This is a genomic window from Geobacter argillaceus (assembly GCF_007830735.1).
GTDB lineage: Bacteria > Desulfobacterota > Desulfuromonadia > Geobacterales > DSM-12255 > Geomobilibacter > Geomobilibacter argillaceus.
Map to the genome: position 1 here is coordinate 1 of NZ_VLLN01000009.1, position 56,741 is coordinate 56,741.

The following is a 56,741-nucleotide window of genomic DNA, read 5'->3' on the forward strand; positions in this document are numbered from 1 at the left end:
GCGACGAAATCACTTTTCCCTTGAGCGAGAAGGGCACAGTAGCTCCTGATGATGTCGATGCCGGCGATCAGATCGCCCGGGGCATCCATGACTGCCAGGGCTGAAGAGAGGGACGTGAAACGGTTCAGGGCCAGCCCGACAAGGGCGATGCCGGAGTGGGAAGTGTAGAATTCTTCGTCGGACTGTTCGATCACAAAACGCTTCATGAATTCACCTGCCGGGTGAGTTTTTGTTGCATAGCAAAATAGCTTAATTATCAAAAAACTTCAAATGGTTACAGCTGGCAAATTTCAAATTGCTGAATTTGCCGTCACGGAGTCAGGATAAATACAGGACATGAAAACAAATAAAATACCTACAATTAGTACAAAGCCTATCAAAATATTTTTGTGAAACTTGTGTAAGATATTAAAAGCAACAATACCAATTATCATACCTAAAGGTACTAAATATTTTGGGGTTTTTAATAACGTGGTTTTGTATTTATAAATTAAAATCATGATCGGTGATGCAATAACTACTGCATATATTGCGATCCTTATTAATTGTGACATTCCTATTTCTACATATCCGAATCCCAAAAAAGATGTAAATGTTAATATCGATGCAATTACAGTTTTTTGCTTATTTTTCATATAACACTCCTTATTACATACTTGCATTACTGGAACTATGCAATGTCAGCGTATTTAGCCGCCTAAAGTCACAAACACTCATTCGTTTCATTCCTCTTTATAGGTGATCTACCCAAGCGAAACATTTTGCCTGTACACATGAGCAAAACTTACCATAGCATTTCGCTCTTGAACAGGCTTAAGCGATTATCAACCTTCGATAAGCAATAATGCGCGATCCGCATCGACTTTCGCGCTCGGCAAGTTTCTTACCCCTGCCCTCACTGCCCCACTATAGCTCCTGAATTGATATGGTCCCTTGCAGTTCCCCGACAGCTCCCCGTTGACATGGTTTCCGGACAAATGACGTATTATGTCACAGCCCCATGCTACCCTTCGCCAAACTGCCGGAGGGAACAACAGCCATGGCAACCAACCTGATGGACAAACTGAAGATACTGGCCGACGGGGCGAAGTATGACGTCTCCTGCGCCTCCAGCGGCAGCTTCCGCCGCAACAGGGACGGCATCGGCAATGCCGCGTCCTGCGGCATCTGCCACTCCTGGACCAGCGACGGCCGCTGCGTCTCCCTCCTCAAACTGCTGATGACCAACAGCTGCATCTACGACTGCGCCTACTGCGTCAACCGCCGCAGCAACGATACCCGCCGGGTGCTGCTGACCCCGGCGGAGGTGGCGGAGTTGACCATCGGCTTCTACCGCCGCAACTACATCGAGGGGCTCTTTCTCAGTACCGGCGTGGTCCGCTCCCCCGACTACACCATGGAGATGCTGATCGAGGCGGTGCGGACCCTGCGCGAACAGTACCGCTTCAACGGCTACATTCACCTGAAACTGGTGCCGGGCGCCGATCCGCTCCTGGTGCAGAGAGCCGGCCTCCTTGCCGACCGGGTGAGCGTCAATCTGGAACTGCCGACCCGGGAAGGACTTGCCCTCTTGGCGCCGGACAAGAGCCGCGACGCCGTGGTGGGGCCGATGCGCCAGGTGAACAGCCTGATCACTGTCAACCGGGCCGAACGCAAGGAGTCCCGGAAGGTGCCGCGCTTTGCCCCTGCCGGCCAGAGCACCCAGCTGATCGTCGGTGCCACCAGGGAAACCGACCTGCAGATCGTCACCCTGTCGGAGCGGCTCTACCAACGATTGGAACTGAAGCGGGTCTACTATTCGGCCTTCATCCCGGTGATGACCGACACCCGCCTCCCCGCCATGCCGCATTCGCCGCTCAGGCGGGAACACCGGCTCTACCAGGCCGACTGGCTGCTCCGCTATTACGGCTTCAGTGCCATCGAGCTCCTGAGTCAGGAGACGCCGAACCTGGAGAGCGATCTCGATCCGAAGACCGGCTGGGCGCTCCGCCACCTGGAGCTGTTCCCGGTGGAGATCAACCGGGCCGACTACGAAGTCCTCCTGCGGGTGCCGGGGATCGGTGTCCGCTCTGCCCAGCGCATTGTCAGGGCGCGGCGGCAGGGGCATCTGGGTATGGACGACCTGGCAAAGCTTGGTGTGGTGCTGAAGAGGGCGCGCTATTTCATCACGGCCAGAGGCCGCTACGCCGGCGAGTGCGCCATCGAGAGCACTCTGTTGCGCAGCCGGCTGCTGGAAGGTCCGAGGAAAAAAGGGGGCGTACAGATGGCTCTGCCGTTTGCCGAGACACGGGCGTCCGACGAAACCGCCAGCCTGATCAGCGGTGAGCTGTGATGGGGGGCGTCTACCGGTACGACGGCAGCTTTGCCGGCCTGCTGACGCTCCTGGCCCGGCTCCTGCCGAAACGGATCCTCCCGGACGCGATCGGTACCGACCCGCCGCCGCAGCAGAACCTCTTTGCCGGGGTAACAACCGTTGAGACGGATCAGGAACTGGTCGAGGAGTTCTGGCCCGAGCTGACCAGACGCCTGACACCGTCGTCTCTCCACCTCGTCCGGCTGGCCTTTCTCGCCAACCACCCGGAGCGGGAGCTGCTGATCTGCCGCTATTGCCTGCTGGCGTGGGAGGTTGGGAGAAAGGCCGGTGGCATGCTAGCCCACCCGCAGGTGGCACCGCTTTGGAAGCTCGGCCAGCAGGTAGGGCGCGAAGCGCACCGGTACCTGGGGTTTGTCCGTTTTCAGGAGGTGGCAGGCGGGTTCTATTATGCCGCCATCTCTCCGGACCACCGGATCCTCTCGCTCATAGCCCCCCATTTCGCGGCCCGCTTCAGCGACCAGCAGTGGGTGATCCACGACCTGACCCATGGCGAGGGGCTTGTCCATGACCGGCAGAGACGGGAATGGCTGCTGCTCCCCATGGAGAGCAGTGGCGAGCCGGATCTGACCCCGGCGGAGGAGCGGTTTCAGGAGCTGTGGCGGAGTTACTTCACGACCCTGGCCATTGCCGAGCGGGAAAATCTCCGGCTGCAGCAGAGCAAGGTGCCGCTGAAGGTGCGCCCCTGGCTGGTGGAGTTTGCTCGGGGCGGATAAGGGTACTCTCAACAGAACAAGAGATGTTATTGCTTTGGGTTCCTTGAATACGTTCGATTACCAACCTGACAGAGTTCAGTCAGTATCCCCTGACTGCTCTCCGGATGGATAAAGGCGACCCTTGCGCCATGGGCTCCCTGACGGGGCGTTCTGTCGATCATCCTCGTGCCTTCTGCCTCGAGCTTCTTGATGGCCGCCTCAATATCCCCCACTTCGTAGGCGATGTGATGGATTCCCGGCCCGTTTTTCAGCAGGAATTCAGAAAGAAAACCCATTTTGCCCATAGGCTCCAGGAGCTCGATCTTTGACTCGCCGATCTGAAAAAATGCGGCTCTAACCTGATACCCGGCAACCTCCTCTACCCCCTTGAAGGTCATACAAAGATTGAACGCGTAGTAGGGGATCGCCTCATTCAGATTGTGTACGGCAACACCTATATGATTGATCTTTTTCAGCATCTCTCTCCCCCAGCCATGAGGCCCGTGAAATCTCCGACCGAAAAAGCGGGGCGGGTCCGTCGATCCGCCCCGAACCACAAAAAGGAGTACTACTCGGACCGGACAGATAAACCTACACCTTTGCTTCTAACCCGAGTGTTGTGAGAAGCTTTCGCTGAATATCATCGATCGAGCCGCTACCACTGATGGTTCTGAGCAGAGACTCTTGGGCATAGTACGCTGCAAGCGGTGCAGTTTGCCGTTCATAGACGTCAAGGCGGTTACGCATGGTCTCATCCTTGTCGTCGTCACGCTGATAGAGTTCCCCGCCGCAGCCGTCACACCTGTCGCCTGCCTTTGGCGGATCAAAGACCCTGTGGAAGCCATTGCCGCAACCACGGCAGGTGAGACGACCGGTGATCCTTGCCAGCAGCTCTTCTCTGTCGACTTCGACGGAAATGACATGATCGATCTCTTTACCACGAACCGCCAGCAACTTTTTCAGCTCATTAGCCTGAGGTATTGTCCGGGGAAAGCCGTCAAGGATGAAACCTTTCTCGCAATCGGATCGGGCTAACCGTTCCTCGACAATGCCAATCACGATCTCATCAGACACCAGAGCCCCCGTATCCATTAATTCTTTGGCCTTGATTCCCAGCGAGGTCTGATCTTTAACCGCGGTTCGAAGAATTTCCCCCGTTGATATCTGGGGAATGTTGAAGCGAGATGTCAGCATTTTTGCCTGAGTCCCTTTACCGGCACCGGGAGGGCCAAGCAGTACAAGATTTACTGTGCGTACTTTGGTCATTGTCTTTTCCTTTTTCATTCCTGTCAGTCCAAAACAAGTTGAAAATTTACCAGATGTAGACAATCTTGAAGTAGAAGGCGTTGGTTACCGTGGTGTTTTTCCCATCAAGACCGTAGTCGTATCTCATGGTAAGGCTCAACGGATCGCTGAAATGGACCATCAGACCGCCGCCACAGGAAAGTTCGTTACTGGCGGAATTGGGAACAGTCGAGCCGGTCACCTGGTCGGTGCTACTTCCGGTTGTCTGGTAGTCGGCGGCAAAGAACGGCTCCAGATATTGATGGGCACGGTAGCCCACCCTCAGGTTCGCGTGAAATGTGTCGCCCGGATCCAGATCATTGGCACCGCTCAGGTGCCTGGTTGATTTATGGATGTAGCCGGTCTGGCCATCGATATCGACGTCGCCCACCTGCAGATCGCCAATGATGGTTGTCAGGCTGCCCCATGTCTTGTCCGACACGGCATCAGAGCCGACAGGAATCGACAGAAAACTCTGCAGCCCCATCGTGCTGTTTTTACTCGGTTTGATCCAGACAGCCAGGCCTGTCAACGGGTCTCCGAAACCAGACGCCGAGACCCCGGCTTTCTGGACGCTGATCTCCGGTTGCAGGTACTCCCAGGCAAAGCCGACATCGGGCAGCGATTTGAAGGTAAAGAAGCGGACATACTTCGTGAAACCGACCGCAGTAAAGGTGCCAGGGCCAGCAACCCTTTTCCCAGTGGTATCAAAGGCCATATTGTCAGTCTGGATGAATGAATACTGTGCAACCGCGTTGAAGGATTCGTAATTCACCGGCAGGGCGTACTCATGCGGTTCTATGACGCTCAAGGGAATGCCGGCAGCGACAGCAGTCGATGCAGACACGAGTAATGGAGCCACTAGTGCAATGAGCGCTAGTGTTGATTGGTTGATTTTTTTCATTGGTAGCCGCCTTGGTAATCAATTTTGTGGCACTATCAGCGTTGGCACGTCAGGTCAGACTGCCCGAAGGGAAGGCTAGCCAAACGTATAGATCGGATTTCCCCTTACATCGTCTCTTAGAAAGGTAATCTCCATGCCGATAGTGATATCCGTTGTATCCGTATATCCTTCGATTCGAGCCATCCTTTTCTTACTGTTTTCTTCAACCACCGCCAATACGTATGGGGTCATATCCTGAAAAGCCTCAGTGCCGCAACGCACAACGGAATAGGTATGAATAGTGCCTCGCCTTTCCATCTTTCTACCTCCCTCGGAATATACTGACAACGCAGGTGGCTGCAGTGCCTCCGATGTTGTGTGTCAAGCCGATATCAGCCTTTTTTAGCTGCCGGACCCCAGCTTCTCCCCGAAGTTGGGTCACTATTTCGTACAGTTGACCGAGGCCTGTTGCCCCTACCGGATGTCCTTTAGCTTTCAAGCCGCCGCTAACATTGATCGGAATAAGACCACTGGCGGCAGTATTCCCTTCTGCAATGGCACGTGCCCCTTTCCCTTTGGCAAAGAATCCCAAGTCCTCGCTATTGATGATTTGCGTAATGGTGAAGCAGTCGTGCACCTCGGCCAGATCGATCTGCGAGGGGGTGACGCCCGCCATCGCATAGGCCTGTTGCGCTGCAAGCACGGTAGCCGCAAAGGTTGTCATGCTATCTCTGGAGGCCAGGGCCAACGTGTCACCTGCCTGACCGCAGCCGACTACCTCCACCAGGCGCTTCAGACAAAACGTCGTTGCCACGTCGGTTGCCGCCAGCACCACAAACGCGGCACCGTCCGAGACCAGGGAACAATCGTAAATCGTCAAGGGATCGGCGATCGGCAAGCCGTTCTTCACCTGCTCCACGGTAATCCTCTTCTGCATCTGCACATCAGGATTGAGCAGGGCGTTCTCGTGATTCTGCACCGCACACAAGGCCATCTCATCCCGCACATTGCCGTATTCGTGGAAATACCGCTTGGCAATCATGGCAAAGAGGGAAGGGAAAGTGGCACCAATGCCGGCCTCCAGATCAACGTCAGAAGCGCCGGCAAGGCCCGCGGTGACAGCATCTGTTGACTGATGGGTCATCTTTTCCACGCCACCGACCAGGACAACGTCATACATACCTGACGCAACGGCGCTCAAGGCCTGCCTGAAAGCCAGGCTGCCCGAAGCACACGCCCCTTCAATCCGGATCGTCGGGATATTCCCCAGTCCCAGAACCTCTGCAGCCAGTGGCCCCATGTGCCCTTGGCTGCAAAATAGTTGCGCGCCAAAATTGCTCATGAAGAGAGCTTCAACATTCTCTCTCCCTATTCCAGCATCAGCGATGGCCCTTGTTCCCGCCTCCAGGATCAAATCTTTTAACGACGTTTCCGGGAATCTGCCGAACTTGGTTTCACCTATGCCAACGACGGATACACTACGCATTACTCACCTCTCCGGCTTCCTGATACATGGGTTACTGCAGGTCAATCGTTTTCAGCAGAGGATCTATTTTCAATTCCGATTCGGTTACCAGGTGCACATCTTCGACCGAATACCCCGGAGCGATTTCCTTCAACACCAAGCCGGTCGTGGTGACATCAATGACCGCCCTGTCGGTGATAATGCGATTTACAACCCCTTTACCCGTCAGTGGCAGGGAACAGCTGTTCACGATTTTAGGCTGACCGGTCTTGCTGCAATGCTCCATGATTACGACGACCCGCTTTGCCCCGTTGACAAGGTCCATGGCTCCGCCCGGCCCTTTGACCATCTTGCCCGGTACCACCCAGTTGGCCAGGTCTCCTCCCGCCGACACTTCCATCCCTCCAAGTATGGAGAGATCTATGTGGCCGCCACGGATCATGGCGAATGATTCAGCGCTGCTGAACAGGCTGGCACCCGGAATCATCGTGATGGTTTCTTTGCCGGCGTTGATAAGTTCCGGATCCAGTTCCGCTTCAATGGGATAGGGGCCGATCCCAAGCAAGCCGTTTTCGGACTGCAAGACCACGTGCCTGTCTTCAGGGATGTAGTTGGCCACCAGCGTCGGGATGCCGATACCCAGATTCACATAAAAGCCGCCTTCTATTTCCTGCGCGGCGCGGCGCGCAATCTGTTCTCGTGTCAAAGACATTTCCTGTTTCCTCCCTAGGACCGAACTGTTCTCCGCTCGATTCTCTTTTCATGTCCGGCACACTGGATGACCCGTTGCACATATACCCCGGGAGTGTGAATAAAGTTGGGGTCAAGCGCCCCGACCTCAATCAACTCCTCCACCTCGGCAACCGTAACCTTGCCGGCTGCCGCCATCACCGGATTGAAATTGCATGATGTCTTGTTGTAGATGAGATTGCCGGCCGTATCCCCCTTCCAGGCCTTGACGAAAGAAAAGTCTGCTGTCAGGCCGGTCTCAAGGACATAGGCCTTGCCACCGAAAGTTCGCACTTCCTTACGCTCTGCGAGCTGAGTTCCTACACCGGCAGGGGTGAAAAATGCCGGGATACCGGCACCACCGGCCCTGATCCTCTCGGCAAGCGTCCCTTGGGGAACGAACTCCAGTTCAAGCTCGCCAGACAGGAACTGTCGCTCAAACTCCTTGTTTTCACCCACGTAAGAAGCGACCATCTTCCGTATCTGCCTGGTGGTTAGCAGGGTGCCAAGCGCATAGTCGTCAATGCCGCAATTATTGGAAATAATCGTCAGGTTCCTGGTTCCCTTCCGCAGCAGCCCCTCGATCAGCTTCTCAGGGATGCCGACGAGCCCAAAACCACCAACCATGATGGTCGCACCGTCTTGAATGTCATGAATGGCTTCATCAATTGAAGTCCGGACTTTCATACCTGTTCTCCTTGCGCCAAATTCTGTATCTGCCATCAACGTCACTCCCGTAACCTCGAAATCTCATCAATTACGGGGTAATCGCAACCTTCAGAACTTTATCCAGCTTATTCCCGAAAATCCGGTAACCTTCCTTAATGTCTTCCAACGCAAACTTGTGAGTGATCAGTGGTATCAGATCTGCACGTTTGTTCAGTATGATACTCATCAACCGTCTCAGCCGTTCGCTGCCTCCCGGACAGAGGGAACTGACAATCTTGATGTCCGCAAGACCGGCGCCAAAGGCATCAAGCGGGATTTGCAGATTGCTTTCATACACACCCAGGCTGGACAGGGTTCCACCTGGTCTGAGGGAACGCAGAGCATTTTCGAATGTCTTGGGATGCCCCAGGGCTTCAATAGCTATGTCAACCCCACGACCGTCGGTCTGCTTTTTAATTTCTGCAATGACATCAACTTTTGTGTGGTCCAGCACCATATCCGCTCCCATGCGCAGAGCCATTTCCTGCCGTTCCGGAATTGATTCCACGGCGATGACCAGACCAGCACCGGCGACACGAGCGCCTACGGTTGCACAGAGACCAATTGGGCCCTGAGCAAATACAGCCACCGTATCACCAATCTTCACTCCGCCATTTTCCGATGCAGAAAAACCTGTAGTCATGATATCTCCGACAAAGAGGACCTGTTCGTCGGATAATCCGGCTGGAATTTGGGCCAGGTTGTACTGCGCATTCGGTACTCGTATGTATTCCGCCTGAGCGCCATTGATGGTGTTGCCGAATTTCCACCCTCCGAGTGCGCCACCACATTGGGACGACTTGCCGTTCTGGCAGAAAAAGCATTGCCCACACGGGGTAATAGCCCCGACGCAAACCCTGTCCCCCGTCTGAAATCCGGTCACCCCCTGGCCAAGCGCATCGATGACGCCGACAAATTCGTGACCGATTATGAGTCCCGGCTTTACGGGATACCCCCCTGAAAGTATGTGGATATCCGTTCCGCAAATGGTCGACATGGTTACTTTGACCACAACTTCGCCAGCGCCGGGTTCAGGTTTTGGTACGTTTTCGATCTTGATGTCATTGGGGCCGTGAAAAACGAGTGCTTTCATAGTCCTTCTCCTTTTATTTGTTTTAGGAAGTGTCCCACGCACGACATCGAATAAACGGCCGGGCGTTTTCGCCCGGCCGTGCTCTGACTAACCAGCATGCTCCGGAACCGGCAGGTTGACCCACTCCTTGTAGAAGGTCTCAATGTCCGGCTCAAAGTCGTGAATCACTGGGTACCAGGGTGTGGGCGCCTCGACGTCGTGCATCACACCGCAATCCGGACAGTAATACTCACGGTACACCTGCCAGTCGGTATCCGGAGCCATAAGCGACGGATAAACATCACGCATCGTCTCCGCGTTGTCTCGCACATAAATAACGGCGTTAAGTTTCCAATTTTCACGGTAATCGCCAAACTCGTAACCACAGTCGCACTTGGTAAGCCATTGCTTGGTTTTGGCCGACTGGGCAATGTAAAGATGTGGCCCCAATGGCAGTACTATCTTGTCTTTCCAGGGTACCTTGGCCTGCAAAACTTCCAGGTAAAGACCGAAGCGTTCATTGTCCTTGGGCATGGAAAGCATACGCATGGTAGTATCCCAGTCGAGTTTTCCCTCGGTCAGATTATTGACCTGTTGCTTAGTATAGGTAGACATACTGTATCTCCTTGTGTTTGTTCACCGCCGGCCAATTGACAGGGTGATCAATAAGTTGGTTATCTTTGTTATTCTTCCACCAGCACCACAGTATGGACGTCTGGAAGCTTGGATAAATCCTCGCGGTATTTCGAACCATAGGAGTGTATTCCAAGATCCGCCTCTTTCAGATCCCAGCCATCAGGCAAATTCCAGAATTCCTTGAACTCAGCCAGAAATTTTGGCGAAAGTTCGAAACTCGTTGCAAACATATGCTTCACTGCCGTACTTGCACGGCCAATGAGTATGCGGTCACGCTCTTTCTTCATCCATTCGCGGGTCGGTAATGCCCTGTCGAGCCTCGCCTTGCGGAGTTCGACACGATAAGCAGCAGTCTTTTTCGCATCGACGCTCCACACACCCTTGTTGTCCTGCTCAATTACCGCGCCGTGGACCTTGGTGGCGTACTCCGGCAGCAAGAAGTTGTTGTTCAGGTCACGTGCGATTGCCTCGATTTCGCGATCGAGCGGGTCACCGAAACCGGGGCCACCACGAAGATAGTTGAGGTAGAGATCGTAGTCTTCGTAGCAAGCCTCAGTGGTCATGCACTGCTTGTCACGCTTGACATCAGCCCTGACATTGATGTGCTGTTCATACTCCGCTGCGGCCGGGTTGAGATCGCCCCCCAACGGCAGCGTGTCTCCGAAGGCGATACGTTCCTTGATTCCTGTATTGTGACCTTCGAAACGGTACCCGGTGGCGGACGGGTAACCACCCATCATGCCCCAGTCACTGTTCATGTAGCCATTCCCCATGAAAAACATGGTCCAATCATGAGCATTCCAGACCATGCGCAGAGTTTCAAAGCCGCAACCACCGCGATACTTGCCATAACCACCGGAGTTGCACTTTACGTTACGACCAAGGTAAAGGAGCGGTTCCGCCATTTCCCAGATCTCGATGTCGCCCATGTCGCCTTCAGGGTTCCAGATTGCAGCGGCGTGGTTGAGACCATCCTTGATAGCTCCGGCGCCAGTACCGCAGGAACTCGCCTCAAAGCTGTTTACTGCGTGGATTTCGCCATCCTGGTTGATGCCGCCACCCTGCAGCCAGTTGGAGGTATTGGCATTGCCGGCATTGACTTCTTCCAGGTAACCACGACTGAAATAGGCTTGGGAAAGCCCACGCCACATCGCGCTCCAACCCGAGACCAGAAAGTGCCAAGCGTAGGCGTGGGCGGTGCGCCGGTCATCCGGGTTCATCCATGTGCCCTTGGGCAGATTGAACTCAGTGCCGTAGTAGGACCCGTCATTGATGCGCTGCGTCGGCACCAGTGTCTGGGTCATCATCACCCAGATACCGCTGGTGAAGGCAACATGATGCGCGTTGTAGGAATGCCAACCCCAGCGGCTGGCGCCATCGAAATCCAGCCGCCAGGAACCGTCGCCGCGGATAGTCATCTCGACCGGCGAATGCATGATGGTGTCAATCTTTGCAAAGGCAGAAGGGGTCTGCACGTCGGGGTGAGCATAGGGCACATCCACAAAAGCCACCTTGCGGTACGTGCCCGGCATGGTCATCGCCTTGAGACGACTTTGCAAACCGCGGCGCCCTTCCTCGATAACCTCAAAGGCAAACTTCTCGTACGCCTCCAGCCCCTCTTCCGCAACCACCTCCTCCACCAGATCGCGAATCATGTGGCACCCGGCGATGCGGGTCTTCTCATCGAGAATCCAGTATTTTGGTGTACGCACAGATCGCTGGCTTTCGTGCAGCCAGTCACGTAACGGCTGGTCGTTGACCCCGGTCTTGCGGCAGGTGATCATGTAACCATCACCAAAGCGCTGCACCTGGCCGGTCGACATCGAGCCCGGCGTAATCGAACCGGTATCGATCACGTGGGTTACACCCCCGACCCAGCCGATCAGTTTGCCCTTGATAAAGATGGGCACGATGGTGGCTATGTCGCACGGGTGCACGTTTCCGATGGAACAATCATTGTTGGTGAACATGTCGCCGGGGTTGATACCGGGATTGGCCTCCCAGTTGTTCTCGATCATGTACTTGATCGCAGCACCCATGGTGCCCACGTGGATGATGATCCCGGTAGAGGTCAGTACACAGTCACCGGCTGCATTGTAGAGAGTAAAGCAGAGCTCGCCCTCCTGCTCGACGATCGGACTTGCGGCGATCTTCTTGGCGGTCTCGCGCGAATGGACCAACCCACCGCGCAACTTGGAGAACAGCTTTTCATAGCGAATCGGTTCCGACTCGCGTAGTTCAAGGCGTTCGAGGCCGTTATAAAAACCGGTCTTTTGGGTGCGTTCGAGGATGGCGTCGCGATACTGCTTGAGAGTCTGGCCGTTTCCGAGCAGATTGGCGAAACCGGGTTCAGCTTTGCCGTGGATGGGTACAACTTTGGCCAGGACGGGTTCAGCTTTGGCGCAGCCGGTATCAGCCTTGGACTTCTTATCCGAGTTGGTTTTCAAGTTGGTTTTCATTGTATCCTCCCCTTATTTCAATTCTTTAAGATGGAAAAGGCGGTGCTTGTCGACGTACGTGGCAAAGCCCTCCGGCAAAACGAACGTGGTGGCATCTGATTCGATGATGGCCGGACCGGTGATCTCGTTACCAGGCCTGAGTTCTTCCATCTTCCAGAGCTTGGCATCGACCCACTTCTTGTGTCGGTAGAATTTACGGGTGCCGAGGAATGCGTCCTTCGGTGGGGTGGGCCCCTCTATGGGAGCTTCGGGAAGGGTGGGTTTCTGTACGGGGACGAGACCACGCATGATCGCACCAGTGATCGAGAAACCGAGTTCGGGCGAACGTGCTGAACTGGCATATACCCGCGCATAGGTTTCTTCGTAGGCCTCCACGATACGATCCCAATCCTCGGCAGTAGCCGCTTTGGTAATCGGCGAGGTGATCTCCAGGTCGTTCAGCTGCCCCATGTACTGCATGCGGAAGCCGGGCTGCAGGATCACATCTTCGGGTTTGAAACCGTTGATTTCGAACTCCTCCACGACCTTGTTCATGAGTTCCTCCCAGGCCGCCTGGAGGGTTTTGCAACCTGCGATCTTTTCTGCATCGCTACCGTTCTGCGGTATCGCAATATCCACACTCTTGTCGTAGCGATACTCAAAATCGGCGCAGGCACAACCGAAGGCCGAAAAGCCTGCCGCCCAGGCCGGTACGATGACATCCTTGAAGCCGGCCCCCTCGGTGTAGCCGTAGGTGTGTACAGGACCCGCGCCACCGTATGAGAAACAGACGAAGTCAGCCGGACTGTACCCCTTGGCGCTGATATTGGAGCGCAGGTAGTCACGCAGCTGCAGATCCAGCAACTCGATGACACCGGCAGCTGCGTCCTCGACAGAGAGCCCCAGCGGGTCGGCTACCTGCACCTTGATATGCTGCCGCGCACGCTCGACGTCCAGCTTGATGGCGCCACCCAGGAAGTTATCCGGGTTGAGATAACCAAGCACCACATGGCAGTCGGATACGCTCACCGTGTCGATTCCGCTTTCCGGCCAGCAGGTTCCGACTCGGTAGCCCGCGCTGTCCGGCCCCAATTTGATGCCGCCGCTGTAGGGATCGATGCGCACGAAGCTGCCGGCACCGGCACCCACCGAGTCCATTGCGACCAGCGGTAGCGAAAGGACCAGCCGGGCCATGTCAGGATCGGAGATAATGGAGAAGTTGCCCTTGGTGATCAGCGCCATGTCGAAGGACGTGCCACCGATATCCGAGCAGGCGATGTTCTCGTAACCCAGCACCTCGCCGAGGAGCTTCGAGCCGATCACCCCGCCGATCGGACCGGAAACGATGGTGCGCGACAGCTCTTTGGCCTTCCATGAAATGGTGCCACCGTGGGTGGCCATTACTCGCAGGTCGAACTTGGCGCCGTGCTGTTTGAAGCGGTCGCTCACTTTCTTGAGTGTCTTTCGCGAGGGCTCCGCGGCATAGGCTTCCAAAATCGTGGTATTCATTCGGTGGCTTTCCTTACGGGAAGGGTAATAATCCACCGAAGCGAACACCGGGATATCGACTCCCATCTTTGACAACTCATAGCGGCAGACATCACGGGCACGCATTTCGCTCGCCGCATTCTTGTGGGATTGGAGCAGGCAGATCACAATTGCTTTTGCGCCGGCCTGGACCAGTTCGATCGTAGCCTGGCGGACATCGTTTTCTCGCAGCGGGATGACGACCGTTCCCTGCACATCGGTCCGTTCAATTACTCCACGGGTTCGCGACAACGGCACGATCGGTTCGTCGTATCGATGCGTGTTGAGGTGGATGCGATCCTCCAGTGCGTAGCCAAGGTAGCTCTGAAGCGCACGGCCCATCGAATGCACCTGCTCGAAACCCTTGTTGCAGATCAAACCAACATCCAGCCCCTTCCTTTGCACCACCCGGTTCAGCATGGCGGTGCCGGAATAGACGCAGGTCACCAATTCGGGATAAATCTGATCCACGTTCCGTCCCCAGTGGGCAAGCGCATCCTCTGACGAGTTATAGATGGCGAGTGACTCGTCCTCCGGATTGCTCTGCGCCTTGCCGACAACGAATCTTCCGTCCTGACGCACGAAGAACGTGTCGGTCATCGTGCCCCCGGCGTCAATACCCAATACCTGTACTGGCGAGTGCTGAACTTGCATGTAATACCTCCTTGCGTGAATGATGTGCTGCTGTTGTCGATTCGTACTTTGTGAGCGGTTGTTTACGAAAAGATACTTCCCCCGATATCCACCTCCCTGTTGAGCTTTGGCATGCTGATAACCCGGCAGACTACTATTAAAAAGAACATTGTTTTGCAATAGTCACCTCATTAAGCAACCAATATGCCAGCGACATATTTACCGTTATTTTGGGAGATTAAGAGGATGTAACCGCTGTATTATACGCACAACACGACAGTCACAAACTGCCGCAAAGACAATTACTAAATTCAAATCCAACATTGTTTTGTCTTATCATTGAGACTGAGACCGTCTCAAGCCTGAGACCTTGCGACACGTGAACAGAGCGTGCCACGACATCCCAAAGCCGACAAAACCTGGAACACAAGGGCAATAGAGGATTTTGACCTGCATTTAAAGGTGAAGGGAGCCAGACTGCCCCACTGCTGGCACGGCGTCCAAGGGGACAAGAAAGTTGAGAGAAATCAGCTGATTTGAAATTTATGGCGTGACAAGCCCACCTTTGTCGGAAATTGAATAGTTAATTTGGTACGCTGTTTGTTTAATCGTTCCATGCGGCCTTGAATTTTCACTAGATGACATGGTAGACTTTCATGAAACTAACATAAACACTGTTTTAGCAAACTCCAATAAACGAGCCAGATATCACGAGGAGACATCGCATGCCGCTTGTGAACCCGTATATCACCTACCCAAAAGATCGTCGCAGGATACATAAGCTTCGGGACAGGTTTGAAGATGGGTCTATCTCCGATGACCGACTGGACCCGTATGAAAAAATGCTCGTCAGAGATTGGAGTCGCTGCAGGACACTGGGTGTTAATCCTGGCATGCGCGAAGGCATTCTTCTTCCCGAAGTCGAATACAACAGCGCCCTTGCAACCAGTCACTTCATCATCGAGAAATCCGAGCCGATTCTGAATAAGGTTTCAAATCTCCTCACGGGCGTCCCTGGCATCCTCATACTCGCTGACAGCATGGGCACCATTCTCTATGTCATTGGTGACCCGTCCGTGCGTTTGCGGGCGGCCGAAGATTCCGGGCTGGTTGAAGGAGCCAGATGGTTAGAGTCGTTTGCGGGGACCAACGGCATAGGAACTGCCATTGCCCAGAAAGAGGCAGTCCACGTATTCTCCAACGAACACTTCTGTGAAGGATGGCATCAGTGGTCATGCGCAGCAACACCAATCCTTGACCCGTTCACGGAGGAGATCCTCGGCGTCGTCGACTTTACGACCTTCGACAAGGATTACCGGGAAGACGCGATTGGCTTGACCTACTCGCTTTCCGGACATATCAAGGCAGAACTGCGCCTCCAGCTGGAGCTGGAACGGATGCAACTGATCCATAGCTTCTCGGACTACTCATCCAGGTATCCGGCTGACGGCATCGTCGTCCTGGATCGCATGGGTCGTATCGTGAGGAGTAGCCCGGGAATTGACCCGGACGCATGCGACCTGTTCCTGAGAAGCAACGGTGCCAAGGGGCAACCGAAAAAGGTGCAACAGGTCTATTTGCCCGGCACTGAGCGGGAGATCGGTTCACTCCTGGTGGTCCACCGCACGAAACCCGTTACCATTTCATTGCCGGCAGAATCGACTCAGATACACTGTGTTGCCACGTTTGGCGAGTTCGTCACTGCCAACGGGACGCTCAAACTGATCATGGAACGGGTCAGCAAGGTCATCCCCTCGGATATCAATGTGCTGCTCATTGGCGAAACCGGAACCGGGAAGGAGATTGTCGCCAACTACATTCATGCGCACAGTAAACGTCACACCGGACCTTTCGTTGCGGTCAACTGCGGAGCAATCAGCAAGGAACTCTTTGAGAGCAAATTTTTCGGCTATGAGCGTGGAGCCTTTACCGGCGCAGATCCTCGGGGCAGGAAAGGGGTCTTTGAATGCGCTGACGGTGGGACCCTCTTCCTTGATGAAGTTGGTGAGATGCCACTGGAAATCCAGGCAGCTCTTCTGCGGGTACTGGAGACGGGACGATTCAACCGCGTCGGTTCGGATAAAGAACTTGTCACAAACTGCAGGATTGTCGCAGCAACAAACCGTTCCCTGTCCGATGAGATCGCGCGGGGTACGTTCCGGGCCGACCTTTACTACCGGCTCGGGGTCGCCAAGTTCGACATCCCCCCCCTGAAAGAACGGCCTGAAGACATTCCGGTTCTCATCCAACGCACCATGGTGTCGTTATGCAGGAAACACGATCTGTCCCCAGCGGACATTTCCGAAGAGGCCATGGCACTCCTGACCGGCTACAGCTGGCCCGGGAATGGGCGCGAGGTCAGAAACGTCATCGAATCGGCCATGATCTGCGGCGGTGGTTCCATTTCCGTTCAGGACCTGCCCATGAATATCAAATACTCACAGAAGCTTCCGCAAAGGGCGGATGCGATGAGCGGCGGACAGCTAACTGGGAAACTGGGCAAGAGCCCCGACGCCACCGACTACCGGATCAATGCCAATGTCTCGCAACGAGAGGTGGACCTGATCATCGAAACGCTGGAAAGATACAAGGATATTGCCCACGCCTGCGAAGCACTCGGGGTATCCAGGGCAACGTTTTACAGAAAGTGCAAAGCCTATGGCATTGCACCCGGCGACTACATCTAGCCAGGGGCGGCAGCAATCGGCAGAATTCGTCCGATTGATGGACCAGCACTCTCCCCAGATATTCCCTTTTCCGAGGGGGTGGCATGTGTCATGAAAGCTGTCAGGAAGCATTGACCTGGTTGAAATAAATGGATACCAACGCGCCTTACTTCATAACCATAGCACAGATATCAATATTCACGCCTCGCTGGACATGGCACCCTGACAACATATACTTTTCGTTAGAGAGCTATCCCGTTGTTTAAGAACGCCAAACAAGCAGACATCAGCACCGACGAAGTCTCCGGATGGAAGCTAAATAGGATTACGCCATGCGTACAGACGATCGCCCGAAAACCAGACCGGTCAGCGAACGCAAGCGAAAAGCGGATGCGTCCCGCGAGAGTGATGCGTTACTCCGTGTCATCTTCGATCAGTCTTTTCAAATGATGGGCCTATTGAAACCCGACGGCACCGTGCTCAAGATTAACCGGACAGCATACCAATTCATAAACGGTGAGGAATCTGAGGCAATCGGCAGACTTTTCTGGGAGACCCCCTGGTGGGCACATTCGCCTGCAGAACAGGACCAGCTGCGGGAGGCAATCAAGGCAGCTGCACGGGGAAAACTCGTTCGCTTTGAAACTACCCATCAAACAACTGAGGGAAAGCTTGTCTACGTGGACGTCACCATTAAACCGGTGAAAGATGAAAAGGGAGATGTAGTTCTTCTGGTTCCGGAAGGACGCGACATCACCGACCGCAAGATGGCGGAAAATGCCCTGCGGGAAAGTGAATGGATATTCCGGGCCGTCTTTAACCAGAATTTCCAGCTGATGGGGCTATTGTCCCCTGATGGAACGATCATAAACGTCAACAGAACCGCACTGAGGCTGAGCGGCGTCAGGGAATCGGACGTCAAGGGGAAACTGTTTTGGGAAACTCCCTGGTGGGCGCACTCCAAGGAGCTGCAGGATCAAGTGCGCGAGGCGGTAAAGAAGGGTGCCCGGGGCGAGATCGTAAGTTTTGAGGCAACCCATCCGGCCGTGGATGGAGCTCTCCATCACATAGAATTCTCTCTCAAACCGGTGAAGGATGAAGAGGGAAATGTGGTCCTGCTGGTTCCGGAAGGACGCGACATTTCGGAGCGCAAGCGGGCCGAGGCAGACATCCTTCAATTGAATCAGGAGCTGGAGGCCCGCGTGATCGAGCGCACCCGGGAACTGGAACTGGCCAACAGGGAAATGGAGGCCTTTACCTATTCCGTTTCCCACGACCTGCGGGCACCTCTGCGCGCCATCGACGGTTTCAGTGTGGCCCTGCTTGAAGATTACGCGGATAAGCTTGATGAGGAGGGAAAAACCTACCTGCGCTACCTCCGGGAAGGAAGCCGCGAGATGAGCGACCTCATCGACGGGCTCCTGAACCTTTCCCGTTCAACACGTGGTGAGCTCGCTATCGAGCGGGTTGACCTCTCCTCAATGGCAGATACCATTGTCAGTGAACTGCGCAAGGCGGAAAACGACCGCCAGGTAAGCGTCCGGATTGCGCCGGGCGTGGAGGCCGTTGCCGACCGCCGCCTGCTCAGGGTCGTCATGGAAAACCTCATTGGCAACGCCTGGAAATACACGAGCCGGACCAGCGACGGCCGCATCGAGTTCAGCATCGAAACAAAGCAGGACGAAACCGTCTATCTCGTACGGGACAACGGGGCCGGCTTTGACATGGCCTATAGCGGCAAGCTCTTCCTCCCCTTCCAGCGGCTGCACAAGACCACCGAGTTTCCGGGTATCGGCATCGGACTGGCAACGGTGGAGCGGATCATTCACCGTCACGACGGGCGTATCTGGGCAAAAGGGGCAGTCGGTGCAGGCGCCACGTTCTATTTCACCCTGGGATCGAAAGGGAACATCCATGAAAAACAGCACCATACTCCTGGTGGAGGATAACCCCAAGGATGAACTGCTCACCCTGCGGGCGCTGAACAAGTGCCACGTGGCCAACGAGATCGTGGTGGTGAGGGATGGAGCCGAGGCGTTGGATTACCTGTTTGCCGAAGGCGACCATGCCAACCGGGAGGTGAGCGATCTCCCTACCCTGGTCCTGCTGGATCTCAAACTTCCCAAGGTCGACGGTCTTGAGGTCCTGCGCCGGATTCGGGCCGATGTCCGGACCAAGCTTCTGCCGGTGGTGATACTCACCTCTTCGGACGAAGAAAGGGATATCATTGCCGGTTACGAACTGGGTGCCAACAGCTACGTGCGCAAGCCGGTGGAATTCTCCGATTTCGGCGTCGCTGTCGCGGATCTCGGGCGCTACTGGCTCATCACCAATGAGCCCCCCCCGATCAAGAAAGGGAGAACGCCGTGAAAGGTACTCTCGGGGTGCTGATCATCGATGATTCAGAGCGCGACGCCCTGTTGCTGGTCAGAGCCCTGCGCAAGGAGGGGATCGAGCCTCATTCAGAGCGGGTCGATACGGCGGAGGCCATGGAGAGGGCCATGACTGCCGGCAACTGGGATCTGGCGATTTCCGACTGTCACATGCCGGAGTTCACGGTCGAGGAGGCGCTGGCGATCTGGCAACGGGAGGGACACGACCAGCCGTTCATCGTGGTATCGGGAGCCATCGGCGAGGAGGAAGCGGTATCGCTCCTGAAGGCCGGTGCCCACGATTTTGTCAAGAAGGACAACTTCGCCCGCCTGGTGCCTGCCATCGAGCGCGAACTGCGGGACTCGGCAGACCGGCATGCCCGCAGAGAGGCAGAGGATGCATTGTCCAGGAGCGAGGTGCGCCGTCTCCAGCTGCAGTCGGAACTGAACTGCGCGGCCGAAGTGCAGAGAAAACTGCTTCCCCAGGATACACTCTCACTGTCCGGATTTGAAATCGCCGCGCTCTGTATCCCGGCACGACAGGTAGGGGGAGATTTCTATGACTGGTACGAGACGATACCGGGGATTGTGACCCTGACCTTTGGCGATGTCATGGGCAAAGGGTTGGCCGCGGCCATGCTCATGACCACGGTGAGGGCCACGCTGCGCGCGGTAACGCTTCGGGTTCAGCCGTCGATTGCGGTCCAAATGGCCGAACAGTCTCTCCGTCATGACCTGAACCGTTCCGAAAGTTTTGTGACGCTGTTCCTGGGGCGGCTGAACGTCGAGGCTTCACTGATGTCCTATGTGGATTGCGGCCACGGTCTTGCATTCCTTCGGCGCCGTGACGGCAGAATTGAAGAACTGCCGCCACGCGGCCTGCCTCTGGGGGTCTCGTCCGAGGAGAATTATCAGGAGGGTGGCTGTGTCTTTGAAAGAGGGGACGCCCTCGTTCTGTACAGCGATGGAGTAATTGACGCCGAACATGAGTCGGCCATTGACAACACGGTGCTGTCAGCCCGACTGGAAGGAGCTGCCACCGCCAGGGAGATGGTTGACAGAATAGTTTCGCTGGCCCCGCAGGGCACGCCCCTGCCGGATGATCTGACCGTATTGGTAGTACTCAGACCGTAACGTTGCCGATGACTGTCAGTGCATAGTTTACGGCTGCGACAACGCACCACTCTCACCCATGTTCAGGCAGAGCGCGGCATAGATACGGGCGGCGGTGAAGATTTCGTCACGCATGACCTGTTCGTCGGGCGTATGGGCGGTCTCCAGTGAACCGGGACCGAGAATGAGCGGTTTGCAGCCTGCCGCAAAAAACAGGTTGCCGTCCGAATGGGAACGGAAGGCGTCCTGGTGCAGTTGCAGCCCCAGCCCCGGATAGATCCCCCGCAGGATTTGGGCGGCCCGGTTGTCGGTGCCGAGGCTGTAGCCGGCAGAGGCGAAGTCAAAGGAGAGTTCCAGGTCCAGCCCCGGGATGAAGCGGTCGGCACCGGCTACGAGCCGGCGGATCGACTGCTGGAGGGCGTCAGGATCCTTGTCGGGCGGAAGATGCAGGTCGATCCAGGCCTCGCACCGATCCGGGACGACGAAACCCGCCTGCGACGATCTCATCTCCCGGATGGAATAGACGATCTCCGATTGCGCCCGGTCGAACAGGGGATCGTTCCCCAGGAACAGCAGGACCCGCAGCATCGATTCCACGGCGTTATGCCCCAGCTCGGGGAGGGAGGAATGGCTTCGCCGGCCCCGGGTGACGAACCCCGCCTCCAGGTAGCCGTAATGGGCGAAGCAGGCCGCCAGCCCGGTAGGTTCGCCGATGACTACCCAGGGGGGCCGGCACTGTTCGAGGAAGGTGGCGCTGCCATCGCCGTTCTCCTCCTCCCCCACCGCCAGCAGCAGTCCGACCGAGGGGCGCTCCGCCGGGGCCAGGGCGCCGGCCATGGCCAGCCACGCCTCCACCATGGCGGCGCAGCCCCCCTTCATGTCGGCACTCCCCAACCCGTGGATGATCTCCCCGTCCTCCCGGGCACCGAATGTCTCCAGGTCCCAGGCAGGGACGGTATCCACATGGCCGACCAGGTAGAGGAGCGGTTCGCCCTCCCCCATCGTGACGCGCAGGTTGTACCGCTCCTCCTCCACCTCCTGGCGCTGCACGACGAATCCGGCCCGGCTGAGGAGTTCTTCCAGATAGAGCTGGATATCCTCTTCCTTACCGGACGGGGAGTAGATCTCGAGGAGATCGAGGAACGTTCTGCGCAGCCGGTCAGGGTCGATTGCCTGCCAGACTTTCTCCAGGCGACCGGTGGTCATGGCTTCTTCCCCGGTTTTTTCTTCGCCTTGCGGGCCAGGTTAAGGGACATGTAGACATGCTGCTGGGTATCGTTAAATCCCTGTTTCTGAAAGAAGCGGATGGCCGGCTCGTTGTCGGCGGAGGTATCGATGATGATCATCCGCACCCCCTGCTCCTTCATGCGACGTTTGATCTCCTTGAACAGCCCGCTGCCCACTCCACCCTGCTGAATGCCCGTGCGGACCCCCAGCCAGACCAGGTAGCCGTACTTCCAGGGCGAATTGTGCTTCTCCACCGTTGTCCCCAGGGCGAATCCGAGGATCTTTTCCCCAGCTTCCGCCACGAGGCAGAGTTCGCTGTCCGAATTGAAGAGGGTGGTGATCTCGTATTCATCCCAGGTTCGGTAGAGGCTTTGGGAATACTCGGCCGTAAAGACCTCCTCGCCGATATGAAAGACCTCGGGGAAATCGTCGATGGTCATGTCCCGGATGCGGAGCGTTCCGTCACCGAACGAAGCTGATTCTGTCATGCCGACACCTCACGACACCTGTATTATTCGCCATCCTGATCCCATTATACCAGGTACAGGTTATCGTACCGGCGAAACTACGATCTGAAGAGCACCATGCCTCGTATCTGAACTGTGTAGTCTCCCCAGTTTCCGGCCCCGCTCGCCTATAGCTCGTCCCGGAACTTGATCAGCAACCAAAAACAGGCGATGCCGCCACCCCCCATAAACAGGTCACGCATCCAGGGTATGGGCTGCTCCAGCATGGCGTAGATGATCGGGTCGAGTATGGCACTGGTCAGCAGGCCTGCTGCGCCCCACATAAGGAGTTTCTTCATCAGACTGGCCTCTCCGAGCTTTAGATCGCAAGTTTCACGGTTCCACGTCACCCTCATCGGCAACCGTAACTGCCGGCAACGGTTCCTCCAGGCTGATCCTACCGAGCCTGCCCGCCCGCAGCTCCCGCAGGAACGCTTCCGCAGCCCGGTTCAGGTCCACCTCGCCGCCTCCGGCCAGACACCCCAGACGGCGGCCGACGGCCACCAGCAGGTCGTGGGGGGAGCCGGGGAGCTCCTGCAGCCCGTAGCGCCCCGTCACCAGTTCGGGGTACCTCCGCAGCAGGTATTCGCCGGCAAAATAGCCAACGGACGTGCTGTCCATGGCGTTGTCCCCGATGGCACCGCTGGCGGCCAACCGGTAGGCCCCTTCCTGGTCGCTCATCTCCGGCCACAGCACCCCCGGCGTATCGTTCAGAACGATGCCGTTATGCAGGTCGATCAGCTGCGTGGTGGTGGTCACTGCCGGCCGGTCCCCCACCTTGGCCATGTTTCTCCCGGCCAGGGTGTTGATCAGGGTGGATTTGCCCACGTTGGGGATTCCCACCACCATGGCGCGAATCGGCATGCCCGGCTTGCCCCGCTTCGGCACCAGCCCCTGGCAGAGCTTGATCAGCGGCTTCGTGTCGGCGTGCTTCTTCGCCGACAGCGGGAGCGCCCGCACCCCGGACTGCAGCTCGAACTCCCGCACCCAGGCCTTGGTCACGACCTGGTCGGCCAGGTCGTGCTTGTTCAGTACCTTGATCCAGGGCTTGGTCCGCCGCAGCGCGGCCAGTTTGTGATTGGAGCTGGAAAAGGGGAGCCGGGCATCCAGCACCTCGATCACCACGTCGATCCGCTTGATCAACTCCTCGATCTGCTCCAGGGCCTTGCCCATATGTCCGGGAAACCATCGTATCGTCATCTGTTACCGTTCCTATGTTGTCTGTTGTGACACCAGAAGTGCCTTGTCTGCCCGGCTCATGGCCTTGATCCGGGTCTCTCTCCGGGCAGCGGAAGAGCGGCTGTGACCGGTTTCGAGATAGACCACCCGCAACGGCTGCCGTGCCCGGAAATACTTGGCACCCTTCCCGGCTGCATGTTGGCGGAACCGGCGGTCAATATCGGTCGTAATCCCCGTATACAGGGAGTTATCCGAACAGAGGATGATGTACACCTGCCAGTTTGACGTCATCTGTGTCTGCCCATTGTCTGCGGCTCAGTACGGGCGGAGCTGGGCGCCGGCGCCAATGTGCCAGTGGAGGTGTTTGGCAGACTGGTAGTCCCCCAGGTTGGTGTAGACGCGGCACCCGCCGTGGCGGGCCATGAGGTCGGCGGCGATCCGCCGGGCAACGCGCATCAGTTCCAGAAGCAGTTCGTTGTCCGCGTCGTCCAGGGCAAGGAGCGACTCCACATGCCGCTTGGGAAGGAGCACCACATGCTGCTCCCAAATCGGGTTGGTGTGATGGAACGCGAAGACCTGGTCGTTCTCGAAGCAGACCGGCACGCTGAGCCGGCCGCTGAGTATCTGATCACAGTAGAAATCGCAACTGGAACCGGGCATCTGGAGACCTCCTGAAGGAGTTAAATGGATAAGGGGGAGGCCGGCAGTCACTGCTGGACGATGTTGCAGCTGTTCGAGGTCGCGTCGAACACCACCTTGGCCTTCTTTTCCTGCAACTGGCGGAGGACCTGCTCGATCTTCTCGTCGAGGGTATAGCTTGTCTCGCCCACTTCCTCCCACTCACGGGTGACAAACTCGCTGACTATATTGCGCAGCGTGTCCGGCTGCAGCCGGTCCAGCGGTATCTCCACCCCCTCTTCCCGGTGATCGTTCTCCACCTGCTGCGGCATGTATGGTTCGCTCCTATTCCGGCTCTGCCATCAACAGTCGTTGTTCGCCTTACGGTTCTCCGGCATGCAGCTTCTACAGGGGATACAGTTTCTCAACCTTCAGCCGATCCTCCGCGCCTTGAAGAACCGCCCCTTGACCTTGTTGCCACGCAGGCAGGCCAGGGCCTGATCGGCGCTGGCCCGATTGATCGCCACATAGGTGTGGAAGTCGAAGACGTCGATTTTGCCGACCTCGCTCCCCGCAAGCCCTCCCTCGCCGGTCAGGGCGCCGAGGATATCGCCGGGGCGCAGCTTGTTCTTGCGCCCGCCATCGATGCAGAGCATTACCATGGGCGGCGTCAGTGCCCTGCCCGACGCCATCGGCAGCGCCGTCAGCTCCCCGCGTGGGACGGGGTCGCCCAGGGCGGTTTCGATCGCCGCCACCCGCCGCCGGTCATGGGCAGTCACCAGGCTCAAGGCCAGCCCCTGCTCGCCGGCGCGCCCGGTTCGGCCGATGCGGTGGATATGGATCTCCGGGTCGCGGGACAGCTCGAAGTTGATCACCGCTGCCAGCTCCTTGATGTCGAGCCCGCGCGCGGCCACATCGGTCGCCACCAGCACCGACGTGCAGTTGCCGGCAAAGCGCACCAGCACCTGATCGCGCTCCCGCTGCTCCAGGTCACCGTGGATGGCCAGTGCGGCAAAACCCCGCGTGACCAGGGCATCGGCCAGTTCCTGGCACTCCACCTTGGTATTGCAGAAAACCAGGGTCGATTCCGGGCGATAGTGGCCAAGTATCCGCACCACGGCCTCGGTCCGCTCCTCCGGCGCAATCTCGTAGAACAGCTGCTCTATTGCCCCTTTGTCATGCTGCTCATCGACGCTGACCTCCACCGGCTCATGCTGGAGCGTCGCGCTCAGGACGGCGATCTCCGGCGGATAGGTGGCGGAAAAAAGCAGCGTCTGCTTCCTGGCAGGGGTGGCGGCGATGAGGGCGCTGATGTCGTCCTGAAACCCCATGTCCAGCATCCGGTCGGCTTCATCCAGCACCAGCGTCTGCAACCCGGACAGGTCGAGGCTCCCCCGCCGCAGGTGATCGAGCAGGCGGCCGGGGGTGCCGACCACCACATGGGCGCCATGCTCCAGCGAACCGAGCTGGGGACCGAAGGGAACGCCGCCGCAGAGGGTCAGGATCTTGATGTTGTCGGTGAAGCGCGCCAGCCGCCGCAACTCCTTGCCGACCTGGTCGGCCAGTTCGCGGGTCGGACAGAGCACCAACGCCTGCACAACCGGACTGGTCACCACGAGACGGGTCAACAGGCCGATGCCGAAGGCGGCGGTCTTGCCGCTGCCGGTCTTGGCCTTGGCGATCACGTCCTTGCCGGCGAGAATCAGCGGCAGGCTGTGGGCCTGAATCGGCGTCATCCCGGCATACCCGAGGGAGGCCAGGTTCTTGAGCATGGGGGGCTTCAGGTGAAGCGCGGAAAATGCAGTAGTCGTCATCGGTTGCTCATGTTTGTCTGTCCGACACCCTACCCCAGACGGCGCGATTCGTCCAGGTTTCAATGGCATCAGGGGGATCGTGGAATAGTTGAACAGAATTGCCGGTTGCCGAGCCCTGTCATTTCCGCTACCATGCCGGGGCATTTTTCAATTCTCACGTAAAAGGAGTACCCATGCCTACCGCAACCGCCCGCCACATCCTCGTGGACACCGAAGCCGAATGCCTGCAGCTCAAAGCCGAAATCGAAGCCGGCGCCGATTTTGCCGACGTCGCCAAAAGGAACTCCTCCTGCCCGTCACGCATGCAGGGGGGCGATCTCGGCGCCTTTGTCCCGGGGCAGATGGTCAAGGAGTTCGACGAGGTCGTCTTCTCCGGCGAAATCAACAAGGTCCTCGGTCCGGTCAGGACCCAGTTCGGCTATCATCTGATCGAGATCACCAAACGGTGGTAACGGCAAGCGAAAGGCCACAGGAGATAACCGAACTCGACAGTGCGCTGGCGACCCTGCGTCAGGACATGAACGACGCCAAGGCCCAGTCGCAGTATTACGACATCTTTCTCAACGCAACCTTTTACGTCCCTACCCTGGATGAACAGGCCCTGGACGGAACAGCCGACACGCCGCCGGAGGGGCAGGAGCAGGTGCTGCCGTTGGTCATGGAGTCGGAGGGTAACGACTACCTGATGCTCTTCGACACGAAGGAGCGTCTGCAGGCCTGGACCCGGACCGAAGGGAGATGGGTGGAAGTGCCGGGGCACGTACTGGCAGCCACCTCCCTGCCGCCGCTCCATTGGGCACTGAATGTCGGTACCGAGCATTCCAAGCAGTTCATACCCGATGAGATCGCCTGGCTCCGGGCAGCGGTCGAGCGCTGCAACGCCGAGGCGGCCAAACAGGAGGAGTAGAGTACCCTCGCTGCTGATAAGGAAACACAGGGGGCACGTCCCACATCGGGAGGTGCCCCTTATTTTTTCAGCAGAAGCATGCCGAAGACGATGGACGCGACCAGAGACCTGTAAAGTGCGTTACGATCTGCTCCCCCGGCGACCGGTCTTGGGGGCGGGCCGCTCGGCCACCACCTTTTTCCGCCGGGGAGGAGTGGGCTTTGCCGGAGCCAGAGCCGACTTTTCCCGTTGTTTCCGTGCCTTGACCTGTACCTTGGCCAGCTTGCTTTCCTGCGCTTTGACACTCCGTTTGACCGCATACTGCGGAAACTCCGCCAGTGTCTGGCGCGGGATGGCATACGTGAGCAGCTTCTCGATTGCGGCCAGGAGCGGCTGTTCTTCCCGGCAGACCAGCGAAAGCGCCACCCCGTCCTCGCCGGCCCGGCCGGTGCGACCGATCCGATGCACGTAGTCTTCGGGGACCTGGGGCAGATCGTAATTCACCACATGGGGCAGACGCTCGATGTCGAGCCCGCGCGCCGCCACATCGGTCGCCACCAGCACGCGAAATTCTCCCCGCTTGAACTCAGCCAGGGTGCGGGTCCTGATCGACTGGCTCTTGTTGCTGTGGATGGCGGCTGCCTTGATCCCGTCGTAGAGCAGTTCTTCGGTCAGCTTGTCCGCGCCGTAGCGGGTGCGGGCAAAGACCAGCACCTGCTGCCAGTTCCCGGAGCGGATCAGGTGCGAGAGCATTTCCCGTTTGCGGCTCCGTTCCACCTGGTAGACCGCCTGGGTCACCGCGTCGGCGGCAATGTTGCTGCGCGCCACCTCGATCCGCCGCGGTTTGTCGAGCAGTTCGTCGGCGAGCTGCTTGATGCTCCGGGAATAGGTTGCCGAAAAGAGCAGGGTCTGGCGTTTGGCCGGCAGATACTCCGCCACCCTGAGGATGTCGTCGATGAACCCCAGATCGAGCATCCGGTCGGCCTCGTCCAGCACCAGGAACTTGATCCGGGAGAGGTCCACACTGCCCCGTTCCGCATGATCCAAGAGCCGCCCCGGCGTTGCCACCACGATATCGACACCGCGGTGCAGCCGCTCGATCTGGGCCTGGATGGTCACCCCGCCGTAGATCATCGTGGAGCGGAGCGACAGGCGCCGGGCATACAGGTTCATCTGTTCGCTCACCTGGGCCGCAAGTTCGCGGGTCGGCACCAGCACCAGGGCACGCGGTTTCCTCCGTTTTTCCGGGGGGATATTTTCACCCAGCCGCTGCACGATCGGCAGGGCAAAGGCAGCTGTCTTGCCGGTGCCGGTCTGGGCGCCGGCAAGCAGGTCGCACCCCTCGAATATCACCGGAATCGCCCCGGACTGGATGGGGGTTGGCGCGGTATATCCCTGGGCGGCAATCGCACTCAACAGCTCGGCGCGCAGGCCAAGAGAGTCGAAGGACATCGGTCGAACTCCTTGTGCTGATCCGGTATGGCGGACGCAGCAGTTATCGTGAAAAATAAAAACCACAGGGTTGCCCCTGTGGCTCAAATCTGCTCCCTGTATAGCACGCCGGCCCATGCGGCGGCAATGTTTTCTTTCCGTAGCCCTCCGCTCCTGGCACTCGCCTACAGGATCTCTGAAAGCAGCTTTCCGCCGACACCGATGTTGTCCCGCTCCATCTCGTTGATGAGCACGATGAATTTTTCGGCGGGAATCTGCGTCACTTCGCTGGCCTTTGCCGTCAGCTCCCTGACGAGCCCGGCCTTCTTTTCCTTGTCCAAGATACCAATATCGATCGTTATTACCGGCATGTACCTGCTCCTTTCGTTATTTACCTGTGCGTGCCCCGTACCACTACACGGTCATTGATTGTCTCAGGCTGCAGGCACCTCCAGCTTCCCGACCAGACGGGAAACAAAATCGGGAATCCCGGTTGCAAAGGTCAACCGTTTGCCGCTGACAGGATGAGTGAAAGAGATCGAGCGGGCATGCAGTGCCAGGGTGCCATAGCCATCGTTCACCTTGCCGTATTTTCGGTCCCCGACAACGGGGTGCCCCTTTTCCGATAACTGCACCCGGATCTGGTGCTTGCGGCCAGTGAGCAGGTGGATCTCCAGCAGGCTGAACCCTCTCCCCTCTTTCAGGACCGTGTACTCCGTATGGGACAACTTGCCAAGTGCCGTATCTGGAGTCGAAAAGACCGTGAAGGCACTGTTTTCAGCCAGGTAGCTGCTGATTGTCCCCGCTTTAGGCACGAGCGAACCATGTACAACCGTCAGGTAACGCTTGTCGGTCTCCTGCCAGTGCCCCTGCAGAAAGATCTTGGCCGGCTCGCTCTTGGCAAGGATCAGGATGCCGGAGGTATCGCGGTCCAGGCGATGGACGATGTAGACACGGTTTCGTGAGCGGGGATCACCCTTGCGGACATAGTCGTTGAGGATGGCATGGACCGTTCTCGACTTGTCCCGGTCCGTCCCCATCGTCAGGAGACCGGACGGTTTTTCCACCACGATGATATCCCGGTCCTCGTGGATGACCGTCACCCCTTTGGGCTGATGTTTCACAGGGGAACGTCTGGTTGCGGACATGGCAGCCGTCACAGGATGAAATCGGTGGACAGAAAGTTGGAGCGTCGTTCGCGCACGATGGCGCTGATCAGCGACTTGTTGCTCTCATTATCCTTGGCCGCCACCAGGGTGCGGATGGAGAAGGCGCGCAGGGCATCGGAGACGGACAGGGTACCCACCGCCGAGTCCTTGCGGCCGGTGAAGGGAAACACGTCGGGGCCGCGCTGGCACTGGCTGTTGATATTGACCCGGCAGACCTGATTCACCAGCGGATCGATCAACGCCGCCAGCGACGCGGTGTCCTGACCGAAAAGGCTGACCTGCTGGCCGTAGCACGAATCCACCATGTAGCGGATCGGGGTTTCGATATCCCGGAACGGAAGCACCGGCACAATGGGCCCGAATTGCTCTTCGTGGTACAGGCGCATCTGCTCGGTCACCGGATAGACCACGGCAGGCTGGAAGAAGCTGGCATTGACCGTCCCGCCACCTTCGTTGACAACGGCGGCCCCATGGGCGACAGCGTCGTCAAGCAGCCCGGTCAGATAGTCCGTCTTGTCCGGCTCCGGCAACGGGGTGATGAACACGCCATCGTCCCATGGCATGCCGCATTTCAGCCCGGCAATGCTCTCGGTAAAGCGGCGCAGGAACTCCTCGGCCACGGCTTCGTGGACAAAGATCATCTTCAGGGCCGTACAGCGCTGGCCGTTGAACGACAGGCTGCCGGCGAGACATTCGGCCACCGCAAGATCCAAGTCGGCATCGGGCAGGATGATGGCCGGGTTCTTGGCTTCCAGGCCGAGGGTGACCCGCAGCCGGTGCGGCCGGGGATGGGCCTTCTGCAGGATATCGGCAGCCTTGCTGGTGCCGATGAAGGCAAGCAGGTCGATCTTTCCGGATGCCATGAGCGGCGGGGTAATGGTTCGACCAGCACCGTAGAGCGTGTTCACCACGCCGGGCGGGAAGGCCTCGCCAAAGGCCTTCAGAAGCGGCTGGAACAGGAGCACCCCATGGCGCGGCGGCTTGACCACTGCGGTATTCCCCATGATCAGTGCCGGAATCAGGGTGGTGAAGGTCTCGTTGAGCGGGTAGTTGTACGGCCCCATGCTCAAGGTGACCCCCAGCGGCGCCCGGCGGATCTGGCCGATGATCCCCTGTTCGATGACAAAGCGCGACGACACCCGGTCCAGTTCCTTGAGGGCGTCGATGGTATCGGTGATGTAATCCAGGGTCCGGTCGAACTCCTTGCGGGAGTCGGCCAGGCTCTTACCTATCTCCCACATCAGGAGCCTGACTACCTCCTCACGCTGCGCCTTCATGATCCAGGCAAAGGTCTGGACATGGTCGATCCGCTGCCGCACCGGCATGGTGGGCCACCGGCCGCGGCCATGGTCATAGGCCCGCACGGCGGCATCCAGGGCGGCAAGCGCTTCGCCCTCCCCCATCAGGGGGAAGCTGCCGACCACCACACGCTCAGGCCCGTCGGGCGTGGGGCGGCAAACCGGCGACAGCACCTCCTGCACCGGTCCGGACCAGTGGCACAGGCGGCCGTCCAGCAGGTACTCGGTCTGGTTGATCGGTCCCGGCAGACGAAATTCTGCCGGGATCGCCTCTTCTGCCGGAAATATACTGGCCAGCGATGCACTCATTGACACGGCGGTTTCCTCCTGTCGAGCGGGCTTAGACAGCCGGATATGAAGTCCTGGGAGGTTGCATGCAGGAAACAGTGATCAGTGTATCGTTACCTCGCTGATTGGCAAGGCGGATGGGTGGGGGAGAAGGGTGAAGTCAACAAACTCCATTACGTCGAGGCAAGGTCAAATGAGGATGCGGCACGGGAAGCCTGGTCGTAGCTGCCGGAAATGTTCCGCAGGAATTTGGCGATACTCCCCAACGTCTTCGCCTCGTCTTCACTCTTTGTAAAACTCCCGATGAGACAGGTATCGCGTACGGACTTATAGCGATTGCAGAGATCAGAGCCTTTTGGGGTGGCGGAATAATACATCTCCTTCCCCTTCTTGGCCCCGCTGACAAGGTCGGCGGCAACGAGCTTCTTGATCGAATAGGTGGCGAGATGCGTATCTTCGATATTCAGGATGAAGCAGACGTCAGCCAGACGCTTCTGCTTTCCGCGGTGATTGATATGATGCAGTATCAGGATATCCAGCGGTGCCATATCCTTTGCCCCGGCCGCATTCATACAGCGGATCATCCATCGTTCGAAGGCATGATAGGCAATGATCAGACCGAATTCGAATTCTGACGATTCCGGATAGGAGGTGGCAAGATGGGCAGACGTGACAATGCGCAGAGTATCGTCTACTCCGGAAGATGATTCTTGTGCTCCCTCTGCCGAGGGATGATCGATTGGCATGGCAAGCCTCTTGGTAGACTGAAATGGCGTGAATGAAGTGATATGTATCGCAGTTGACCATAAATGTCCATGGGGTTTAGCCGGGGGCAACAGGCTAGGAATGCGATGACTCCTCTTCGGCCGGCTCCACGATGCACAGCTGGTCGCCGGCAAAAACCGGCACCCCCTCCCTGGCGGCCAGGGAACTGATGATCCCGGCCATGGGTGCCTTGATCTCGTTTTCCATCTTCATGGCCTCCAGGATGATGACTGTCTGCCCCACTCCCACCCGGTCGCCCTCGTTTACCAGCACCTTCCAGACATTGCCGGCCATGGGCGCCCTGATTTCCTGCCGTCCGGAAAGACCGCCGACTGACTTCAGGGCAAGCCTCTGCTTCTTTTCATCGACCAGTTCGATCTCGAAGTGGTCGCCGTTGATATCGACCATGAACAGGTCGCTGCGCTCGTCCACATCGATATCCACCTCATAGGAACGGCCGTCGAGGATCAGTGAATAGAGGTTCGGCTGGGGTTCCCGGAAGTCCACCAGGTATGCAGTATCGCCCGCCTCGACCCGGTACCGGCCGGGAGCGGTTTCCACGACCCTGACCCTGGACTTTTCACCATTGCATATAGCCACGTATGTCATAGACGTACTCCCCGTCCCTTCATCTCGTCCCCCTCAGGCTCATCCGCCACGGATTGCCTCCCCTGTCGGAACCGGCGCTCCCAACGATCCCCCTGGCCCGCTCCCGGTCGCGCCGGAAGGCCTTGATGGCTGCCGCCACCAGGGCGATATGCTCTTCGGGCCTGGCCCGGTTTGCATCCTCAGCGGGAAAGGTCGTCTCGATGAAGGTGGTATCGAACTCCCCGCTCAGGAAATGGGCGTTGCGCATCACCCTGCGGTGAAAAGGGATGGTCGTCTTGATCCCCTTGACCACGTACTCGGAAAGCGCGCGCCGGACCCGTCCGATGCAGCGTTCGCGGGAGTTCCCCCACACCACCAGCTTGGACAGCAGGGAGTCGTAATGAATGGGGACCTCCATCCCCTCGTACATGCCCGACTCGTCCCGGACCCAGGGGCCGCCCGGGACACGCAGGCCGCTGATCCTGCCCGACGTTGAGATGAAGTTGTGGTCCGGGTCCTCGGCGAAGATGCGGCATTCGATGGCATGGCCGCTCATGCTGACCTCTTTCTGGGTCAGGGTAAGCCTGTGGCCTGCCGCGATGCGGATCATCTCCTTGCAGAGGTCTATGCCTACCACCATCTCCGTCACCGGATGTTCGACCTGCAGGCGGGTATTCATCTCCAGGAAATAGAACTCACCGGTGACGCCTGAAACGACGAACTCCACGGTTCCCACCGAGTCGTAATTCACCGACCGTGCTGCAGCCACCGCCGCCTCCCCCATCCGCCGCCTGAGCTCCGGGTCGACAAAAGGCGAAGGGGCCTCTTCGATCAGTTTCTGGTGCCGGCGCTGGATGGAACACTCGCGCTCCCCGCAGTGGATGATGTTTCCATGCCGGTCCCCAAGGATCTGGACCTCGATGTGGCGCGGACTGACGATGAACTTCTCAAGGTAGACGGCGTCGCTGCCGAAGGCCTTCAGCGCCTCTGACCTGACCAGCGTGAAGGCATCGGGCAACTCCTCGGGACGGTCGATCCTGCGCATCCCCTTGCCGCCAACACCACAGGCGGCCTTGAGCACGACCGGGTACCCGATCTCCGCGGCCATCTCCAGGGCCTGGGCTATAGAGGCAAGGTTTTCCTTCATCCCCGGCACGAGCGGCACCCCCATCTCGTCCACCGCCACGCGGGCATTGGTTTTATTGCCCATCACCCGGATGGCGTGGGGGTTCGGACCGACGAAGGTCACCCCCTCCTGCTCGCAACGCTCGGCCAGCTCGACGCTTTCCGAGAGGAAGCCATAGCCGGGATGGATTGCGTCGCAGCCGGCCTGCCGGGCGACCTCCAGGATGCTGTCGATCACCAGGTAGGAACGGTTGGGCTCGGGCGGGCCGATACAGTAGGCCTCGTCTGCCATCCTGACATGGAGTGCGGCCCGGTCTGCCTCGGAATAGACCGCCACGGTCGGGATCTCCAGTTCCCGGCAGGCCCTGATGATACGGATCGCAATCTCGCCCCTGTTGGCAACGAGCATCTTCTTGAACATGCAGAGACTCCTTTTCGCTATGCCGCCAGACTGTCAGAGCGGGATGTTGCCGTGTTTGCGGGGCGGATTGCTGTCCCGCTTGTTGCGGCACATCTCCAGGGCGCGGATCAGCTTCGGCCTGGTGCATACCGGATCGATGACCTCGTCCACATACCCCAGCTCCGCTGCGTTGTAGGGATTGGCGAATTTTTCGCGGTAGTCGGCCACCAGCGCCTGGCGGTGCCCGTCGCTGTTGCCGTTTCTGGCCATCTCGGCCCGGTGGATGATGCTGACCGCGCCTTCCGGCCCCATTACCGCGATCTCGGCGGCAGGAAAGGCCATGGAATAGTCACCGCGTATGTGGCGGGAGTTCATGACGCAGTATGCCCCGCCATACGCCTTGCGGGTGATCACCGTGATCTTCGGCACCGTTGCCTCGGCCATGGCATAAAGCAGCTTGGCGCCATGGCGGATGATCCCCCCCAACTCCTGGTTCACGCCGGGGAGAAAGCCGGGCACATCCTCGAAGATCACCAGCGGGATATTGAATGCATCGCAGAAGCGCACGAACCTGGCCCCCTTGATGGAAGCGTCCACGTCCAGGGCGCCGGCCAGGACATTCGGCTGGTTGGCCACGATTCCCACCGGCCGGCCATTCAGTCGGGCAAAACAGATTACCAGGTTCCTGGCGAAGTGTTCGTGCACCTCGAACAGGTGGCTGTCATCCACCACCGCCCGGATGACCTCCTTCATGTCGTAGGGGATGTTGGGATTGTCCGGCACGATATGCTTGAGAGACACCTCGCAGCGCTGCAGATCGTCCGTGCACTCCTTCAGGGGAGGCTCCTCCATGTTGTTGAGCGGCATGAACGACAGGAGTTCCCGAATCTGGAGCAGGCACTCCTCATCGTCCGCTCCGGCAAACTGCGCACAGCCGGAGATGGAGTTGTGGGTCATTGCCCCCCCAAGTTCCTCCTTGGACACCTCTTCGTGGGTGACCGTGCGGATCACTTCGGGACCGGTAATGAACATGTAGGAACTGTTCTTGACCATGCATATGAAATCGGTAATGGCAGGGGAATAGACCGCTCCCCCCGCACAGGGCCCCATGATCGCCGAAATCTGGGGGATCACGCCAGAGGCCTGGACGTTGCGCAGAAAGATGTCGGCATAGCCGGCCAGGGACTGGACCCCCTCCTGGATGCGCGCCCCGCCGGAGTCGTTGAGACCGATCACCGGCGCCCCGTTCTTCAGAGCCATGTCCATTATCTTGACGATCTTTGCCGCATGGGTCTCGGAGAGCGAACCGCCGAACACCGTGAAATCCTGGGCAAAGAGATATACCAGGCGGTTCTCGATCGTTCCGAAGCCGCAGACTACCCCGTCGCCAGGAATCTTCTCCTGGTCCATGCCGAAGCTGGTGCAGCGGTGGACCACGAACCTGTCGATCTCGGTGAAGCTCCCCTCGTCCAGCAGGATGGCAATCCTCTCCCGGGCCGTGAGCCGCCCCGAGGCGTGATGCTTCTCGATTCGGGCGGCTCCCCCGCCCATCTCGGTCGCCTCGGACCTCTCCTTCAGAACTCTCAGCTTTGCTTCGATACCCATTTCCACCCTCCTGTCAAAGGGAACTTCGTGCGTTGTGAAATCTGCGCCGAACAATCGGCGAGATCGCTCTGTTCAGGCAGCCAGGCTCTGTTCCAGGTGTACCTTCAGCATGGCCACGAATTCCGCCTCCCGGTTGCCCCGGTAGACCAGTGACGATGCTATCTGGCCGGCGAGAATCGCGTAACGGTATTTGGCCGGCAGCTGCCGTAACCGCTGGCGATAGCGGCGATTCTCCCGAAGAAGCCTGGGCAGATGGTCCTCGATGGCCCGTACGAACAGGGCCTCTTCACACACTGCGGGATGGTTCTGGAAGTAGCCGAAAAGCCTGGCGTAGTGTGCGTTGATCTCCTGGCTGATGGCTGCGGAGATGTCCGTACAGAGCAGAGTATTGCCCGACTCGGTCCGGCGCCTGAAGATGAGCCGTGCCTCCTCCTCTGCCCGCTGTTCAAGGATATCCAGCACATCCGCTACATACCGCTCCTTGATCTCCAGGAACTCCTTCTCGCTCATGAGCAGATTGGCGATGATCTCAAAGGAGGAGGAGATGACCCCGCACTTGTTGGCCGAGGCGTCGCGCAGGATGAGTATCCCCCTGCGCTGGAGCTCGAGCCTGGCGGCGGGGGTGAAGAAGGAGTTGGCCCCTTCGACCACGGCCCGCACCTTCGGACTGCCGTCCGGCCTGAGGAAACAGTGCCAGTTGTTCTCGGCGACCGTTTCCGGCCGGCCGCCGGCAGGTATGAACAGGTCGGCTTCCACATTGAAGATGAGCTCGCTCCACTCCCGGTTGAACTCGTCCAGCGTGATCCATTCCTCCACCATTCCGTCCGGCGTGCGGGTCACCTTTCTGTGCAGCTCCCGCAGCCCTTCGGTGCGCCGCTGGTTCCGGTAGAGCAGATACCCCCCCTCATGCAGCGCCTGTGAATCGAAGCATTCCAGGTCCTGGCTGAGCACAATCCGTTGCAGGGCGGCATGGTCCGCCCCGAGCGGATCGCAGAGGGCGGCACTGCCGTCCATGATCAGGCGGATCTCCGCCCGCGGGCATCGCTCCAGCATCAGACGCATGGCGTTGCCGGCCACGTCGCCGTTGGGGCCTCCGGTGAAGAGGACACTGAAGGGGCCATGACGAATATCGATGCCGAGCTCGGCCATGGCGATTTCGGCGAATTTGACGACTCCGGTGGAGGTGACCCCGTACTCCTTGTGATTGATCCCCGCCTTCTTGCTGGAGATGACCCCGATGCCGAGCAGATACCCCCGCCGTACCGATTCCCGGGCCACCAGTTCCACCATGGTGTCGTGCATGTTTTCATCGGGCCCGAGCTCGATCGGCTCGTCTTCACCGTAATAGTCGATCACCCGCGGGTCCCTGGCCCGGCCGTCCCTGGTGACGAAGATGTCGAAAAAGGCATTGATGAAACCGTACTGAAGCTTGTAAAGGCGACGGGTAACCAGGTCGTGGTCGGCCAGGTCGGCGGCGTCGAGCACCACCACCATTTTGGAGCCCCCTTCGTAGATGTCCTTGTTCTTCAGGTGCTGGGTGTGGGCAAGAACGTAGTTCTCGCGGAAGAGGGTCGCTGCGGTGGTGACGTAGTCGTCCCACCCCTTGGTAAGGATCGTGCGCCAGCCGCCGCGGGCAATGTCGGAAAAACCGATGTGGTAACCGGCACCATGGCGGCCGAAAAAGAAGGTGATCCTAAAGGGTCGTTCGGCCGGCAGGTCGGCGATGAATTCAGTGCCCAGCTTCTCCAGGTAGGACGGATCCAGGCGAAAGGCCAGGGCATGCTTTTCTGCCACGAAGAAATTGGTCTTGAGGGTGTGGGTGATCAGGCAGAGCGCGCACCTGAATACCGTTCGCCGGATCTCGTCCAAGTGCCGGTGGCCCGTGTTGTAGTCGGCGAGCGCCTGCTCCGCCTCGGCCAGGGCCTCTTCGTAACAGGCCTGGCACTCCTCCTTGCGGGGATCGAAGCGGAGCATGAACAGACGGATCAGCTGCAGGGTCGTATCGGGGTGGCTGAGGAAGGCCCGGGTGACATCCTCGAATCCGAACCGGTCAGGCTGGTTATGGGCCAGATTGGTATGGCAGAAGCTTATGAAGGCGTTTACCAGGGAGGCCTCCTCGCCGGTCGTCACCCCATCGGCCACGAACTCGCGGTAGGCCTGGGTCGAGGAGGAGAGTATCTGGGTGTTGTAGAGTTCCACCTTCAGACGCTCGTACAGGTTGGCCCCCTTCTCCACCAGGGCTGCATCACGGCTGCGGACGTAAAAGGTGCCCAGGAAGTAGGGGTGGATGCCGTTGCTGATGGTCAGGCAGAACGCCCTCCTGACGCCGATCTCCAGCCGGTTGAAAACTTCCATGATCTGCACCAGGAAATCGGCCTGCGGCGGATTGCCCACCGCGAACATGACCCGGTACTCCCCCTGCCCCAGGTACTCCTCGGTCGGCTCGACGTCGAAGTAGATCCCCCCTTGGCGGGAACTCTGCTGGTACATCCAGAGCACCTGGGCGATCCGCTTGGCAGGGGATATGCGTACGTAGTTTTCATTGTTGAGCCAGAGAAGGGCCAGGATCCGGTTAAGGTCGCGCAGATCGAAGGCGGGATACGTCTCCCTCATGGCTGCCGTTACGTCGCCCTTGATTCGATCCGGAATCCGCACCGGGGAGGCATCGGAGATTTCATGATTGCAGCGTCGGTCAAACTCGAAACGCTGCAGCTCCAGCCCTTCCGTCAGTCCGGGCAACGGCTCGTGGGACTGGATGAACTGGGCATAGGATATCTCCCGTTCCTTCAGGTTCTTCATGGTGTCGTACAGCGATCCGGGCATGTTGCGACGGGCCAGGATCAGTCGCCGCTCGTTGTCGGCCAGTATCAGCCGCTCCTCCGTCGCCAGCGAGTTCAGCCGTATGGCCAGGGCCGCAACCGCATCAGGCTCGTCCTGCATGGTGATCGCGAAATAGAGGGGCATGGCATCGTTCAGCCACGTGAGGTTTCTGACCGCATCCCGGCAGTTGGCGTCGATCTCCCGCTGGACCTTCTGCTGGAGATGTGTTCTTGCGGCGTCGAACATCAGCTTCTCCTTGTGAATGGCTCTTGTTTCAATCAAAAGAATTCGGGCAACGGCACGATACCGCACCCCATCGTCTCCAACCCCGTACGGATGAGGCCGGCAGTCTCCACCGCATGGGCATTGTCTCCGTGAACGCAGATGCTGTGGAATTCGGTGGCCAGCACCCTGCCATTGATGGTAACGATCCCCCTTTGTTCCATCATCCTGATCACATGGGCCACGGCATCGGCGGCATCGTGGAGTACCGCCCCGGGTTGGCTGCGAGGGACCAGCTGTCCGGAATCGGTGTAGGCCCTGTCTGCAAAGACCTCCAACGCTACCGCCAGACCGGCCGCCTCCCCAGCCGAGGCCAGCCTTGAGAGGGCCGGGGCCAGCAGGATCATCCCGGGGTCACACGCCTTTACCGCACGAACGACAACCTCTGCCATGCCAGCATCGGCACAGGCCATATTGTTGAGCGCGCCGTGGGGCTTGACGTGCGTTACCCGGCTGCCGTTGGCCCTGGCGATCCCGTCGAGGGCGCCGATCTGGTAGACGATCATGGACTCCAGTTCCCGCGGCGGAATGTGCATTTCCCTGCGCCCGAAACCCTGGAGGTCGGGGAACGATGGGTGGGCTCCCAGGCTGACGCCGGCATCGCGCGCCAGTTCCACGGTCTGGGTCATGACCATCGGATCACCGCCGTGGAAGCCGCAGGCCACGTTTGCCGATGCGACGATCTGCAGCAACTGCCGGTCGTGTCCGATGCTGTAGGCGCCGAAGGACTCTCCCAGGTCGGCATTGAGATTGATTTTCATCGTCTGTCCTCCGCGATGCTGTCCGCCTGACGGTTGCAGGCAGGCGGGCAACGGGCGTCCATGGCGCCGCTTACCAGGTTCGAACTGTACAGACGTTCCAGGTCCACCCCCCCCACCAGTCTCAGCGGCACGATGCGGGCAATGAGGGCGGCAAGATGCCTGCGGCGCTCAAGCAGCAGTTCAGCCCCTTCCTCGACGGTGATCGCCCGGAAAGAGACCCGTCTCCCCGGTACCAGCACCGCAATCCGCGGCAGGTCGACGCTTGCAACCGTGGCGATCTTCGGGTACCCCCCCACCGTCGGACCATCCGCCAGCAACACGATGGGAGCGCCATTGCCGGGAACCTGTATGGCACCTGGCACGATACCGTCGGAGACGATCTCCGGCTTGCAATCCTCACGGTGGGTAAGCGCCGGCCCCACAAGACGGCTTCCCATCCGGTCCGACTCCCGGGAAATGGTGTAGTCACTGGACAGAAAGGTGGCAATGGAGCTGTCGCTGAAGTAGTCGTCCTGCGGTCCCAGGATCACCCTGATCGGGATGGGGTCATCCTGGTCGTGTCCCGGTTCCGGGCCGCCGAATGTCTCCCTCCCAGGGGCCTCGGGGAGGTAACAGTCCGGATCGCTGATGGGCCTGCCCTGCATGACGGGAAGCTGCATCCCCGCCAGGAGACGATTGCCGTCCATCCCCCCGAAACCGCCCCGCAGGTAGGTGGAGCAGCTTTCCAGCACCGGTTTCAGGTCCAGCCCTCCGCTGATGGCCACATAGCCTGCCTTGCCGGTGGAGACCGGTCCCAGCTGCAACTGGTCCCCCTCCTCCAGGGTGATTGTGCGCCAGGAACGGAGCATGGACTTCTTGCGGTTTCTGGTCAGTTCGATGCGAAAATCTCCGGCCAGGGCGAGTCGCACGCTCCCGGATTCGAGACGGAAGCTGGGGCCGCTCAGGAAGAACTCGAGAACGGATTCGTTCTCCCCGTTTCCTGCCAGGGCATTGGCAATCCGCGCCAGGTCCGGATGTAGCACCCCTGATCGGGGAACGCCGAAGCGTCGGAAACCGTAGCGGCCAAGGTCCTGGAACGTGGTCAGCAGCCCGGGACTAACAACGAGCAGTTGGCTGGTCATATGCTCTCCCCCTGCAGTCTGAACTGCCCGAAATCCAGGGCATGTTCCCGTACCGCAGAAGCAAGCTCCTCGTAACGGTCCGGAGAAACGATCTCAAAGTTGACCAGGTCTCCAGTGCCCAGCAGGGCGGGCTGCGGTCGATGGGCGTCGAAGAGGGGGAGAGGACATCTCCCGATGATGTTCCACCCCCCGGGGCTCTCCCAGGGGTATATCGCCGTTTGCTGGCCAGTAATGGCGACCGAACCGGCGGGAACCCTGGTGCGAGGTTCCCGGAGACGCGGCATGTGCAGCGCGGAAACCACATCCCCCATGAAGGGAAAGCCGGGCAGGAAACCAATCATGTACACCGTGTAGGTCTGGCTGACGTGGAGTTCCACCACCTCGGCCCGGGTCAACCCACTGGATACGGCTGCATGCTCCAGATCCAGTCCGTACTCGCTGCCGTAGCAGACCGGGAGTCTCCAACGGTTTGCCGGCCGGGTCTCCCCGTCCAGTGATTCGCTCAGGAGCTCCGTGACACGGGCCTGGAGAGAGTTCCAGGAGAGCAGCCCGGGATCGAAGATAACCGTCAGGGAACGGTACGTGGGCATTGTCTCGATGATCCCCGCTAGCCGCCCTGCCTTCTTTTCCCGGCTCAACCGCTCGTCCAGCGCGGCAACGGAGGCCACAAGCGCCTGGTCGATCCGATCGCCGAACTCGATCGTGATGGCACTGTCTCCCAGGGGAAGAAATCGTGGTTCCATGTTTACTCCATTTCTCGATCATGCCGGCATGTGTAACAGGCGACCAGAAATACGTCCTGATCTGATGACGGCGCAGCCAGCTCCACTGCCGGCAACGGATCAGAACGCCTTCATCAGGTAATACATCAGGAAGATGTTGACGATCAGTAGGGGCAGCGCCGTGAATACCTGCACCTTGATCACGCCGTTCTTGTCCGGCAGATCGAGCAGTGCCGCCGGTACGATATTGAAATTTGCCGCCATCGGCGTCATCAGTGTCCCGCAGTACCCGGAAAACATGCCGATTGCCGCAACTATCGCTGGATTTCCGTGGAACACCCCGACCAGGATGGGAATGCCGACACCGCCGGCCATTACTGGGAAGGCGGCAAAGCCGTTACCCATGATCATGGTGAATAGGGCCATGCCCAGGCAATAGACCGCAACCGCCACGAACCGGGAATCCATCGGAATGTATGAAGTTGTCACCTGAGCAACGGCCTTGCCCACCCCCGCATCCATGAACAGCAGACCGAGAACCGCCAGCATGTGCGGCAGGACCACGGCCCAGCCCATGGAGTCGATCAGGCGGCGCGCCTCACGCATGGCCTGAACAGGGGTCGCCCGGGTAAACCGGCAGGCGGCAATCAGAGCGAAAATACATCCGAAACCCAGGCTTACCAGCGTAAAGTTTTTTTGATCCAGCAGAAACATGCCACCGATCTTGGTCTTCTGGAATACAATCGAGCCGATCATCGTCGTAAAAGGAATGATCAGTGCGGGAATCAGGAGTCGATTACCCAGTTTCAGAGCACTACTCCGGCGCTCCTCCGGGGTAAACTGTCCGTATTTTCCCAGAGACACTCCCCCCAGTCCGGCGATGAGTGCCATTGCAATCACGATGATGCCTACGACCATCGGCAGCAGACGATCACCGACCAGAAAAACCACTGCATACAGTGCCCAGAAGGATCCGGTCATGATCCGCCGGGGATTGCCCTTATCCCTGAATGACATGGTGGAGATAACGGACAGGGTCAATCCCAACAGGATGAAAAAATAGTCGAGAGGCACGATAGTCGAACTCATACGGTTTCTCCTTTCATCGTTTCTGCGGCAATGGGATCCACAATCTTCTGGGAATTCAATTCGCGCTCAATCTCCACATCCAGGCGGCTCAATCGGAAGGAATGGATGGTGAACGCACAGATAGCCGTGGGTAATCCCCACAGGGCCATATGGAGCGGATTGACCTCAATCCCGTACCCTCGCAGAATTGTCTGCATCAGCACAATCGCACCAAACGCGACAAAGATGTCTTCACCGAAAAAGAGCCCCACGTTATCCGTGGCAGCCGACATTGCGCGTATCTTGTAGAGCAGTCTGTCCGGGATGGCCCCATAACGATTTTCCGTCGCGCCTTCTGCCATCGGCACAATCAGCGGACGCACCATCTGAGGATGGCCGCCAAGGCTGACCAGACCCAGGGCGGCAGTAATCTCGCGCACAAACAGATAGACGATCAGCAGACGGCCTGCTGTTGCCGATCTGATTTTCGCGATCAGGATCTGTGCCTGTTCCTTCAGGCCGTACCGTTCAAGCAAGCCGATGACTCCCAATGGCAGCAACAGGATCAGTGGCAGATTGCGGGTCTTTATGAATCCTGTTCCCAGAGATATGAGTATCTTCTCAATGGGCATGGCGGCGGTAAGGCCGGTGACTATGGCAGCGAGGATCACAACCATAACCGGGTTTTGTCTCAGGACAAATCCGGCGATGATTACAGTCACACCGATAAGGGGCCACAAATTTACCGTTGTTTGCATGGTTTTTCTCCTTTATGGGGGAATGAGAAACAAACTTGAGGCCTCTTCGCATTAAACGGATCGAACCCAGGCAATCGCTGCCAAACATTGTTATTTAGATAAAAACATTTCGTTGATAATTTGTCAACATTTTATTTACATTTTAAATATTCGCTTTAATCCCGGCTCTGACGGTGGAATCCGCGGGTATTTCACCGTAAATCAAGGGTAGACGGGACGGCTGGTGGCTCAGGATAATCAGGAAAATCGATGAAGGGTCAAACTGTGTTGGAAGAGATGAAGGTCGAGTGCGGAGGATGCGAGATTGCCGCTTCAATTGCTTGGTATAATTGGCATAGGAGTCGAAAGAGATGCTCGGAACATGGAAGGACCAGCACCATCTGTACCGGCTGCCTCAGCCTGACAGGTGGAGAATCGACCGGCGCGCTTACTACCGGAGGCACCCGGAGCAGCTACGGGCCGGCATCCGCTTCGCGGCGGGAATCATCTTTCTCTCCCTGACCTATCTCCTCGCTTTTTGTTCAGCGTTTCGTTGACTGCAGGGCCGACGCAATCTGCCACTCTGCACCTGCCTTAGTCCTCACGCAGAGTGCTACAAACTTGAGCGCTCCGGCAACGCGGGAAACGGCCCCCTTCCTCATTGTCCTCTTCACCTGAACGTAATGAGTTGGCATATTACCAATAGAAAAAGGCCACCGCCGTCAAAGAGGGTGACCTGTTTCGCTTGGGGCTTTGCATTGCGAACCTGCATCTCAGACAGCGGCGCAATCCGTTTAGGCATGGGCTTTTCCTCCACTTTGGGTATATGGATTTCGGTATGGGTATATCAACCCGCACAACATATACCCAAACATCATGGACTTAAGCGTACCAGGATGGGCACCACTGGACAACTGAAAAGCAAAAGGCCCTGATTTATCAGGGCCTTTTGTACCAATCCGGACTTTGCCGGACTATTTAATGGTCGGTGCGACTGGATTCGAACCAGCGACCACCAGACCCCCAGTCTGGTGCGCTACCAGGCTGCGCTACGCACCGAAATTCGCTACAGCGAATCACGTAAATCTATGAGTTGCTGCTTGATCTGCTCCAGCAGTCTGTCGCGATCGGCTGCGACATCGTGCTCTGCCTTTTCTTCAGCACCAGTCCACTGCTGTCCCAACAACCGACGAGCACCGGGAATGGTCATCTTTTCCTGGTACAGGAGCCGGCAAATCTCCCGGGCAAGTGCCAGGTCGTGCTTCGTGTAGAGGCGCTGGCCAGACCGGCTCTTGCCAGGGTGCAGTTGGGGGAATTCCGACTCCCAGAAACGAAGAACCGACGCCTTGATGGAAAGATGTGCGGCAACCTCGCCAATCTTGTAATACTGCTTGTCGGGAAGCTGCTCCGCCATACTCACACGCGCAGGCGCGATGCTACTTGTTGATGGAAGCCTTGAGAACCTGGCTCGGCTTGAAGGTCAGGATACGCCGTGCCGAGATGATGATCTCATCACCGGTCTGAGGATTTCTGCCGCGCCGGTCAGCCTTTTGCTTGACCACGAAATTGCCAAAGCCGGCGATCTTGATCTTGTCGGTCGTCTCCAGGGTGCCTTTCATAATATCAAACACCAGGTCAACCAGTTCGGCCGATTCCTTTTTGGAGAAACCGACTTTTTCGTATATACGCTCGACAATATCAGCTTTGGTCATAGGTAACTACCTCAACTCATTACATTCCGTTTCGTGAACAGCGCGTTGGGTTATAACACACGGTTTTTGGTTTGGCAATGGATTTTTAACTGTTTTTTACCGTATCGACGCCCCGAAATGCGAGACCAGCCCGGCAACCACTTTCTGGTGCAGGGTATTCACCTCTTCATCGGTCAGGGTCCGGTCGGCAGCACGGTAGCGGATCCTGACCGCCAGGCTCTTCTTGCCCGGCTCCAAGCGCTCTCCGGTGTACAGATCAAAAATGGTCACCTCTTCGATCTTTTCATTCTTCAGCCCCTCGACCCGGTGGACGATGTCGATGCCCGGTATGGCAGCGTCCAAGAGCAGCGCCACATCACGGGTATTGTCCGGGAAGCGGGATGGCGCGGTCACGCTAAGCGTATCGCTCCCCTTGTTCACCAACAGGTCGAAGTCGATTTCGAAGTAGTAGACCGGACGATCGAGGCCGAAGGTCTCCTGCAGATCAGGGTGCAGCTCACCACAGGAACCGATCAGGTCCGTGCCGGAGACGATGGAGCATGCCTTGCCGGGGTGGTAGAACGGCTCCAGACGGTCGGTCACATAGGCGACCGCTGGCAGGCGGAACTGTGCGAAGACGGTCTCCACAACCCCCTTGAGGTCATAGAAATCCACCGGTTCCTTGCCCTGATTCCACCCTTCCGGATTGCGCAGGCCGGTGAGGCATCCCGCCACCATGAGCGGCTCATGGGGCTGCTCGGCCGAGTTGGGGAGATAGACCCGCCGTACCTCGAAGAGACGCTGGTTGAGCGTCCGGTAGCCGGCGTTCCTGGCCACGGTCTGAAGGAGCGCCGGCAGGAGGGTGGTCCTCATGAAGGAGTGCTCCTCGACCAGCGGATTAAGCAGCCGGATCCCGGTCCGTCGGGGATCGTCGGCAGCGAGGAGAATCCGGTCGGCATCTCCGGGTGCGGCGAAGCTGAAGTTGATGACCTCGTTGAACCCCTCTGCCACCAGCAGGTCTTTCAACTCCCGCTCAAGACTCTGGTGCCTGGTCGGGCGGTCGGAGATGACCCGGGCCATGGGCATGGTGGCCGGAATGGCGTCATAGCCATTGAGGCGGGCCACTTCCTCCACCAGGTCGATCTCCCGCTCGATGTCCACCCGCCAGGTGGGCACGGTCACGCTGAGGCTGCCCGGCTCGCCAGGCGCCACGCCGCACTGGAGACGGCGCAGCAGATCCCCGATCTGCCCCGGGGACAGGTCGATGCCGAGGATCTCCCTGACCCGCGACTGCCGGATGGACAGAACACGCGGTTTCGTCTCTCCCGGATAGACGTCGATGGCCCCCTTGGCGACGCGACCGCCGGCAAGCTGGGCAATGAGCGAGGCGGCACGATCGAGGGCGGTTGGTACGGCACCGATGTCGGCACCCCGTTCGAAGCGGTGGGACGACTCGGTGTGGAGCCCCAGCCGCTTACTGGTCAGCCGGATGGCCGACGGATTGAAGCAGGCGCTCTCCAAGAGGATGGTCGAGGTGTCGGCGGCGATCTCGGAGTTCTCTCCCCCCATGATCCCGGCCAGGGCCACGGCCCGCTCGCCGTCCCGGATGGTCAGGTCGCTGGAGAGAAGCTTCCGCTCCTGGCCGTCGAGGGAGGTGAAAATCTCCCCCTCCCCGGCCCGCTTTACCACGATCCGACCGCCGGCCAGCTGTCTGAAGTCGAAGGCATGCAGCGGGTGGCCGTACTCCAGGAGGACGTAGTTGGTCACGTCGACCACATTGTTGATGGAGCGCATCCCCAGCGACTGCAGGCGGTTCACCAGCCAGGCCGGTGACGGGGCAATGGCGCAACCCTCGATGAAACGGGCCGCATAGCGGGGGCAGAGGTCCGGGGCCTCGATGGTGACCGAGGTCCGGCTCCCGATCGGCTCGCCGGTCTCCTCGATGCTGAACGCCGGGTGCCTGACCGTGGTGCCGAGCTTGGCGGCGACCTCGCGGGCGATACCGATCATGCTCAGGCAGTCGGCCCGGTTCGGGGTGAGCGACACCTCCAGGACGGTGTCCTTCAGGCCGAGGGCCTCGAAGACCGGCACCCCCAGCGGTAGTCCGTCCGGCAGGACCATGATGCCGGCCGACTCGTCGGCCAACCCCAGCTCCTTTTCGGAACAGAGCATACCGAACGACTCTTCGCCCCTGATCTTGGAACGCTTGATCCTGAAGTCGCCGGGCAGGACCGCACCGATGGTGGCCAGGGCAACGATGTCGCCAGCCTTGAAGTTCTGGGCGCCGCAGACGATGGAGAGGATCTCCGTGCCGTTGTTGACCTTGCACAGGGAGAGCTTATCGGCATTAGGATGCTGGGCGCGCTCTTCAACCCTTGCCACGACGACCTCGTCCATTCCCTCGCCGCACCGCTCGATCCCTTCCACCTCAAGCCCGAGCATGGTGAGGAGATCGGAGAGCGCCTCAGGGGTGAGATCGAAATCCACAAGCTCTTTCAACCAGTTGTAGCTAACTTTCATCGTAGGTCACCGTTGGAGGAAATTAGAACTGCTGCAGGAAGCGGAGGTCGTTCTCGAACAGGAGTCGCATGTCGTTGATGCCGTACTTGAGCATGGCTATCCGTTCGATACCGAGGCCAAAGGCGAAACCGGTCACCGCTTCGGGATCGTAGTTGACATGACGGAATACCTCGGGATCGACCATACCTGCCCCGAGGATCTCCAGCCAGCCGGAGTTCTTGCACACCCGGCACCCCTTGCCGCGGCAGATGACGCAGGCGATATCCACCTCGGCCGAAGGCTCGGTGAAGGGGAAAAAGCTTGGTCGCAGCCGGACGCCGATATCCTTGCCGAACAGCTGGTTGATGAAGATGGTCAGTATCCCCTTCAGGTCGCCGAAGGTGATCCCTTTGTCCACCATGAGCCCCTCGATCTGGTGGAACATGGGGGAATGGGTGGCGTCGTAGTCGCAGCGGTAGACGGTGCCCGGGGCAATGATCCTGACCGGCGGCGGCTGGTTCAGCATGGTCCGGATCTGGACCGGCGAAGTGTGGGTTCTGAGCAGCAGGCTGTTCTCGACGAAAAACGTATCCTGCATATCCCTGGCCGGGTGGTCTTTGGGAAAATTCAGGGCCTCGAAGTTGTAAAAATCGAGTTCGATCTCCGGACCTTCCGCCACCTGGAACCCCAGTCCGGCAAATATCTCGTTGATCTCGTCAATCACCAGCGTAACCGGGTGACGGGTACCGACCGGCCTCTGGCGGCCCGGCATGGTCACGTCGAGACGCTCCCGCTGAAGCCGTTCAGCCTTGGCGGCAGACCGGACCGCGGACAACCGCTCTTCGAGCCGGCTCTCCAGGAGATCGCGCACGGCATTCACCAGGTTGCCGACCGCTGGCCGCTCGTCGGGCGACAGGGCACCGATCCCCTTCATAAGCGCTGTCAGTGCGCCCTTTTTCCCCAGGTATTTGACCTTGACCTCTTGCAGCGCCTCTTCGCTGATGGCGGCGGCAAGCTCGTCGAGTCCATTGCTCTGCAGAGCGTTCAGTTGTTCCTTCATGAATTCTGCCCCTGAATAAAAAAAAGAAATGGAATGTCCCCATTCCATTTCCCTTTTCCTGCTGAGTGATAATGATCTAGCTGCCTTTGACCACCCCGGCGATTGCGGTAAAACCGGCCGGGTCGGACACGGCGAGGTCGGCCAGAACCTTCCGGTCGATCTCAACACTTGCCAGCTTGAGGCCGTGGATCAGCTTGCTGTAGGTAAGGCCGTTCAGACGGGCGGCGGCATTGATCCGGGTGATCCACAGTGCCCGGAAATCACGCTTCTTCACCCGACGATCGCGAAACGCATAATTAAGCGCGCGGTCAACAGCCTCGGTAGCGCTCCTGAAAAGTTTGCTGCGGGCACCGCGGTACCCTTTGGCCAGCTTCAGGACCTTGTTCCTGCGTTGTCTCGCTTTGAATCCTCGTTTAACTCTTGGCATCGTACTGCTCCTTTTCTTCTGGTATTTCCCGGATCCGCAAGGGGAGACGTTTCCTCACGGTTCGCAGGCAAACGGCAGTGACTCGTAACTGGTAACTCGTGACTGGAGAAATCAATGTCTTCTCGAGTCACGAATCACGGGTAACGAGTCACGGATTTTACATATACGGTATCAGCTTGGCAACGTTCTTCTGGTCAGCGGCAGATACCAGCCCGCCGTGGCGGAGATTGCGCTTCCGCTTGCGGGTCTTGCTGGTGAGGATGTGGCTGGTAAAGGCGCTGCTCCGCTTGATCTTGCCGGTACCGGTTTTTTTGAAGCGCTTGGCAGCGCCGCGATTGGTCTTGATCTTGGGCATTGTATCGACTCCTTTATTTCTTGAATAATCTAATCTATTTTTTCGGCGAAACGATCACGAACATGCTGCGACCTTCCATTTTCGGTCTCGCCTCGATTACCGCTATATCCTCAAGTTCCGAGATCACGCGCTCCAGGACCTTTTGTCCCAAATCCATGTGGGTAATCTCACGGCCGCGGAACATCAAAGTGATCTTGGCCTTGTTCCCCTCTTCAAGGAAGCGGCGCACATGCTTTATCTTGAACATCAGGTCGTGCTCGTCAGTCTTGGTCCGGAGCTTCACCTCCTTGACCACGACCTGCACCTGCTTCTTCTTGGCTTCCTGCAGCTTCTTGCTCTGCTGGTACTTGAACTTGCCGTAGTCCATGATCCGGCAGACCGGCGGCACCGCTGTCGGAGAAACTTCAACCAGGTCCAGCTGCTGGGTCTCTGCTGCTGCCAGTGCGTCCTGTATCGTCAGAATACCGAGCTGCTCTCCTTCGGCGCCGATGACCCGCACCTCGCGGGATCGGATTGCCCGGTTAATATTCACGGTTGGTTTAGCTATGGCCACACCTCCTAGCGGTATTGAGCAGCTTCACGCGCCACATGTTCGGCAAATGCTGCCGGGGACATGGACGCCAAATTTTCCCCATCGCGGAAACGCGGGGTCACGGTCCCGGACTGGACTTCCTTATCGCCGATGACCAGCATGTAAGGAATCTTCTGGAGCTGTGCCTCGCGGATCTTGAACCCGAGTTTTTCGTTGCGGAAATCCTTCTGCACCCTGACCCCGGCCATGCGCAGTTCGTCGAACACCTGCTGGGCATAGGGCTGCTGGTTGTCGGTCACGGTCAGGACAATGGCCTGTACCGGCGACAGCCAGACCGGGAAGTTCCCGGCAAAGTGCTCGATCAGCACCCCGATGAACCGTTCGATAGAGCCGAGAATGACCCGGTGTACCATGACGGGACGTTTCTTCTCTCCGTCGCTGTCCACATAGGTGAGATCGAACCGCTCGGGCAGGGTAAAATCGCACTGGATAGTAGCACACTGCCACCTTCTGTCAAGACAATCGCGCAGCTTGATGTCGATCTTGGGGCCGTAGAAGGCGCCATCACCCTCGTTGATTTCATAGGGACGGCCCGAATCCTTCAGGGCGCCGAGGAGCGCATTGGTTGCCCGTTCCCAGTCCGCATCGGAACCGATAGACTTCTCGGGACGGGTGGAGAGTTCCATCTCGAAATCGAACCCGAATATCCCCATGACTTCGCTGACAAAGGCGATGACCCCCTTGATCTCGGCATCCAACTGTTCCGGGGTGCAGAGGATATGGGCGTCGTCCTGGGTGAAGCAGCGGACCCGCAAGAGGCCGTGGAGCACCCCGGCCCGCTCGTGGCGATGCACGGTCCCCAGCTCGAAGAAGCGGAGCGGCAGGTCCCGGTAGCTGCGCAGCTGTGATTTATAGATCATCATGTGGGCAAGGCAGTTCATCGGCTTGATGCCGAACCCCTGCTCGTCCACTTCGGTGAAATACATGTTCTCGCGGTAGTTGTCGAAATGGCCGGACCGCTGCCAGAGCTCGGTCTTCAGGATCTGGGGCCCGACGACAATGTCGTAGCCGCGGCGTAAGTGCTCCTTGCGCTCGAAGTCCTCCAGAATGGTCCGAAGCAGCGCCCCCTTCGGGTGCCAGATGGCAAAGCCGGCGCCCACCTCGTCGGAGAAGGAGAAGAGATCCAGTTCCCGGCCGAGCTTGCGGTGATCACGGCGCTTAGCCTCTTCCAGCCGCTCCAGGTAGGCATCCAGCGACTGCTTGTCGCTGAAGGCGGTGCCGTAGACCCGCTGCAGCATCTTCCGCTTTTCGTCGCCCCGCCAGTAGGCACCGGCGATGGAGGTGAGCTTGAACGCCTTGCACCAACTGGTGGACGGAAGATGGGGACCGCGGCAGAGGTCGACGAAGTCGCCCTGGCGGTACAGCGAGACGCGCTCCGCACCCAGGTCCTCGATCAGTTCGACCTTATACTCTTCGCCCATCTGGCGGAACAGCTCGATCGCTTCGTTACCGGAGAGTTCCTCGCGCTGGATCTTCAGGTCGGCCTTGGCCAACTCGCGCATGGTGGCCTCGATCCGCTCCAGCTCTTCAGGCGTGAACGGATGGTCCACGTCGAAATCGTAGTAGAAGCCACTCTCGATGGCCGGCCCGATGGTCACCTTGGCTGCCGGGTAGAGCCGCTTCACCGCCTGGGCCATCAGGTGCGAGGTGGAATGCCGGATGATCTCCAGCGCCTCCGGGCTCTTCTCGGTAACGATCTCCACCTTGGCGCCATCGGGAACCGGTGCGTACAGGTCCACCAACTGGCCGTCGATCTTGCCGGCAATGGCCGCCTTGGCCAGACCGGCACCAATGGAAGCAGCGACGTCACGAACAGTGGCGCCGCTTGCCAGACTCCTGGTGGACCCGTCCGGAAGATTAATGGTTATAGAACTCATCTCATGCCCTTTAACAGAAAGAGGCATCGTAACATCGATGCCCCGTATCCGCTGCCTGGTGCAAAATAAATCATGGTAGGCGCGGGCGGTTTCGAACCGCCGACCCCTAGCGTGTCGAGCTAGTGCTCTACCCCTGAGCTACGCGCCTGCAAAACGAGCACATTTACTAACAGGTCGGGAAAATGAAGTCAAGTTTTTTGTTGCAGGGCACACCCGACAAAAGATTTACCGACACCTACGGGATAGCCCCTCTCACTCCACCTGCACTAACCCTACGGCCAGCGGGAACGGCTTTCGACGGGAACGGAAATTGGTCGCTAACGACCGCAAATACATCAGCGACGGGAATATCATGCGTGCAGCCGTTCGTCTGCGGGCAGGATGGGAAGTAGCCGAAACTCGAACAGGGAGCACAACTGCGGCCGGTCAAGAGGAGTCGGTGCCGTTCGCCCCTGGGAGCCCACTTCGTCCAATTACTGGGGCCGAAGAGGGCCACCGTCCGGGTCCCCAGTAGGGCGGCAAGGTGAAGTACCCCGGAGTCACCACTGACCAGGAGTCGAGCCCTGGACAGGATGGCAGCCGTCTCAGCCAAACCGGTCTTGCCCGTGAGATCAAGAATACCTCTGCAGGCAGTTATTGAACGACCGGCAATCACGTCATCGGGCCCACCGATCACCACCAGGGGAACGGAGTTCTCGTTCAGGAGCACCGCCAGGGACGCAAAGCGATCCACCCCCCAGCTCTTTTCACGGATGCTCGCTCCCGGAAAGAGAGCAACAAACTCTGCCCCGGCAACATGGCGAAGTAGTCGATCGGCACTCCGGCATGTATCGGGAGGTATCGTCAGTGGTGGACAAACAGGGAGAGCAGGTTCCGTTATCCCGAGGGGGGCAAGGAGATGCAGAAAGCTCTCCGCTTCATAGTCGTCGTGGGAGTATGTTACGGGGTGGGTGAAGAGTCTGCGTCGTTCGTTGGTTCCAAAGCCGACAGTGATCGGCGCTCGTATAAGTCGTGCCACCACAGCGGAGAGATAGTGCCACTGTTCGGTATCTATTACGACATCGTACCTCTTGCGGAGAACGGTCCACAACTCGCCGGGAATGTCGTAGCGGAAACAGTTGCGGATCCCCGGCACGAGAGAAAAGATTGCAGCGTTACGCTGCTCCGCCAATACATCCAGTTGGATTGACGGATATCGCTCTTTTAAAACTTGTATGGCAGGCGCCAGAAGAACAGCGTCCCCGATCCCACCAGGACGGATGAACAGGATTGAGGAAAAGCGCCTCTCTCGCCTCTCAAGAGGAGGTGGCAGCAAGGAAACGACTATTTTCCCCAAAACGGCGTCCAGCAGTTTCAACAGTGCAATGTTAATGGCTGCCCCCCCCGCGCCGACAAGATGTCCCGATACAGCGCCTGGTAGCGCTCCACGACCCGCACCATGTTCAGGTTGTCATCGATCCAGCGCCTACCGTTGTCAGCCATGGCCTGTCGCCTTGATTCATCCCCGAGCAGGCGCATGATCCCCCGGGCCAACTCTCCGACCTCGTACGGGGGGGCGAGATAACCGGTTGTACAATGGGTAATGATGTCTGAGAGACCGCCGACATCAAAGGCAACGGATGGGGTTCCGCATGCCATTGCCTCCATGACCATGTTGGGAAGATTCTCCTGGCGCGACGGCGCAACAAAGAGATCGGCGGCACGGTACAGAAGCACCAGACGCTCATCATCGGCTATGATCCCGAGGTTCCTGGCTGGCAGGCCGCAAGCAGGCAGAGTCCGGCTAAGGATATCGCCAAAGACCACCAATTCCGCATTCTGCAGCTTCTCTCCGTTCAGGGAGTGAAGTGCTCCACGCAACAGGTCGAACCCTTTGTTGGGATCAGAGAGGGCACAGTTTGCCCCAAAAAGGATCAACCGGCGGTCCAGTGGCAACCCCAGTGCCCGGCGAGCCTCCAACCGGTCACCCGGGCTAAAAATGGCCGTATCAATACCGTTGGGAATGACCTCGATCCGACAGCGCGAGAGCAGCGAACTGGCTTGCGCCGAACGGGCCAGCCATCTGCTCGGTGCAACGAAGGTAATGTCAAGCTGAGGCCAGCAGGCCGCTTTGCGGTGCCAGACCCAGCGGCTGAGATCATGTTCGTGGCGGGCATTGAGCTGCGGGCAGCTACCACAGGCGATGCGATAGCGGTCGCAGGTGTCCGGCAGGTGACACCCGCCGGTAAAGGCCCAGGAATCGTGGAGTGTCCAGACGAGCGGCCATGCCGACAGCCGGGCGATGGCGGATATCGGCAGAAACCCGTGGCCGATGCCGTGGAGATGAATGAGATCCGGAGAGCAGGCCATCACTTCGGCATCAATGTTCTTCGGCAACCAGGCTAAACTCCAGGGGGGGCTCAGGCGAGAACGGTAGCAGAGCAGCGGCAACCCATCCAGATAAGGCCGCAGTGCACCCGCCGTTCGGGCAAACCAGCCTTCGGGACCGGATACCAGCGGGTCATCACTCTGCCTGTACTGGACCAGCATACTGCAATCCGCGCCCAGCCGGCTCAGGTGCCGGTAAAGACGGTGCGCTGAACGGGCCGCTCCGCCCGCCTGCTCGAATGTGCTGAGCAACAGACACCTCACCGGACGAGGTCCCGTACGCTTCCCCATACATGGTGCATAACATCGCTAAGTTTCAGCAGGAATGGTCTCTCGGAGAGAGATTTTGTCAACAGCTTTGCATCATAGTCAGGATCGGCAGCGACAAGATGATTTATTTCTAAAGGAAATTGGCAAGGAAGCGTGGGAAGGGCCGCAAATGAATTATTCGGATCTACCGTGTGGGTGGCATCGGCGTTGAAGCCGATATTGGAGACAAGATTCGTTGCCGAAACCAGAGTCAACCCTGACTGATTGAGCTGGGCAAAACTCCACTGGTAATCCCACGTGTCAACATGTCCCGCCGCAACTCTATCAAACTCCAGAGCCCGCATCCGGTACAGGCTGCCGCCGCCGAGCAGTTCACAAATGTGCTGCCGTGACTCCGGATTCAGCCAGAGAGTCATGTCGACATCATAAAAACGCCATGCCCGACTCCAGGTCGCCCACCCCCAAACACCTCCGTACAGAGAAAAATGATACCGTTGCAGGTCAGCCTTCCACCTGCCCAGAGGATTGGAACCGCAAACAGACATTACCCTTTCGTCGTCCCGATAGCGGTCCAGCATTTCCTGGCAAAACCGGAAAAAAGTTGGGTCCGGAAGACAATCATCCTCCAGGATAATGGCCTCCTCCACGCGACTGAAGACCCAGTCCAGCCCGCTGGCAACCCGTCGCTTACAGCCCATGTTCTCCTCTGCATACGCTCGCTCCACCGCACACGGCCAGTCGACCTGTTCGACGATGCGGCGCACCTCGGCACATCTGGCGAAATCCTCTGACCGGTCGGACCGAGGGCCATCGGCCACCACGAGCAGCCTGGCTGGCCTGGCTTCCCGGATCGTCGAAAAAACCCGTTCGGTTGGTGCGGGTCGGTTAAAGACCAGCAGGACCACCGGGGTGGTAAGCGAAAACCGGTTCATGGCCGACCCGAGCCCTGCATAAGGCGGGCATACAGGTTCATGATATGTAGCTCCTGCTCCTCTTCCGAGAACCGGCTCCCGGCCCGCAGCCTGCCGAACTCGCCAAAACGCTCGCACAGTGCCGGGTCTCCCAGCAGTTCCAGAATACGGGCCACAAACGCCTCGCTTTCCGTAGGGTGGCAGACAAAGCCGGTCCCGCCGTCGATGACCGACTCCGGCAACCCTCCCACCCTGGCAACGACACAGGGGAGACCGTACGCCATGGCTTCGAGAACTGCAATGCCATGGCTCTCCTTGAGACTCGGCTGAAAGTAGAGTTGGGCCTTGACATACCACTCCCCCGGCTCCGCAACATACCCGGGGAGGATGATCCGGTCATCCAGACCAAGCGTCTTGACCCGCTGCCGCAATGGTTCAAGGAGTTCTCCGTCTCCCAACCAGACAAATGAGACATCAGGCCTCTGCCGGAGTACCTGCCGGGCAACCATGAGCCATGCATCGGGATTCTTGTAGGAGACCAGATGGCCGGCAGTCAGAACCAGTGGCTGCCGTTCTCTCTTCACCTCAGGGACGGTCTTGCAGCTATTGTACACCACGGCAACCTTGCTGCGCAAAACCCCCATGTGACTGCTGACCAGGGCCGCCGCCGCGTGGGAGACGGCTACAACCGTATTCTTATCGAGCCAGGTTCCAAGCCTCAGATAGAGCCTGGCCGGAAAACTGAATTGCCGGTCAGGGATAGTATGCAGCACATAGAGAACCGGTCGGGGATAGAACATGGCGATTGACATCCGGCCGGGGTCCGCAGTCGAAACGACAATGACGTCGGGCTGCCAGGTGCGGACAGCACGCCATGAGAACAGGAAGTCCCAGCACGGGGTCAGGAACGGCAGCGTACCGGCCCTGTTCCTGTTTGACCTTTTCCATACCGGCACGGAAAAGGTGGCGCCCAGCTCGGCGAATGCGGGATCGAACAGCTTTTCGGGAATGAGGAGTGCGGAGTCGATGCCTCGGTCCCGATGAATTGCCAGCAGGCGTTCGAGGAAGCGGAATATCCCTCCGGAGGAGCCGCCGTCATGGATAACAAGAACGCGCATCAGTTTTTTCTGGCGATTATCAAACGCATGTCCGCACACCGGTCACGCCACCGCTCCCAGACCGGGGCTGGCTGCTGCCGCTCCCTGCAGACGAGATAATCTCTCTCCTGAAGGATTTGACAGTGAGGGGCCAGAATCTCGCGTATGGCTGCCCACTCGATATGGTCGTGCTTGTGAACATGGATGTCGCCTTCGTCAGCAATCCTATTCCTTTTCAGCCAGACAGCAGCAAGCAGATAACGCCACAGCCCCTTCCGGGCAAACAGTTTCGGCAATCTCGGCAAAACAGGGGGAGGTTTCACCTCCTGAAGCTCGGCCAACTCCCGGCTGTACGCCGAATACTCCGGCTCATCCTCCCAATAGGAGGGACAGACCTCATGGTCGATGTAAATAATGCCGCCCGGTTTCACAACCCGGACAAACTCTCCAACCGCAGCCAGGTAATCGGGAACATGGTGCAGTACCGAGTAGGTTGCCACCAGGTCAAAACTGGCCGAATCAGCCCAGGCCAGGTCCCGGCCGTTGAGGACTGTGGTCTCCAGACAGTGCTGACGACCGGTCGATGTGCGCAG

The 56,741-nt window shown here is 58.5% G+C and carries 56 protein-coding genes, 2 tRNA genes and 1 pseudogene (1 of these 59 running past the window's edge); 9 read left to right on the plus strand and 50 right to left on the minus strand.

Annotation, left to right across the window (positions count from 1 at the left end; genetic code table 11):
* Together JN12_RS08695 and JN12_RS08700 are read right to left on the minus strand one after the other, a co-directional pair.
* Positions 1-206, minus strand: a pseudogene (locus JN12_RS08695) (IS1380 family transposase); the annotation flags it as partial.
* An 84-nt stretch (positions 207-290) separates the two neighbouring features.
* The gene (locus tag JN12_RS08700) at positions 291-635 is read right to left on the minus strand and encodes a hypothetical protein (RefSeq protein WP_145021291.1); all 345 of its coding nucleotides are present in this window, start codon (positions 633-635) and stop codon (positions 291-293) included.
* A 404-nt stretch (positions 636-1,039) separates the two neighbouring features.
* On the opposite strand from JN12_RS08700, the gene JN12_RS08705 reads away from it, so the two are divergent.
* Both JN12_RS08705 and JN12_RS08710 read left to right on the plus strand, forming a co-directional pair.
* On the plus strand, positions 1,040-2,332 hold the full coding sequence (locus JN12_RS08705; protein ID WP_145021294.1) for a putative DNA modification/repair radical SAM protein: 1,293 nt from the start codon (positions 1,040-1,042) through the stop codon (positions 2,330-2,332).
* Positions 2,332-3,087 carry a TIGR03915 family putative DNA repair protein gene (locus JN12_RS08710; protein WP_145021297.1) on the plus strand — a complete coding sequence of 252 codons (756 nt, stop codon included), beginning with the start codon at positions 2,332-2,334 and terminating at the stop codon, positions 3,085-3,087. Before JN12_RS08705 ends, JN12_RS08710 begins: the two co-directional genes overlap by 1 nt.
* A gap of 26 nt (positions 3,088-3,113) precedes the next feature.
* Here the strand turns inward: JN12_RS08710 and mce are convergent, their stop codons facing one another.
* From mce to JN12_RS08765, 11 genes are all read right to left on the minus strand, one after another.
* Entirely contained in the window at positions 3,114-3,545 is a 432-nt protein-coding gene (mce, locus tag JN12_RS08715; RefSeq protein ID WP_145021300.1) for a methylmalonyl-CoA epimerase, read from the minus strand.
* A gap of 112 nt (positions 3,546-3,657) precedes the next feature.
* Positions 3,658-4,350: an adenylate kinase gene (locus JN12_RS08720; RefSeq protein WP_246125805.1), complete on the minus strand. Its 693-nt coding sequence runs from the start codon at positions 4,348-4,350 to the stop codon at positions 3,658-3,660.
* A gap of 28 nt (positions 4,351-4,378) precedes the next feature.
* Positions 4,379-5,254 carry a transporter gene (locus tag JN12_RS08725; RefSeq protein ID WP_145021303.1) on the minus strand — a complete coding sequence of 292 codons (876 nt, stop codon included), beginning with the start codon at positions 5,252-5,254 and terminating at the stop codon, positions 4,379-4,381.
* Between the two features lie 75 nt (positions 5,255-5,329).
* A complete protein-coding gene (locus JN12_RS08730) occupies positions 5,330-5,551 on the minus strand; it encodes a Zn-ribbon domain-containing OB-fold protein (protein WP_145021305.1) in 222 nt (73 codons plus the stop codon).
* Between the two features lie 4 nt (positions 5,552-5,555).
* The gene (locus tag JN12_RS08735; RefSeq protein ID WP_145021308.1) at positions 5,556-6,719 is read right to left on the minus strand and encodes a thiolase domain-containing protein; all 1,164 of its coding nucleotides are present in this window, start codon (positions 6,717-6,719) and stop codon (positions 5,556-5,558) included.
* A gap of 31 nt (positions 6,720-6,750) precedes the next feature.
* Positions 6,751-7,410: a CoA transferase subunit B gene (locus JN12_RS08740; protein WP_145021311.1), complete on the minus strand. Its 660-nt coding sequence runs from the start codon at positions 7,408-7,410 to the stop codon at positions 6,751-6,753.
* 14 nt (positions 7,411-7,424) lie between these two features.
* Positions 7,425-8,114 carry a CoA transferase subunit A gene (locus tag JN12_RS08745; RefSeq protein ID WP_145021315.1) on the minus strand — a complete coding sequence of 230 codons (690 nt, stop codon included), beginning with the start codon at positions 8,112-8,114 and terminating at the stop codon, positions 7,425-7,427.
* A gap of 70 nt (positions 8,115-8,184) precedes the next feature.
* On the minus strand, positions 8,185-9,228 hold the full coding sequence (locus JN12_RS08750) for a zinc-binding dehydrogenase (RefSeq protein WP_145021318.1): 1,044 nt from the start codon (positions 9,226-9,228) through the stop codon (positions 8,185-8,187).
* An 87-nt stretch (positions 9,229-9,315) separates the two neighbouring features.
* On the minus strand, positions 9,316-9,822 hold the full coding sequence (locus JN12_RS08755; protein ID WP_145021321.1) for an acetone carboxylase subunit gamma: 507 nt from the start codon (positions 9,820-9,822) through the stop codon (positions 9,316-9,318).
* 68 nt (positions 9,823-9,890) lie between these two features.
* Positions 9,891-12,302, minus strand: a complete 2,412-nt coding sequence (locus JN12_RS08760) for a hydantoinase B/oxoprolinase family protein (protein ID WP_145021324.1) — start codon at positions 12,300-12,302, stop codon at positions 9,891-9,893.
* A 12-nt stretch (positions 12,303-12,314) separates the two neighbouring features.
* Positions 12,315-14,462, minus strand: a complete 2,148-nt coding sequence (locus JN12_RS08765) for a hydantoinase/oxoprolinase family protein (protein ID WP_145021327.1) — start codon at positions 14,460-14,462, stop codon at positions 12,315-12,317.
* An 872-nt stretch (positions 14,463-15,334) separates the two neighbouring features.
* On the opposite strand from JN12_RS08765, the gene JN12_RS08770 reads away from it, so the two are divergent.
* From JN12_RS08770 to JN12_RS08785, 4 genes are all read left to right on the plus strand, one after another.
* Positions 15,335-17,128 carry a sigma-54-dependent Fis family transcriptional regulator gene (locus tag JN12_RS08770; protein ID WP_170241874.1) on the plus strand — a complete coding sequence of 598 codons (1,794 nt, stop codon included), beginning with the start codon at positions 15,335-15,337 and terminating at the stop codon, positions 17,126-17,128.
* Positions 17,129-17,439: 311 nt separating this feature from the next.
* Positions 17,440-19,056, plus strand: a complete 1,617-nt coding sequence (locus JN12_RS08775) for a sensor histidine kinase (protein ID WP_145021333.1) — start codon at positions 17,440-17,442, stop codon at positions 19,054-19,056.
* A complete protein-coding gene (locus JN12_RS08780) occupies positions 19,022-19,477 on the plus strand; it encodes a response regulator (protein ID WP_145021336.1) in 456 nt (151 codons plus the stop codon). Before JN12_RS08775 ends, JN12_RS08780 begins: the two co-directional genes overlap by 35 nt.
* Positions 19,474-20,613 carry a PP2C family protein-serine/threonine phosphatase gene (locus tag JN12_RS08785; RefSeq protein ID WP_145021339.1) on the plus strand — a complete coding sequence of 380 codons (1,140 nt, stop codon included), beginning with the start codon at positions 19,474-19,476 and terminating at the stop codon, positions 20,611-20,613. The genes JN12_RS08780 and JN12_RS08785 overlap by 4 nt, the downstream gene beginning before the upstream one ends.
* A gap of 27 nt (positions 20,614-20,640) precedes the next feature.
* On the opposite strand, the gene JN12_RS08790 is transcribed toward JN12_RS08785, so the two are convergent.
* From JN12_RS08790 to dbpA, 8 genes are all read right to left on the minus strand, one after another.
* Positions 20,641-21,798 carry a M20 family metallopeptidase gene (locus JN12_RS08790; protein WP_145021342.1) on the minus strand — a complete coding sequence of 386 codons (1,158 nt, stop codon included), beginning with the start codon at positions 21,796-21,798 and terminating at the stop codon, positions 20,641-20,643.
* On the minus strand, positions 21,795-22,307 hold the full coding sequence (locus JN12_RS08795; RefSeq protein ID WP_145021346.1) for a GNAT family N-acetyltransferase: 513 nt from the start codon (positions 22,305-22,307) through the stop codon (positions 21,795-21,797). The genes JN12_RS08790 and JN12_RS08795 overlap by 4 nt, the downstream gene beginning before the upstream one ends.
* Positions 22,308-22,453: 146 nt before the next feature.
* Complete coding sequence (locus JN12_RS20455) at positions 22,454-22,624, minus strand: hypothetical protein (protein ID WP_170241875.1); 171 nt, start codon at positions 22,622-22,624, stop codon at positions 22,454-22,456.
* Between the two features lie 34 nt (positions 22,625-22,658).
* Positions 22,659-23,525 (minus strand): ribosome biogenesis GTPase YlqF, encoded by an 867-nt coding sequence (gene ylqF / locus JN12_RS08800; RefSeq protein ID WP_145021349.1) that lies wholly within the window; start codon positions 23,523-23,525, stop codon positions 22,659-22,661.
* 12 nt (positions 23,526-23,537) lie between these two features.
* Complete coding sequence (locus tag JN12_RS08805; protein WP_145021352.1) at positions 23,538-23,795, minus strand: GIY-YIG nuclease family protein; 258 nt, start codon at positions 23,793-23,795, stop codon at positions 23,538-23,540.
* Positions 23,796-23,819: 24 nt separating this feature from the next.
* A complete protein-coding gene (locus JN12_RS08810; RefSeq protein ID WP_145021355.1) occupies positions 23,820-24,164 on the minus strand; it encodes an HIT domain-containing protein in 345 nt (114 codons plus the stop codon).
* A 47-nt stretch (positions 24,165-24,211) separates the two neighbouring features.
* Positions 24,212-24,454, minus strand: coding sequence for a YheU family protein (locus JN12_RS08815; RefSeq protein WP_145021358.1), 243 nt, complete (start codon positions 24,452-24,454; stop codon positions 24,212-24,214).
* A 99-nt stretch (positions 24,455-24,553) separates the two neighbouring features.
* Complete coding sequence (dbpA, locus tag JN12_RS08820) at positions 24,554-25,936, minus strand: ATP-dependent RNA helicase DbpA (RefSeq protein ID WP_145021361.1); 1,383 nt, start codon at positions 25,934-25,936, stop codon at positions 24,554-24,556.
* A gap of 173 nt (positions 25,937-26,109) precedes the next feature.
* On the opposite strand from dbpA, the gene JN12_RS08825 reads away from it, so the two are divergent.
* Both JN12_RS08825 and JN12_RS08830 read left to right on the plus strand, forming a co-directional pair.
* Positions 26,110-26,388, plus strand: coding sequence for a peptidylprolyl isomerase (locus JN12_RS08825; RefSeq protein WP_145021364.1), 279 nt, complete (start codon positions 26,110-26,112; stop codon positions 26,386-26,388).
* A gap of 23 nt (positions 26,389-26,411) precedes the next feature.
* Positions 26,412-26,843, plus strand: a complete 432-nt coding sequence (locus JN12_RS08830; RefSeq protein ID WP_145021646.1) for an SseB family protein — start codon at positions 26,412-26,414, stop codon at positions 26,841-26,843.
* Positions 26,844-26,963: 120 nt separating this feature from the next.
* Here JN12_RS08830 and JN12_RS08835 read toward each other — a convergent pair whose 3' ends face one another.
* The 14 genes from JN12_RS08835 to JN12_RS08900 all read right to left on the minus strand — a co-directional run bounded on the left by JN12_RS08835 (position 26,964) and on the right by JN12_RS08900 (position 43,023).
* Positions 26,964-28,274, minus strand: a complete 1,311-nt coding sequence (locus JN12_RS08835; protein ID WP_145021366.1) for a DEAD/DEAH box helicase — start codon at positions 28,272-28,274, stop codon at positions 26,964-26,966.
* 164 nt (positions 28,275-28,438) lie between these two features.
* Positions 28,439-28,624, minus strand: a complete 186-nt coding sequence (dmpI, locus tag JN12_RS08840; RefSeq protein WP_145021369.1) for a 4-oxalocrotonate tautomerase DmpI — start codon at positions 28,622-28,624, stop codon at positions 28,439-28,441.
* A 63-nt stretch (positions 28,625-28,687) separates the two neighbouring features.
* The gene (locus JN12_RS08845; RefSeq protein ID WP_246125806.1) at positions 28,688-29,377 is read right to left on the minus strand and encodes an RluA family pseudouridine synthase; all 690 of its coding nucleotides are present in this window, start codon (positions 29,375-29,377) and stop codon (positions 28,688-28,690) included.
* Between the two features lie 32 nt (positions 29,378-29,409).
* Positions 29,410-31,029 (minus strand): NADP-dependent glyceraldehyde-3-phosphate dehydrogenase, encoded by a 1,620-nt coding sequence (locus JN12_RS08850; protein ID WP_211360523.1) that lies wholly within the window; start codon positions 31,027-31,029, stop codon positions 29,410-29,412.
* A gap of 152 nt (positions 31,030-31,181) precedes the next feature.
* Positions 31,182-31,754, minus strand: a complete 573-nt coding sequence (locus JN12_RS08855; RefSeq protein WP_145021378.1) for a winged helix DNA-binding protein — start codon at positions 31,752-31,754, stop codon at positions 31,182-31,184.
* A 94-nt stretch (positions 31,755-31,848) separates the two neighbouring features.
* Complete coding sequence (locus JN12_RS21005; protein WP_145021380.1) at positions 31,849-32,382, minus strand: biotin/lipoyl-containing protein; 534 nt, start codon at positions 32,380-32,382, stop codon at positions 31,849-31,851.
* Positions 32,383-32,401: 19 nt separating this feature from the next.
* Entirely contained in the window at positions 32,402-33,907 is a 1,506-nt protein-coding gene (accC, locus tag JN12_RS08865; RefSeq protein ID WP_145021383.1) for an acetyl-CoA carboxylase biotin carboxylase subunit, read from the minus strand.
* Positions 33,908-33,940: 33 nt separating this feature from the next.
* Positions 33,941-35,491, minus strand: a complete 1,551-nt coding sequence (locus tag JN12_RS08870) for an acyl-CoA carboxylase subunit beta (RefSeq protein WP_145021386.1) — start codon at positions 35,489-35,491, stop codon at positions 33,941-33,943.
* A gap of 72 nt (positions 35,492-35,563) precedes the next feature.
* Entirely contained in the window at positions 35,564-38,557 is a 2,994-nt protein-coding gene (locus tag JN12_RS08875; protein WP_145021389.1) for an NAD-glutamate dehydrogenase domain-containing protein, read from the minus strand.
* A 32-nt stretch (positions 38,558-38,589) separates the two neighbouring features.
* The gene (locus tag JN12_RS08880) at positions 38,590-39,354 is read right to left on the minus strand and encodes a LamB/YcsF family protein (RefSeq protein ID WP_145021392.1); all 765 of its coding nucleotides are present in this window, start codon (positions 39,352-39,354) and stop codon (positions 38,590-38,592) included.
* Positions 39,351-40,475, minus strand: coding sequence for a 5-oxoprolinase subunit C family protein (locus tag JN12_RS08885; protein ID WP_145021395.1), 1,125 nt, complete (start codon positions 40,473-40,475; stop codon positions 39,351-39,353). Before JN12_RS08885 ends, JN12_RS08880 begins: the two co-directional genes overlap by 4 nt.
* Positions 40,472-41,218: a 5-oxoprolinase subunit PxpB gene (gene pxpB / locus JN12_RS08890; RefSeq protein ID WP_145021399.1), complete on the minus strand. Its 747-nt coding sequence runs from the start codon at positions 41,216-41,218 to the stop codon at positions 40,472-40,474. The genes JN12_RS08885 and pxpB overlap by 4 nt, the downstream gene beginning before the upstream one ends.
* Positions 41,219-41,317: 99 nt before the next feature.
* Positions 41,318-42,286 carry a DUF979 domain-containing protein gene (locus tag JN12_RS08895; protein WP_145021402.1) on the minus strand — a complete coding sequence of 323 codons (969 nt, stop codon included), beginning with the start codon at positions 42,284-42,286 and terminating at the stop codon, positions 41,318-41,320.
* Entirely contained in the window at positions 42,283-43,023 is a 741-nt protein-coding gene (locus JN12_RS08900; protein WP_145021405.1) for a DUF969 domain-containing protein, read from the minus strand. The genes JN12_RS08895 and JN12_RS08900 overlap by 4 nt, the downstream gene beginning before the upstream one ends.
* Positions 43,024-43,373: 350 nt before the next feature.
* Between JN12_RS08900 and JN12_RS08905 the strand changes: the two genes are divergently transcribed.
* Positions 43,374-43,559 carry a hypothetical protein gene (locus JN12_RS08905; RefSeq protein WP_145021408.1) on the plus strand — a complete coding sequence of 62 codons (186 nt, stop codon included), beginning with the start codon at positions 43,374-43,376 and terminating at the stop codon, positions 43,557-43,559.
* Between the two features lie 425 nt (positions 43,560-43,984).
* Here JN12_RS08905 and JN12_RS08915 read toward each other — a convergent pair.
* From JN12_RS08915 to JN12_RS08985, 15 genes are all read right to left on the minus strand, one after another.
* Positions 43,985-44,061: transfer RNA gene (locus JN12_RS08915), tRNA-Pro, on the minus strand.
* 7 nt (positions 44,062-44,068) lie between these two features.
* Entirely contained in the window at positions 44,069-44,416 is a 348-nt protein-coding gene (locus JN12_RS08920; protein WP_145021411.1) for a MerR family transcriptional regulator, read from the minus strand.
* A 22-nt stretch (positions 44,417-44,438) separates the two neighbouring features.
* The gene (locus JN12_RS08925) at positions 44,439-44,714 is read right to left on the minus strand and encodes an integration host factor subunit alpha (protein ID WP_145021414.1); all 276 of its coding nucleotides are present in this window, start codon (positions 44,712-44,714) and stop codon (positions 44,439-44,441) included.
* A 96-nt stretch (positions 44,715-44,810) separates the two neighbouring features.
* Positions 44,811-47,213 carry a phenylalanine--tRNA ligase subunit beta gene (gene pheT / locus JN12_RS08930; protein ID WP_145021417.1) on the minus strand — a complete coding sequence of 801 codons (2,403 nt, stop codon included), beginning with the start codon at positions 47,211-47,213 and terminating at the stop codon, positions 44,811-44,813.
* Between the two features lie 22 nt (positions 47,214-47,235).
* Positions 47,236-48,252, minus strand: a complete 1,017-nt coding sequence (gene pheS / locus JN12_RS08935; RefSeq protein ID WP_145021420.1) for a phenylalanine--tRNA ligase subunit alpha — start codon at positions 48,250-48,252, stop codon at positions 47,236-47,238.
* Positions 48,253-48,328: 76 nt separating this feature from the next.
* Complete coding sequence (gene rplT, locus JN12_RS08940; protein WP_145021423.1) at positions 48,329-48,679, minus strand: 50S ribosomal protein L20; 351 nt, start codon at positions 48,677-48,679, stop codon at positions 48,329-48,331.
* Positions 48,680-48,836: 157 nt separating this feature from the next.
* The gene (rpmI, locus tag JN12_RS08945; protein WP_145021426.1) at positions 48,837-49,034 is read right to left on the minus strand and encodes a 50S ribosomal protein L35; all 198 of its coding nucleotides are present in this window, start codon (positions 49,032-49,034) and stop codon (positions 48,837-48,839) included.
* A 34-nt stretch (positions 49,035-49,068) separates the two neighbouring features.
* Positions 49,069-49,581, minus strand: a complete 513-nt coding sequence (gene infC / locus JN12_RS08950) for a translation initiation factor IF-3 (protein WP_145021650.1) — start codon at positions 49,579-49,581, stop codon at positions 49,069-49,071.
* 11 nt (positions 49,582-49,592) lie between these two features.
* Positions 49,593-51,503 carry a threonine--tRNA ligase gene (thrS, locus tag JN12_RS08955; protein WP_211360520.1) on the minus strand — a complete coding sequence of 637 codons (1,911 nt, stop codon included), beginning with the start codon at positions 51,501-51,503 and terminating at the stop codon, positions 49,593-49,595.
* 73 nt (positions 51,504-51,576) lie between these two features.
* Positions 51,577-51,651 (minus strand) — tRNA-Val (locus JN12_RS08960).
* A gap of 87 nt (positions 51,652-51,738) precedes the next feature.
* Complete coding sequence (locus JN12_RS08965; RefSeq protein ID WP_246125807.1) at positions 51,739-52,674, minus strand: glycosyltransferase family 9 protein; 936 nt, start codon at positions 52,672-52,674, stop codon at positions 51,739-51,741.
* Positions 52,675-52,856: 182 nt separating this feature from the next.
* Complete coding sequence (locus tag JN12_RS08970; protein WP_170241876.1) at positions 52,857-54,122, minus strand: glycosyltransferase family 4 protein; 1,266 nt, start codon at positions 54,120-54,122, stop codon at positions 52,857-52,859.
* Between the two features lie 8 nt (positions 54,123-54,130).
* The gene (locus JN12_RS08975; RefSeq protein ID WP_145021438.1) at positions 54,131-55,072 is read right to left on the minus strand and encodes a glycosyltransferase family 2 protein; all 942 of its coding nucleotides are present in this window, start codon (positions 55,070-55,072) and stop codon (positions 54,131-54,133) included.
* On the minus strand, positions 55,069-56,169 hold the full coding sequence (locus tag JN12_RS08980) for a glycosyltransferase (protein ID WP_145021441.1): 1,101 nt from the start codon (positions 56,167-56,169) through the stop codon (positions 55,069-55,071). The genes JN12_RS08975 and JN12_RS08980 overlap by 4 nt, the downstream gene beginning before the upstream one ends.
* Positions 56,169-56,741 carry the 3' portion of a class I SAM-dependent methyltransferase gene (locus JN12_RS08985; protein WP_145021444.1) on the minus strand. The gene runs 267 nt beyond the window's last position, so only the last 573 of its 840 coding nucleotides appear in the window; the start codon falls outside the window, past its right edge — the gene reads right to left on this strand; its stop codon occupies positions 56,169-56,171. The genes JN12_RS08980 and JN12_RS08985 overlap by 1 nt, the downstream gene beginning before the upstream one ends.

What these genes read in the sequence shown, in the direction of transcription:
- JN12_RS08700 (WP_145021291.1), bottom strand. Translation starts at nt 635, where the DNA reads ATGAAAAATAAGCAAAAAACTGTAATTGCATCGATATTAACATTTACA.
- JN12_RS08705 (WP_145021294.1), top strand. Translation starts at nt 1,040, where the DNA reads ATGGCAACCAACCTGATGGACAAACTGAAGATACTGGCCGACGGGGCG.
- JN12_RS08710 (WP_145021297.1), top strand. Translation starts at nt 2,332, where the DNA reads ATGGGGGGCGTCTACCGGTACGACGGCAGCTTTGCCGGCCTGCTGACG.
- mce (WP_145021300.1), bottom strand. Translation starts at nt 3,545, where the DNA reads ATGCTGAAAAAGATCAATCATATAGGTGTTGCCGTACACAATCTGAAT.
- JN12_RS08720 (WP_246125805.1), bottom strand. Translation starts at nt 4,350, where the DNA reads ATGAAAAAGGAAAAGACAATGACCAAAGTACGCACAGTAAATCTTGTA.
- JN12_RS08725 (WP_145021303.1), bottom strand. Translation starts at nt 5,254, where the DNA reads ATGAAAAAAATCAACCAATCAACACTAGCGCTCATTGCACTAGTGGCT.
- JN12_RS08730 (WP_145021305.1), bottom strand. Translation starts at nt 5,551, where the DNA reads ATGGAAAGGCGAGGCACTATTCATACCTATTCCGTTGTGCGTTGCGGC.
- JN12_RS08735 (WP_145021308.1), bottom strand. Translation starts at nt 6,719, where the DNA reads ATGCGTAGTGTATCCGTCGTTGGCATAGGTGAAACCAAGTTCGGCAGA.
- JN12_RS08740 (WP_145021311.1), bottom strand. Translation starts at nt 7,410, where the DNA reads ATGTCTTTGACACGAGAACAGATTGCGCGCCGCGCCGCGCAGGAAATA.
- JN12_RS08745 (WP_145021315.1), bottom strand. Translation starts at nt 8,114, where the DNA reads ATGAAAGTCCGGACTTCAATTGATGAAGCCATTCATGACATTCAAGAC.
- JN12_RS08750 (WP_145021318.1), bottom strand. Translation starts at nt 9,228, where the DNA reads ATGAAAGCACTCGTTTTTCACGGCCCCAATGACATCAAGATCGAAAAC.
- JN12_RS08755 (WP_145021321.1), bottom strand. Translation starts at nt 9,822, where the DNA reads ATGTCTACCTATACTAAGCAACAGGTCAATAATCTGACCGAGGGAAAA.
- JN12_RS08760 (WP_145021324.1), bottom strand. Translation starts at nt 12,302, where the DNA reads ATGAAAACCAACTTGAAAACCAACTCGGATAAGAAGTCCAAGGCTGAT.
- JN12_RS08765 (WP_145021327.1), bottom strand. Translation starts at nt 14,462, where the DNA reads ATGCAAGTTCAGCACTCGCCAGTACAGGTATTGGGTATTGACGCCGGG.
- JN12_RS08770 (WP_170241874.1), top strand. Translation starts at nt 15,335, where the DNA reads ATGCGCGAAGGCATTCTTCTTCCCGAAGTCGAATACAACAGCGCCCTT.
- JN12_RS08775 (WP_145021333.1), top strand. Translation starts at nt 17,440, where the DNA reads ATGCGTACAGACGATCGCCCGAAAACCAGACCGGTCAGCGAACGCAAG.
- JN12_RS08780 (WP_145021336.1), top strand. Translation starts at nt 19,022, where the DNA reads ATGAAAAACAGCACCATACTCCTGGTGGAGGATAACCCCAAGGATGAA.
- JN12_RS08790 (WP_145021342.1), bottom strand. Translation starts at nt 21,798, where the DNA reads ATGACCACCGGTCGCCTGGAGAAAGTCTGGCAGGCAATCGACCCTGAC.
- JN12_RS08795 (WP_145021346.1), bottom strand. Translation starts at nt 22,307, where the DNA reads ATGACAGAATCAGCTTCGTTCGGTGACGGAACGCTCCGCATCCGGGAC.
- JN12_RS20455 (WP_170241875.1), bottom strand. Translation starts at nt 22,624, where the DNA reads ATGAAGAAACTCCTTATGTGGGGCGCAGCAGGCCTGCTGACCAGTGCC.
- ylqF (WP_145021349.1), bottom strand. Translation starts at nt 23,525, where the DNA reads ATGACGATACGATGGTTTCCCGGACATATGGGCAAGGCCCTGGAGCAG.
- JN12_RS08805 (WP_145021352.1), bottom strand. Translation starts at nt 23,795, where the DNA reads ATGACGTCAAACTGGCAGGTGTACATCATCCTCTGTTCGGATAACTCC.
- JN12_RS08810 (WP_145021355.1), bottom strand. Translation starts at nt 24,164, where the DNA reads ATGCCCGGTTCCAGTTGCGATTTCTACTGTGATCAGATACTCAGCGGC.
- JN12_RS08815 (WP_145021358.1), bottom strand. Translation starts at nt 24,454, where the DNA reads ATGCCGCAGCAGGTGGAGAACGATCACCGGGAAGAGGGGGTGGAGATA.
- dbpA (WP_145021361.1), bottom strand. Translation starts at nt 25,936, where the DNA reads ATGACGACTACTGCATTTTCCGCGCTTCACCTGAAGCCCCCCATGCTC.
- JN12_RS08825 (WP_145021364.1), top strand. Translation starts at nt 26,110, where the DNA reads ATGCCTACCGCAACCGCCCGCCACATCCTCGTGGACACCGAAGCCGAA.
- JN12_RS08835 (WP_145021366.1), bottom strand. Translation starts at nt 28,274, where the DNA reads ATGTCCTTCGACTCTCTTGGCCTGCGCGCCGAGCTGTTGAGTGCGATT.
- dmpI (WP_145021369.1), bottom strand. Translation starts at nt 28,624, where the DNA reads ATGCCGGTAATAACGATCGATATTGGTATCTTGGACAAGGAAAAGAAG.
- JN12_RS08850 (WP_211360523.1), bottom strand. Translation starts at nt 31,029, where the DNA reads ATGAGTGCATCGCTGGCCAGTATATTTCCGGCAGAAGAGGCGATCCCG.
- JN12_RS08855 (WP_145021378.1), bottom strand. Translation starts at nt 31,754, where the DNA reads ATGCCAATCGATCATCCCTCGGCAGAGGGAGCACAAGAATCATCTTCC.
- JN12_RS21005 (WP_145021380.1), bottom strand. Translation starts at nt 32,382, where the DNA reads ATGACATACGTGGCTATATGCAATGGTGAAAAGTCCAGGGTCAGGGTC.
- accC (WP_145021383.1), bottom strand. Translation starts at nt 33,907, where the DNA reads ATGTTCAAGAAGATGCTCGTTGCCAACAGGGGCGAGATTGCGATCCGT.
- JN12_RS08870 (WP_145021386.1), bottom strand. Translation starts at nt 35,491, where the DNA reads ATGGGTATCGAAGCAAAGCTGAGAGTTCTGAAGGAGAGGTCCGAGGCG.
- JN12_RS08875 (WP_145021389.1), bottom strand. Translation starts at nt 38,557, where the DNA reads ATGTTCGACGCCGCAAGAACACATCTCCAGCAGAAGGTCCAGCGGGAG.
- JN12_RS08880 (WP_145021392.1), bottom strand. Translation starts at nt 39,354, where the DNA reads ATGAAAATCAATCTCAATGCCGACCTGGGAGAGTCCTTCGGCGCCTAC.
- JN12_RS08885 (WP_145021395.1), bottom strand. Translation starts at nt 40,475, where the DNA reads ATGACCAGCCAACTGCTCGTTGTTAGTCCCGGGCTGCTGACCACGTTC.
- pxpB (WP_145021399.1), bottom strand. Translation starts at nt 41,218, where the DNA reads ATGGAACCACGATTTCTTCCCCTGGGAGACAGTGCCATCACGATCGAG.
- JN12_RS08895 (WP_145021402.1), bottom strand. Translation starts at nt 42,286, where the DNA reads ATGAGTTCGACTATCGTGCCTCTCGACTATTTTTTCATCCTGTTGGGA.
- JN12_RS08900 (WP_145021405.1), bottom strand. Translation starts at nt 43,023, where the DNA reads ATGCAAACAACGGTAAATTTGTGGCCCCTTATCGGTGTGACTGTAATC.
- JN12_RS08905 (WP_145021408.1), top strand. Translation starts at nt 43,374, where the DNA reads ATGCTCGGAACATGGAAGGACCAGCACCATCTGTACCGGCTGCCTCAG.
- JN12_RS08920 (WP_145021411.1), bottom strand. Translation starts at nt 44,416, where the DNA reads ATGGCGGAGCAGCTTCCCGACAAGCAGTATTACAAGATTGGCGAGGTT.
- JN12_RS08925 (WP_145021414.1), bottom strand. Translation starts at nt 44,714, where the DNA reads ATGACCAAAGCTGATATTGTCGAGCGTATATACGAAAAAGTCGGTTTC.
- pheT (WP_145021417.1), bottom strand. Translation starts at nt 47,213, where the DNA reads ATGAAAGTTAGCTACAACTGGTTGAAAGAGCTTGTGGATTTCGATCTC.
- pheS (WP_145021420.1), bottom strand. Translation starts at nt 48,252, where the DNA reads ATGAAGGAACAACTGAACGCTCTGCAGAGCAATGGACTCGACGAGCTT.
- rplT (WP_145021423.1), bottom strand. Translation starts at nt 48,679, where the DNA reads ATGCCAAGAGTTAAACGAGGATTCAAAGCGAGACAACGCAGGAACAAG.
- rpmI (WP_145021426.1), bottom strand. Translation starts at nt 49,034, where the DNA reads ATGCCCAAGATCAAGACCAATCGCGGCGCTGCCAAGCGCTTCAAAAAA.
- thrS (WP_211360520.1), bottom strand. Translation starts at nt 51,503, where the DNA reads ATGAGTTCTATAACCATTAATCTTCCGGACGGGTCCACCAGGAGTCTG.
- JN12_RS08975 (WP_145021438.1), bottom strand. Translation starts at nt 55,072, where the DNA reads ATGAACCGGTTTTCGCTTACCACCCCGGTGGTCCTGCTGGTCTTTAAC.
- JN12_RS08980 (WP_145021441.1), bottom strand. Translation starts at nt 56,169, where the DNA reads ATGCGCGTTCTTGTTATCCATGACGGCGGCTCCTCCGGAGGGATATTC.